The following is a 56674-nucleotide window of genomic DNA, read 5'->3' on the forward strand; positions in this document are numbered from 1 at the left end:
AAAATCACTGTCCCGTTGCTCGTCCAGTTGTTCAAGCCGGTTCAGCAGAGCTCTTTTATTAGGTAAATCAGAGATATGCTCTGTTAATGCCTGCTGTAGCGCTTTTTGCTGCATGCTTTGAATATGTTGTTGTTGATCAAGAATTTGCTGTTGAAAGGCAATTTTTTTGTTTTTTTCCAGGTGTAGGTTTTGCAGCATGGCGAAAACAAAAAACAATGCAGATAAAGCATTACCTATTTCCATTGCTGAATTGGTCAGCATCACGGCAGGCAAATAGCCTTTGCTGCGCAAAATCATCACGGCTATACCCGTCAACATCGTCAGCAGCGCCATGGAAAAAAACAGTGCATGGATATGGCGTTTGTGCAGTAGCCAAAAGCTGGCAAGCAGCATCAGACTTCCGGTCAAAGCTGTCAGTTCAACGCCAATTTTTTTAAGCCAATAAGCACCAAGCCATGTGCTGGCCAGCAGCAATAAAACAGCAAAAATCCGGATCAGTTGAAAGGGCCACATTAGCCAGTTGGAGGTGTCGGTGTTTCTAAAAAAAGACAACATAAAACAAGAGGCAAACAAAGAACCAAAGACGGCGCCGTATTCAATCACCAAATTGTAATCGGGTGATTCTGGCCAGACATAAGCAAACAATAAACCGTTGATCTCCAGCTGGATTAACACCACAGTTAAAAACATGCCGGAAAAAGCTAAAAAATAGCCATGACGGTAAATCAGATAAAGCCCTACCGACAGTGCTATCAGGCATAAAAAAATACCGCTGAATAAACTATGGATAAAGACAGCAAGGTGTTCTTGTTGCTCCATTTCCAGTGTGCTGCTTCGTTGCAGCGGTAGCATATTGGCTCCCTGATTTGTAACTTTGGCAATAAGCCATAAATCTTGCGTGCTGGCTGGTATAAGGATCACAAAGTTCAGCGTAGGCAAAGGCCGCAGCTTATAGAGTTGTTGATCACCAAGCTGGTAGCTTTGCAGCAGGTTTAATTGTGGATCCAACACATAAAGTTCCAGCCTGTCTAAAAAGGGGGCTTGCACCGACAAGGCTGTTTCTGAGTTACTTGCCGTCAGGCGGGTTTTATACCAGTAGGCGCTTTGCTGATAACCCAGGCTCGCAGTCGAGCTGGGCAATAATTGCCACTGGTCAGCAGGTTGAAACAGCAGTTGCTGAAGCTCTGTCGTTTGTTCAGTCACAGGGAAATAATAGATTTCGTTAATAGGCTTGAGCGTCTGTTGTGGCACCAGATGAAACAGCACCAATGCAAAGAGCAACAAAGCGCTTAAGGTAAGGAAAAATAAAGTTTTGAACAAAGGGTTTTGACGAAGGGTCATAACAGCTCAAACAGAAAGTATCTGAATTAACCTTAGCTGGCGAGCTCTCAGATGCAACGCGTAAATTGATAAATTTAATCAATTTTCCACAGTTAAAAACTCTGTTCGAATTTATTGAATAGCCTCATCAATTTTTATTGCTTTTTATTTGAGCAACAGGCGCAGATACTTGCAGCCTGAATTGAGTTGTACACCAGATTAAAAACGCAACCAGACCCTGAGCCACTTGTGTCGTATTCAGTGGGTTTACCAAGGCAAGTTTCATTGAAGAGGACTTTTTATGCGAACTCACACTACGATTAAAGCTTTAGGCGTTGCCACCCTGATAGGTGCTTTGGTGTTGTCCTTAAGTGGTTGTTCGCATCAACAAGCGTTAAATCCGGTCGTTTGGCAACAGCAATTAAACTTACCTTCTGTGCAGCATTCAACCGAAGTGGCACAGAGTTTATCTGTAACTATTGATGAAGTCAGTTTTGACTGGGTGGATCAAAGCAGAGACCGTGTAGTGCCGGCTTTGTTGTTTAAACCTGCTCATCAGCAAAAAGCCAAAGCTTTAATAGTGTTCTCCCATGGTTTAGGTGGTTCTAAAGAGCGTTACGCTTATTTGGGGCAATACTGGGCCAGTCAGGGCTACGCCAGCTTGCATGTACAGCATGACGGCAGCGATCGCAAAGTGTGGGGTGGCAACAGACTGTTATTACCTTTCCGTTTGATGGACGCTGCAGATGAAACTGAAGCCTTAGCCAGAGTGCAGGATGTGAAGTTTGCGTTGGACCAGATTTTAGCTTCAGAGTACGCCGCAGATTTTGATAACCAGAATATTATGATGGCTGGCCATTCTTATGGTGCCAACACGTCCATGTTGTTAAGCGGAGCTGTCGTTGAGCAGAACGGTGCCTTAATCAGCCTGAAAGATGACCGGATTAAAGCGGCTATCTTAATTTCGGCACCACCATTTTATAACGACCAACCTTTAGATCAGGTGCTGGCTGAAGTTACTATCCCAACTTTGCACATCACTACAACTGAAGATGAAATTAAGGTACCAGGTTACTATTCATCTCCTTCTGACCGATTTGAGCTGTATTACGCTATGGCAAGCAGTTACAAAGTGTTGGCGGTGTTTAGCTCAGGTAGCCACAATATATTTTCAGGCTGGCGCCGCAGCACAGATACAGCGCCACAACAGCAAGTGATTAAAGCTGCTACTCAGGCTTTATCCAGCGCCTTTATAGAACAAGTGACCACAGGCGATGGCCGCGCTATGAGCCAATGGGCCCGTGAGCATCAACCTGTGTTATCAGACTTTATCCGCTCAGATTTAGTGGCGGTGTTGAATTAAGGTTTTAACCTAGGGTGCTGAGTTGATCCCCCAATAATTCAGCGCCCAAATGCCCCACCTTGACATAAATCAGTGCGCCTTCATTACCGGTAAAAGGCTGGTGTTTACTCCAGCGCGGACTGCGTAACCAGCTGCCTTTTGGGTAACAACCAAACTCGTCCTGAAACACTCCTTCGAGTACATAAATTTCTTCGCCACCAGCATGTACATGAGGCTGGAATCTGGTGTTCGGTGCCCAGTGCACTAAAGCTGTGTTGATGCCATCAAACTGATGCAAAGGTAAAACCTGCAAGCCCGGCACTAAACCCGGCAGCCAGTGTTGTTGTTCTTGCCTGATACAAAGCTGCTCTGTGTCACCTTTGCTGAATTGCCATAGTTTTACCAGCAATAAGCAACCCTCCTTGGAAAAAGATGCGTGTGAAGTGCCGGGTGGGTTACGTAAGTAAGTACCAACTGGGTAGTCACCGTATTCATCAGAAAAAGTCCCTTCAAGCACCAGAATTTCTTCACCGCCACCGTGCTGATGACTGGCGAACTGACTACCGGGTAAATAGCGCACCAGGCTGGTTGCTTTGGCGACTTCTGCGCCTATTCTGTCCAAGGGCCTTCTGTGAATATCTTTGGCAGGAGACTCATACCAGAGCGCTTGCTCTGGGGTTTGCACGACGCGCTGACTTAAATCCGTATTTATTTCGGCGCTCATTTGAGTCCAGGGTAATAAAGTCATGGTGTTGATTTATCTCTTGTACTGGCTGGGGCAGTAGCCTCGATTAATTTCAGGCGATCTTAGCTTTAAATGTTTGGTAGTGCGGCCTGTTGTACGTTTACGCCATAACTCAAAGCTGCTGCGTTTTAGCTCTTTACGCATCAGCTCAATCAGCTGGTGCTGGTTTAAACCATACAAATTCTCTATGGCTTCAAAAGGGGTTCTGTCTTCCCATGCCATTTCAATAATGCGGGATAAATCTTCAGGGCTATATTCAGGGTCCTGTTCAGGGCTGCGGTCTTTGCTAAAAGTGTTCACGCTGTTTTTACTTTGTCTGTTGGCTAGTGCTGTTTTTACGTGAGTTGTGGCTAAGCAGACCAATACAAAGCCATAAATCACCACTTGGCATAATGATCTTCAGCCAGGCCTTTGACCGCATTTAGTTGTAATTTTGTGCCATTTTGAAGCACCACAAAGCCCGTATAAAGCCCAACATACTGTCGGAAATTGCTGGCCAGTAAGCCGATATTGACCTTTTCCTGACGGCAATGCAAAGGGCTAAATTCAAGCTGAACTTCGCCGCAGAGGCTGCTTATTTGCCATGGTTTTTTATCGTCTTTGCGATCAAAACCAAAAGTTGCTGGGCTTAAATGCTGGATTTGGCCATTAAACCACAGTGCATTTTCGCAAAGCCCGGTTTCATTGACACCTGCCGCCATATTCAGGCCAAAAGCCTGACCTTCGACCATGGCGTTGATACTGGCCCAACGCCAACTGGTTTGGCGGCGCATAAAGCCTGCTGAAAAATCATAACCCGCTAAAGCCTGAGTTAAATCCAACGTCTTACCCTGAAGTTCAAGTGTGCCTGACACAGCCAAGGCATTGGATTTTTCGGTGTAAGTAAAGCCGTTGTAGCCAGTAGGCGCACATAAAGCTAAAGGCATCTGCTTGGCTTTTTCTATGGTTAAATTTGCTTTTAACTCTTTGGTATCAATCTTTAATTGCCAGTTTGTAGCACTGGTTTTTATAGCGACTTTATAAGCACCAAAGCTTTGCTTCGCTTCACCTGCTGAGGGGGAGTCACTCATTTGGCAGCCTAAAGCGCCTGGCAATAACACGCCTTTGCTTACAGTCTGGTTTGTGTCAAAACGATACAAATACGCAAAACCTGAATTGGCATAACGAATATCAGCAATAGCCACAGCCAGTAACCAGTCAGAACCCGTGACACAAATAAACTGAAACTGCTTGTAGTTAAAATAACGGGCTAGGGCGCCGGCTTTGTTATCCATCAGGTTCTGATAAATAAAATCCTGCAGATTAAAGTCAGCGACAGATCTATCAAATAAGCCGAAGGCTGGTTTACCATTGGTTTGGAAAAGTTGTGCTGGTGCTTTGGTCAGTAGTGGCTTGTAGCTGGTCATAGGGCGTTGTAATAAAGAGTTTGTTTTACTTTACTGCAAAGTGATTGGTCGCCGCCAATTAAATCCTTTTGTTTCTTTAGTTCTTGCACGCAAGTAGCTGGGAGAGGTCGGTATGAAAATTTTTTTGTTATATTTGGCCCTCTATAGTGGTTTTACTGCAGCTTGTGCTGCCAGCTTAGAATCTGATTTGTGGTACAAAAAGTTTATTACGCAGTCTGCAGTTGTTTATGACAGTTACAGGAAAGATGGTGAGCAACCTTATAAGTTAACAAACTTCCTTAAAGAACGAACAAAGATAAATAACTTATTAAATGAACGATGGGCAGAGCAAGCTGATACTGACTATTTGTGCCTGATTAAAGGCCTGTGGGACGGAGATTATGTAGGTGTGGGTTTTAATGAGGCATGGTGGGTTCTGTTTAAAATGCCTCAGATACGGGTAAGCCTTGCAGACCTGCTAATTCAAAGTAGTAATCATGAATTACTATCTATCGATAGAAATACCATTCGTTCAGAGTTGATAACTTATATAGACCGCGATTTATTTAACACAAAAGCACAAGCGATTAGAGCCTTGGCACAGTTAGGTGATGACAGAGACCTTGATTACTTGCAGAAGCTGGCAGACTCAGATGATCCAAAGGGATATTCTTCTGTAGCCAGAACCGCAATTGGAATTCATCAGCAAGTAAGTGCTGCCAGAATTAAAAAGTAATAATTATAGGCAGAGTTAGCTGATGCCTTTTATATTATCTTCGTGCATGAAGCTGCTGATTTGTTGAGTCCGAGCTTTCGGCTTTGCATTTATTTGAACGCGAAGCGGGCGGGTAAAAGGCTAAATTACATCGGATTTGAATTTAAGAAGGGCGGGTGCAAGACCCCACCCTACGTTTAAACCTGATATTCAATCAGACTTGAAGGTAATCCGATATCCCCTCAGTGACCTTACGGCCCTTAGCTATAGCTGTGACTACCAGGTCCGAGCCTAATACCATATCACCACCTGCGAAGATTTTTTGCTGGTTGGTTTGAAGTGGGTAAGTGCTTTTCTGCATTGTCACACACATTCTATGTGTTACTTTATTTTGCCAGCAGTAACAGCGAGTACCGTAAGTTGTTTATTGAGCTTTACCATGAAACGTCGCAGGTGTCAGTCAGGAAGTTGAAGCCTACTTTGGGGATTATTGTCTGGAGGCTAATTCTTTGTTTCCAATTGCTTATCTGACTGTCTAAGTGGGAGCACTGAGTGAGGATGTTCGCAGTATTCGATAACACATAGATAAAAGCTGACCAAATAGGTCAGCTTTTATCAATTTAATGGTAATTATTGTGCGGCTTTCGCAGATAAAGCGGTATTTACCGACTGATCTGCACCATCCTGTTTATGACGAGAATGGTATTTACCTACAGGTAATGTATTAATAACTGAAGCATTTACCATTCGTGCTACAGGCACATAATCAGTAGTCGCAGTATTAATAGCGGTGCTTATAATGTCCGCAAGCAAATTGCCACTGTTACCAGAAGTATTAATGACAACGACGTTCTGATAATTCCATAACGACTCACCAGAAGATGTAGAAACTAAATCGAATTCAGCACCTACGGTTACATTGCCGCCAGTCACAAAATAATTGGTATCCCACTGATTAATAGTGACAAAGAGCACAGCATCAGCCCCAAACATTTGTTTAAACTTATCTGGATTTACATCTCGGAGTTGAGCTCCATCTACGATCCCTTCCTGCTGTAGCAGCATAGCAGACAACGGGATCGGCAGAACGTAGTAACCAGCCTCAGCTAATGGCTGGGCAATAGTCGTGGAATACAGATCCGGTGCGTCTGCAGCAGTTGATTTATTAACCGCTGGCACAACCAAAACAGACAATGGCGCAGCATCATACATCTTAGGGAAAGCTTCTTGCTTACTAACAATTTTTTGTGTAGCGCAACCTGATAACAGTAATGCAGCTAACACAAGAATACTTTTAAATGGAGTTTTCATTCCTTTAGCCTGCCTTATTCATTTTATTCAACATTGCGTCAATCAATTGCGCCGACTCTGGAAATAGGGCTTTTTCTTGCTGTAAGTAAGCCTGAGCTTCAACGACGTTATTCACCTGAAGTTCTAATGTTGCCAACTCTGCGTAGATGCCAGGAGGTATCTTTTTGTTTTCTTTGGCAGCATTCTCGATGATAGCTAACAGTGCTTGCTTATGCTTTTCGCGAGTCTCGTCAGAAGGTTCGTGCTTATGGTTATAAGCGGTTTCTGAATAGTCACCCCAATGATAAATTGATTTATTAGTGCTGGCGCATGCGGACAGACCAATAGCGCAAACCAAAATTAGTGCTTTTTGGATACCAGTTTTCATGGAACTCTTACCTCAAATACATTGCCATTTGTGACATAAATTTTTCTTTTCACCAGAACCTGTTGGCCCCGGCTTATTTCTACCTGATGGCTACCAACGCTTAAATCAAACTTTGCTACTGTTTCACCATCTAGTTTAAAAGTATCAGCATTATCCAGTTGAACTGTGGTGGTATTATCAAGAACCAGAGTAGTTCCCTGAAGGTTGCCGCTCAGTTGTAAGTAGGCTTTATCATCTACTTGTTTAATCTCAGAAAAACTTGTGCTACACGCAGACAGCAAAAGAGAAAAAACCAAACAAATCATATATTTCATTTAATTACACCTTCCCTTCTTCACGCACAACAACTTTGCTGATGCTTTGATCGTTGATCGTGCCTGAAACCAGTTCGCACACCGACAATTCATCGTTACCCTCGCCAACAAAACCTGTGACACGTAAAGTAGCCACTTTTTGCCCCGGTAAATTTATCAGCATTCCTGTTTGTGGATTTTTTACTTGCTGCCCTGGACTGACCACATCAAAAGTATCATTTACTTTGATGCCTTGGGCTGATCCGCCAGTCATCAAAAATTGGCTACCTTGTTTACTTATCAAATAAGCTTGCCACGGAGAATCCAGTAAATTTTCGGAGATGTTGCTCACCAGCTTTGAAATGGCGGCAGATAAAGCCTTGTCATTGATTGAAGTATCATAAGCAGCACGCTCACCAACACCCATCACTGAGTTAGCTTCTACCCGTGCTTCACCAGTAGCTTCCTCTGAATACATGATTTGCCCGGTTTTTGTGTTAATTAACCGGACATTTACTGTAGCCGTAGCTGTCTGAATTTTATTGCGGCTAAAAACACCAACTTCGCTGTTTGTTGAGCGGCCAAATTCGGAGACTGAACCGACAATTAAAAAATCAGAACCTGCAGTTTGGATCTGCTCGCCTTTGAAGGTGTTCTCACTTATTACTTTGTCTAAATCTGCACGCTCAAGCATGATGAACTTGTTTGTTTCAGTCAGACGTGCGGCAAGAATATCTGAGGCTTGTTTCCCTAATCGATCGCCATTCTGATCCAACAAAAAGGCGTTGCCTCTTTTGGTCTCATCAGAAAAACGAGCTATTGCTACTACTCGTTTCAACGAGAGTTCAGGAGCTTGACTAAGCACTGGACTAATAGCAGGTGTTGCTGTGGACAATGCATTGACAGAACCACGCGTCGACGAAGTACAGGCTGTTAGAACAGCCAGACTAAGCAGCGCGACAGGAAGTACAATTTTTTTCATCATTTCCTCATGAATTGTTATAAGTTTTTGAAAGGCTAAAGAGATTCAATATGGCAAGGATAGATAACAGCGCAAAAGGCAGGACAAAGAATGATTTAATCCATTAAATCGCAGAAGTTATAACTAAACTTGAGTTATACAAATATCAGTACCTGAGAGTACTGAGTTGACTGTAACCAAAACTATAATTAATTAAAAGACATAGATAAAAATATAACGGCGCAAAACAAAAAGGCACCAGTGTTAGCTGATGCCCTCTATTCAAAATGTTCTCAAAACCCTTAGCCAAAGTAATTGATGTTGCAGCCAGGCGAGGCTCTTTGGCTTTTATTCGAACGGGAGACGGGCGGGTACAAGACCCGCCCCTACAGCAAGTACGAAGGCCTAAATCAGACTTTTAAATAGTCCAATATCCCCTCAGCAGCCTTACGGCCCTGGGCTATAGCTGTGACTACCAGATCTGAACCTAATACCATATCGCCACCTGCGAAGATCTTTTGCTGGTTGGTCTGGAGTGGGTAAGTGCTTTTTTCGCTGGCCACTACGCGGCCTTTGTCATCGAGCTCTACACCCATATCTTTTAACCACTGTGGTGGGCTTGGCTGGAAACCAAAAGCAACAATTACGGCGTCAGCTTCTAATACCTGCTCTGAACCTGGCACAGCTTCGGCGTTACGGCGGCCTTTGGCATCGGCAGCGCCCATAGCAGTAGTGACCACTTCGATACCACAGGCATGGCCTTCGTCATTTAACTTGATGCCAAGTGGCTGCAGGTTAAACATAAATTCCACACCTTCTTCGCGGGCATTTTGTACTTCTTTGCGTGAACCCGGCATGCTGGCTTCGTCGCGTCTATAGGCCAATGTGACTTTGCTGGCTCCCTGACGAATCGCAGTGCGCACACAGTCCATTGAGGTGTCACCACCGCCTAATACCACTACTTTTTTACCGGCAAGGTTCACATACTGGTGTTCTGTCTGCCAGCCCATCAGATGGTTGATATTACCAATCAGATAAGGCAGGGCTTCGTAGACACCAGGGGCTTTTTCGTTAACCAAACCACCTTGCATTGGGGTGTAAGTACCTAAGGCCAGAAAGACTGAATCGTATTCCTGCAGCAGGCTGTCAAAGCTGACATCCACACCAACTGTGGTATTTAAACGGAACTCAATACCCATAGCGGTGAAGATTTCACGGCGCAATTTCAGTACGTCTTTTTCCAGTTTAAAAGGCGGAATACCAAAGGTCATTAAGCCACCAATTTCCGGATAACGGTCAAAGACCACTGGGGTAACGCCATTACGAATAAGCACGTCAGCACAAGCTAAACCAGCTGGGCCTGCACCTATCACAGCGACCTTCAGATTGGTTTTTACTACGGCAGATAAATCCGGCCGCCAGCCCATTTCAAAGGCTTTGTCGTTAATATACTTTTCAATAGAACCTATAGTGACTGCACCAAAACCTTCGTTGATGGTGCAGGCGCCTTCGCATAAACGATCCTGCGGGCAAACCCTGCCACAAACTTCAGGTAAGCTATTGGTTTTATGCGACAATTCAGCCGCTTCAATAATCTTGCCTTCGTTCGCCAGCTTCAGCCACTGCGGAATATAGTTATGCACAGGGCATTTCCATTCGCAGTAAGGGTTGCCACAGTCCAGACAGCGGTCAGCCTGACCTGAGGCTTGCGTGTCTGTCATAGGCTGATAAATTTCTACGAACTCAATGGTCCGCTCACGGTGTGACTTCTTTGGTGGGTCAACCCGCTTTACGTCGATAAATTGATAAACATTCTGTGCCATAGTTGCCTCCCTTACATCGCCTGAACCCGCAGCTCATCGGAAGAGCGTGCGCGGTGACCAAGCAAGGTGTTGACGTCACTTGTTTTGGGTTTAACCAGTTTGAACTTGCTTAAGTAGTTGTTGAAATCTGTCAGGATCCGGTGCGCTTTTTCGCTGCCGGTGGCCTCAACGTGTTGATGCAACAAGCTACGTAAGTGTTCCTGCAGAATTGGTGTGCTGACATCCAGCGCTTCCACCAGTTCAGGGTTCACCCGTAGGCATAAGTCATCCTGTTCATCTAATAAATATGCAAAACCGCCTGTCATACCAGCGCCAAAGTTGACGCCGGTCTGACCTAATACCATCACCACACCACCTGTCATATATTCACAGCAGTTATCGCCTGTGCCTTCTACAACGACTATGGCGCCTGAGTTACGTACGGCAAAACGTTCACCAGCGCGGCCGGCAGCATAGAAACGGCCACCTGTTGCACCATATAAACAGGTGTTACCTGCAATAGTGGCGTCGTCTTTGGCATAGCTGACTCCCTTAGGCGGGAATATAGCGATTTGGCCACCTGTCATGCCTTTACCTACATAGTCGTTGGCATCACCTTGTAAGGATAAATGCAAACCACCAGCGTTCCAGACACCAAAGCTCTGGCCTGCAGTACCTACGCAGTTAATCACTATAGGGTCTGTTGCCATGCCCTGATTGCCATGATGACGGGCAATAAAACCAGACAAAGCAGCGCCAACAGAACGGTCGGTATTGCGGATAGGCACAGTTAAGCGGCCACCGGTTTTATGCACAACCATATCTTTGCAGCGTTTCACCAGCTCCTGGTTTAACGCGCCATCGTCGAACGGGTCGTTGTTTTGTACGCAGAACAAGGATTTATCTGATTTGACGCCAGAGGCCAATAAAATCGGGCTCAGGTCTAATTTCAGTTGTTTCTGCGTCTGGCCTTCGCGTACAGAGAGTAAATCAGTACGGCCTATTAACTGTTCTAATGAAGTGACACCCAGTTCAGCCATCAGCTCACGCACTTCATGCGATAAGAACTTAAAGTAGTTCATTACCATTTCTGGCAAACCGTTGAAGTGATCGCGGCGTAATGTCGCATCCTGAGTGGCAACACCGGTGGCGCAGTTATTCAGGTGGCAAATCCGTAAGAATTTGCAGCCTAAAGCCACCATAGGGCCAGTACCAAAACCAAAGCTTTCAGCACCTAAAATAGCGGCTTTGACTACGTCTAAACCGGTTTTTAAGCCACCGTCTACCTGCAAGCGAACGCGGTCACGTAAACCGTTTTCAACTAAGGCCTGATGCACTTCAGCTAACCCCAGCTCCCAAGGCGAACCTGCGTATTTAACCGACGTCAGCGGGCTTGCACCTGTGCCACCGTCATAACCTGATACGGTAATTAAATCGGCATAAGCTTTAGCCACACCGGTCGCAATAGTACCGACACCAGGTTCAGACACTAATTTCACTGAAATCAGCGCTTCAGGATTCACTTGTTTTAAGTCAAAAATCAGCTGAGCCAAATCTTCAATTGAATAAATATCGTGATGCGGCGGTGGTGAAATCAGCGTGACACCAGGCACCGAATAACGTAAACGAGCAATTTCAGCTGTGACTTTTTCACCAGGTAACTGACCACCTTCACCCGGCTTAGCGCCTTGGGCTACTTTGATCTGAATCACTTCAGCGTTCACCAGATAATGTGGTGTGACACCAAAACGACCTGAAGCCACCTGCTTAATTTTGCTATTTTTCTCAGTGCCAAAACGGCGAGGATCTTCGCCGCCTTCACCTGAGTTAGAGCGGCCACCTAAACGGTTCATTGCTATAGCCAAAGCTTCATGAGCTTCAGGGCTTAAAGCACCGATAGACATAGCTGCGCTGTCAAAACGTGGGTATAGCTGCTCAGCAGCTTGTACTTGCTCCAAATCAACAGGAGTGGCATTGGCTTTGTTTAAGCTAAATAAGTCGCGTAAATGCGCTACAGGGCGCTGATTCACGAAGTCGGAATAGACTTTGTAATCGGCATATTTGCCACTGCGTACGGCTTTTTGCAGGCTTTGCACTACATCAGGGTTATAAGCGTGGTATTCGCCATCATGCACATATTTCAGCTGGCCACCGTGATTCAGTGGTTTACGTTTTAACCAGGCGCTGTTGGCACGAATTTGTACGTCTTGCTGGAAGTCAGCAAAGTCGGCGCCCTGAATACGCGAAGGTAAATCAGGGAAACACAGCTTCATCACGTTTTGGTTAATACCCACAGCCTCAAACAGGTTCGAACAGCGATAACTCGCTACAGTCGAAATACCCATTTTTGACATGATTTTGTACAGGCCTTTGTTAATGCCTTTACGGTAATTCAGCACGGCCTGACGGGCGGTCAGATTCAGACTGCCTTTTTCTACCAGTTGCTCAATAGTCTCATAGGCCAGGAATGGATAAATACCTGTAGCACCTAAACCTACCAATACTGCGAAGTGATGCGGGTCACGTGTCGTTGCGGTTTCGATAATAATGTTTGAATCGCAGCGCAGTTGGTTATCTACTAAAGCGTGATGCACTGCGCCCACAGCCATAGCTGCCGGAATAGGGATCAAGCCTTGTTCGATACGGCGGTCCGTTAGGATCACCAGCACCACTTTATCTTCACGCACCACACGCACAGCTTCAGCACATACACGGCGCACTGCGGTTTCCAGATCTTCGTCGTTAGGATCGAAGTTCAGGGAAATAATATGGTGTTTGTAGTATTTCTCGTCTGCTGCTTTTAACTGTTTTAAATCGCTGTACATCATTACAGGTGATTCAAACTGAATACGGCGGGCATAACCTGCAGTTTCACTGAACACGTTGTGTTCGCGACCTATGCTGGTTGCCAGCGACATCACGTGAGCTTCACGTAATGGATCTATAGGCGGGTTAGTGACCTGCGCAAACAACTGACGGAAATAGTCGTAGAAAGTACGGGTTTTTTGCGACAACACAGCCATTGGCGTATCGTCACCCATAGAACCTACAGCTTCCTGGCCGTCTTTTGCCAGTACAGTCACTACCTGTTCAATTTCTTCATAGCTGTAGTTAAACAGCTTATGGAACACCATCATCTGATCGTCAGTAAAAACACGTTTGCCTATTAAGTCAGTTTCAAACTGCTCGTAAGGCACTAAACGTTGTACGTTAGTGGACAACCATTTGCGGTACGGGTGGCGAACCATTAAATCCTGGTCAATTTCTTCTGAGCGCCAGATTTTTCCTGTCTGCGTATCCACAGCCAGCATTTCGCCCGGGCCAACGCGGCCTTTTTCCTGCACTTCATCAGGTGTGTAATCCCAGATGCCAACTTCAGAAGCCAGCGTAATTAATTTATCTTTGGTAATAACAAAGCGGGCAGGGCGTAAGCCGTTGCGATCTAAGTTACAAGCCACATGCTGACCATTGGTCATAACAATACCAGCAGGGCCATCCCAAGGCTCCATATGCATGGAGTTAAACTCGTAGAAGGCCTTTAAGTTATCGTCCATCACTTTATTGCCTTGCCATGCTGGCGGCACCAGCAAGCGCATAGCACGGAATAAATCCATACCGCCGGCCAGCAGCAATTCCAGCATATTATCTAAAGAGCTGGAGTCTGAACCCGACTGGCTGACAAAAGGTGCAGCTGTTGGTAAGTCAGGTAATAAAGGCGACGAAAACTTATACTGACGGGCGCGGGCCCATTGTCTGTTGCCTGTAATGGTATTAATTTCGCCGTTATGCGCTAAAAAGCGGAATGGCTGAGCCAAAGCCCAACGTGGCATAGTGTTAGTAGAGAAACGCTGGTGGAATACACAAATGGCGGTTTCCATCCGAACGTCTGCTAAGTCCAGATAAAAACGCGGCAGATCTGCCGGCATCATCAGGCCTTTAAATACGGTCACCAGACAAGAAAAGCTTGGGATATAAAAATCCGCATCATCTGTCAGCTGCTTTTCGATACGGCGTCTGACCATATAAAGGCGACGCTCTAAATCGTGTTCGTTCCAGCCTGGCTGGGCACTGACAAAAGCCTGCTTAATCTGAGGCATAGAAGTGAGTGCTAAATCACCCAGCACCGACGTGTCCGTTGGCATATCACGCCAGCCGACCAGGGTCAGTGTCTCACGGGTAATTTCCTGTTCAATAATAGCGCGAGCCAGTTCGGCTTTCACCGGATCCTGACTAAAGAAAAAGATGCCCACCCCATACTTTTTGCCCAAAACCCAGCCTTTCTCCTCTGCAACTGCACGGAAAAAACTATCGGGTTTTTGCATTAACAGGCCACAACCATCGCCTGTTTTCCCATCCGCTGAAATTCCACCTCTGTGCTGCATGCGGTCTAAACCGCTGATAGCAGTGCGCACAATACGGTGGCTGGCGACGCCTTCTAAATGAGCGATCAGACCAAAGCCACAGTTCTCTCTTGCCTGACTGTGGTGATACAACGCCATGACTCTTCCTCCAACCTGTCCTGTAAAAAATAAATATACCCTTAGTTTCTGAAGCTGTGGCTTGGGTAACTACGCTCTGTCGCCCGAATTACATAGCACGGCTATGTTGGTAAGAGCTCTATTACTCGCTAGCTAGCATTAACCTCAATAACCTCTGGGTAAAAATGTTAAATTTATGAATTATTATTCTTATAATTGGCGTTTTTATCTCTGAAAGAAAACAACAGCTCTGGTTTCAGTCAGTTAGGTGGTCCGCATAGTTGTTTTTATGGCGTTTAGACGTCTATCCATAAATAGACGATTAGATATACCCAGATCGGACGGAAATTGCAAGACCAGTCTGACGCATTTAACTGACTATTTTGCCGAAGGCTGTTATAGGGTGATTTTGTAATAAAATTACAGAACTATGGCTTTTTTGCTGATTTTGGTGCGGGGAGTATAAAAAAAAGGCCACTGATGCGGCCTTTTTTTGTAATTTACACGATATTTTTATGCGGAACTTATGCGTGATAACCGTTTGAAACACCTTTGACTGTCACTGCGACTGCATCGTGTGCATGCAGTGACTCGTAGTGGTTCACTCGTAACCAGAAATCGTCAAATTCAGTCAATTGGTTTAGCGCGTGTTTTAAACGACGGGCTGCATCTTCACAGAACATCAGGTTTTGACCGTTTAAGCGGGCAAACTCCTGCTCATCTGCGCGTTTAACTGCGGCCTGTACCGGAGTTTGCAGAGCATCTTCAATAGCGTCAATTAACGCAATCACAGGGAAGTCTGTGACTTTAGAGTTCAGCTGTACTTTTATTTCAGCAACAGAGCGCTGGCTGTGCGGCGTCGCTACTATACCCTGAGTTGTGCCTAACCAGTCTTTGACTTGCTCAGCATTGACCTGAGCGTGGCCAGCAAATTTAGCGACAAAAGCTTCCTGAATAAGCTGACGGGCTAAGGCTGCTGAACAAGGACAAGTTGAAGAGTAAGGCACGTCGACCTTCATCTCTACACCTAACTTGCCATCTTTCAGCTGGCCCGTGATAGTCACAGGGTAAGCTTTCCAGCCTTGTTTTTCGGTGATCAGTGCTTTACGGCGTAAATGTAGTTCGAAATCAAACTTCACAAAAGCATGAGTACTTAAGTCTTCATGGCTGCTGATAAATTCGTGCAGCAGTTCGCTTAAAGTTGCAAAACTTAAACTGGATTCAATCGACAGCTGATCCAGTAACAGATAAAGCCGTGACATATGAATGCCTTTGGCTTTTGGATCTTTTAAGTTTACAAAAGCTTCAACCTTGGCGCTGACCTGGCGTGGTGCTTCGCCTGCAACACTCAACATCAGTGGCAGTTCAATATTGCTCATGCCAACCCATTCCAACACACCTTCGGTGGTGGCGGATGAATGGTTAGCTACATCTGGCATAGTGGTCGGCATGAATACTCCAATGTCCATCAAATGCATAGATCATGTACAACATGATCCCGCTGAAAATTTGGCGCACTTTATACCATATTTTGCCGCGTGGGCCGGTATAAAATCTGTGCAATATAAGCTGATTTTTTTCGAACAGCTTAAACGAAAAAAGCGAATACCCGACTAAATCCGTCGGATATTCGCTAGATTGGGATGGCGGAACAGAAATTCAACTCTTTGTTTTTAAAGTTACTGCTCAAAAGTACCTTTCACTATGGCCTGGCTTGCTTTCACCAGTTGACGGCCTTTGGCAAAGACATCACGGATAGTTAAATCACTTTTATGCAAAAGCACTAAATCAGCATCTAAACCTGCTGCAATATGGCCTTTGTGTTTCAGCCCTAAGACAGCAGCCGGAGCTGCAGTAATAGCAGTAATAGCGTCAGTTAAAGCGACCTGATACTCAAGCACGGCCTGGCGGGCCACCTGATACAAGCTTTGTACTTTGCCAACCTCAAGCCCAACCAGCTCTCCGTCGTCGTTATACAGAGGCAAACTGGCATTGCCATCTGAGCTTAAGGTTAAGTTCATAGCTGATACTCCGGCTTGCAAAGCCCGGGCTAAAGCTTCTGCTGCTGCCACTTCGCCATGCTGCAGATCATAAGCTGTGGTGCTGGTGGTAAAGTCAATCACGCCACCAGCTTTTGCAAACTCAATACCAGCCTGAAACAGTGCTTCATTGCGGTTTATATGAGTAGGGTAGAACTGGGATAATTTAAGTTCTGTGCCTGCTACTGCTTGCCACAGCGGCTGTAACAATGACTCGCCACTACCTACATGCACACTGACTACACCGCCTTTACCCGACAAAATGCCGCCGACTTTAGCTGCAGCCGCCACTTTACGTATTTCTTCAATGGTCGGCTGAGAAGATCGGAAATCACTGATAGCAATTTCGCCAACACCTATAAACTTGTCGATAAGGAGCAGGTCATCCGTGATACTGCCCATTAAAGTACGGCATGGAATTTCGTAGGAACCTGTATGGCAATAGGTAGTAATGCCTTCAGAGTCCAGGGCATGAGCTTTGGCCAGAAGATTGGTTAAAGTCCGGGTCGTAGCGTCTGTGCCTAATACACCAATAGCTGTAGTGACTCCGCCTAAAGTAGCGTTGGTTAATTGCATTTCTGGAGTGCGGCTGGCAAAACCACCTTCGCCACCGCCCCCAATAAAATGCACTAACGAATCAACAAAACCCGGCACTAGATAGCAGCCGCTGGCGTCTATGACTTCGACAGGTAAATTTGAATTACCAGTTTCTAAATCAATACCTAAAGCTGCGATTTGATGGCCGGCAACTAATACATCCATTACACCTGAATCTTGTGGGCTTATGATATGGGCATTTTTAAAAAGCTTTATTGCGCTCATTGATAGTCCTTAGTTGTAATTCTTATTGGTAGCCAATAGCGACAGCGATTAAAATTGCGAGGCTTGCCAGAATAAAAAGCCAGAGCTGCAAACGCCAGGCGAACTTTGCCCATAACATCCAGTCCACCCGCACTACGCCCAGACAGCCTATTAAAGATGCAGAGGTAGGCACTATGCAGTTGGTTAAACCATCTCCCAATTGAAAGGCTAAAACAGCAATTTGGCGGGATACCCCAACTAAATCGGCCAAAGGCGCAACTAAAGGCATAGTTAAAGCGGCCTGGCCTGAACCTGAAGTGACAAAGAAGTTAAACACCGACTGGAAAATCAACATAAACCAGGCTGACAGATAGCTGGATACGCCATCAAAGCTGCTGCCAGCATGATGCAACAAAGTGTTGAGTATTGAAGGCTCTGTTGCATCGTCGCCTCCTAATAACAGCACTATGCCTTTGGCCATACCTACTATCATGGCCGCTGGCAACAACTCAGCTGCACCTTGCTTAAAGGCATCAGCCGATTCATTCACCGTGATACGTTTTCCGGCTATAGCCAAAATAGCCGTAGCTATACCTAAAGCAAAAAACTGCGTGGCAATTTCCGGAATATAGTAGCCTCGTGCTACCACACCCCAAATGACCCAGATAATACCTGCGACAAAAAGCAATAAGATGGCGGCGTCTAATTTGCCAAAATGACTGCTTTGTTGTTCTTGCTGCTGTGCACGAAGTTTTTGATCTGAGGCAAAACTAACGGAAAGCTCTGGATCCTTTTTAATTTTGGCGGCGTAACGCATGGTAAAAATAATGCCAAACAGCGTAAATACGGCCCAGAGGATAATACGATAATCTGCACCTGACATCAGAGGTAAGCCTGCAATTCCCTGGGCTATAGCCACGCTAAAAGGGTTCATCCATGAGGTAGCAAAACCAATTTGAGTGGCGATGTAAGTCACCAGCACAGTGGTGATAGCGTCGTAGCCTAAAGCGAGCATTAAAGGTAGTAAGACAATACAAAAGGCGATGGCCTCTTCACCCATACCAAAGACAGCGCCACCTAAAGAAAACAGCATAAACATCAGAGGGATAAATAAAAAATCTATATCTTTGGTTTTAGCTATTAACGCCAAAATGCCGTTATTGACTGCACCGGTTTTCATAATGATGCCAAAGGCACCACCAGTCAGCAGAATAAAGGCAATAACGCCAATGGCGGCACCCATTTTATCGCCTGAAACCAGACCTTCGAAGGCGTAGTTTAAAAAGCCAACCTGGCCGCCTTCACCAAACAAGGGCACTGCTTTATTTTGTTCCGTCGCGAGCTGAAAGCTGTTTGGATCAATACGGGCTTTAACCGTTTCACCTGCGGCATTGACAGTTTCCGGCAGCATCTGAAAATAACCGGCCGGAATAAGATGAGATGCAATAGCTGCAGCTATCATCACAAAAAAAAGTATGACAAAGGCGTCCGGCATGCTGACCGGTTTTTTAGTTGTAACTTGCATGAGATGTACCTGTTGAGTTGAAATAACAGCGCCGACTGAGACAAAAAGCTGATTTATAACATCAGTTTATAGCTCAAAAGACGGCATGAATAACCAAAACCAGTAATAAACTGGTGGTTTGGCTACTCGTTAAACCACTCCGAAAGGTAGTAAGGCGAGTAGTAATATGTAGTGAGCGATAACGCATTTTTCAGCATATTACAGGCAGACTTTGAAACTCTAAGAACGGTTAGAATTAACCAGTTCCAACAGAGCTGTCAATCAAAGTTGCACCAGATGGTATCGGTCTGGTCGAAAAATGAGCTTTTTTAGCCGTATTCAGTTGTTTCAGCTTGTCCCTTACGAAAATTTACAGGACAAGCGCCAAGTTGATCTGGCAGACTTAATCCCTCAGTTTACTGTTTTTGCGGGCAGTTTCTTTAGCAGGCATTTAATGCAACAAAACGTTCATCCTTTAGTCAGACGTCTGGCGGGTTTTTTAAAGCAATGGGGCTGGTTACAGTGTTTTTGCCTGTGTTTTATTTTATTGCAGGCCTTAACAGGAGTTATCACTGGTTTATACAGCTTGTTGCTGCACGATATGGTGCTTTGGTCCATGGTGCTGGGCGCTTTGCTGTTTTCCGCCTCTATGACACCAGCTTTTTTACTCTGTAGCTTTTATCTGATTCGCCATCTGGATGAAGCGCTGTTTTATTTGCAGGATTCGATACGGCAGGAAAAGCTGTTGAATCAGAATATGCAGGAAACTATTCGTCAGCTGAACTTCGAAATTGAAGAACGGAAAAAAGCTTTTCAGGCTAAACGCCGTGCTGTTGATGAATTGCGTCGTGAAATTACTGAACGCCGTAAAACCCAGCAAGAGCTGGAAGAACAAAGTTTATTAATCCGCTCTATAGTCGACAGCTCGCCCGATTTATTTTACTACCGCGATGAAACTGGTCGTTTTGTCAGTTGCAATAAGATGTTTGAAGTCATTATGGGCAAATCGGCTAAAGAGCTGATAGGTCATTATCCGGCTGAACTCTATGACGCTGAATCTACGCCTATTGCTATTTTGACCGATCAGGAGATTTCGGCCAGCAGAGTAGAGCTAACCTTAGATGTGGATTATCAAACACCAGATGGCCGCATGTTGTGGTTTGAAATGCGCAAAGTGCCATTTTTTGATAAACAAGGTCGCTATATAGGCTTACTTGGGTTTGGCCGGGATATTACCTCACGTAAACTTGCTGAACAGGCTCTGGAAAAAGCTTATCAGGATAAAGGTAAGTTTATTGCCACTTTAAGCCATGAACTGCGTACACCGTTAAATGGTATTGTAGGTTTAACCAGACGTCTGTTGGAAAGCCCCTTATCATCAGAGCAACGCAGCTGGAGCAATACTATTTTCAGCAGTGCTGAGACCTTAGGTAATATTTTTAACGATATTATCGACTTAGATAAAATTGATCGACAGGACTTAGACATTGTTTATCAGTCGGTACAGCTTTGCGAATTTGTGCATGATATCTGTAATTTTGCCCACTTAATTTGTCAGCAAAAAGGTTTGACCTTTATTGAGCCTGAAGCTGTACCAAGCCAGCTTTATGTTCGTCTGGACCCGACACGGGTGCGCCAGGTGTTATGGAACTTAATTAATAACGCAGTGAAATTCACTGCCCGTGGTTCAGTGCAACTTGGTGTTTCCATAAGCACTGATAATCCGGCAGAGCTTTGTTTTAGTGTGATTGATACTGGTATAGGTATTGTTGAGGCAGAGCAGCAACGCATTTTTGATATGTACTATAAATCCAGTGATGGCAGGCGTTTAAGCATAGTTGGGTCTGGCATAGGTTTATCTGTATCCCGGGCTTTAGTTGAAGCTATGTCGGGCCATATCAAGCTTGAGAGTTCAGTCGGTAAAGGTAGTACTTTTATCATGTCGTTGCCTGCAGAGCTTACATCAGCTCCTGCAGCACTGCCACAAGCCCAGTATCCGGCTTTAACCATTTTACTGGTAGAGGATGTGCCGCTAAACGCTGAGATAGCGATAAACTTATTAGAGCAACGTGGTCATCAGGTGATTTTGGCAGAAACAGGTGAAGACGCTTTAGCTTTGCTGGAAACCGAAGATGATATAGATCTGGTGCTTTTAGATATGCAATTGCCGGATATGTCCGGCGACCAGGTCGCACGTTTTATCCGTGCTGAACCTTCTTTGGCCAGATTACCTGTGGTGGTATTAAGTGCCAACGTACGTAAAGCCGAGCAGCAACTAAAAGATGTGCGGGTTGATGGTGCTTTAGCAAAACCTATTAATACCAATAAGTTGGATCAGATTTTACATCAGCTGTTTGGCGCTCCTGCTCCAAAAGAAATCACAACCGAAAAAGCTCTTGATCAGCAAATTCTTGATCAGCAAACCCTGGATGATTATCTGCAGTCTTTAGGCAAAGCCACTATGTTACGCAGCGTGCAGTTGTTTGTGCAGTTGCTGCCTGGTTACATCAATAAGATGGTGGAAACTGCAGTACAGCAAGACGTGACTGAATTTCAGGAAGCTGCGCACAAACTCAAAGGCGCAGCTGCTTCTGTTGGCTTGTTGTGGGTGCAACATCAGGCAAAGTTAATGGAGCAGGCAACTGAGCTGCATGGCATGGAAAAGCAGTTGATCAATTTCCATATAACAATAGAGCGGCACTTGGCTACTCTGCAAGAATATATAGAAGCCTGGGCTTAAGCTGTTTGCGCTGAAGCTATGATTTATATCTGGCTTAGATAGAAGAAGGGCGGGTACAAGACCCGCCCTTACATTTTCTGGTATCGAAATTACTTTTCCAGTTTACCAACGAAGCGGTAACCTTCACCGTGGATGGTGCTGATCAGCTCAGGGCTATCTACGTCAGATTCAAAATGCTTACGGATACGGCGAATAGTGACATCCACAGTTCTGTCATTTGCTCTGAGTTCACGGCCTGTCATATGACGGATCAGTTGTTCACGGGTGAAAATTTTGCCCGGGCTGTCCAGCATTAAACGTAAGGCACGGTATTCACCTTTAGGTAAACGGCGTGAGACACCTTCTGGAGACGTCAGATTGCGGCTGTTTTCATCCAATACCCAACCATTAAATTTCACTACACTTTTATGCTCTTCCACTACAGGTTGAGATACAGTGCGGTTTAACAGGTTGCGGGCACGAATAGTCAGTTCACGCGGATTAAAAGGTTTAGTCAGGTAATCGTCAGCGCCAATTTCCAGACCTAAAATACGATCGACTTCACTGTCACGTCCGGTCAGGAAAATCAGACCCACGTTTTCTTTTTGGCGTAATTCACGAGCCAGGATCAGGCCGTTTTTGCCAGGCAGATTGATATCCATAACAATCAAATTGACTTTGTGTTCCGCCAGTTTCTGGTTCATTTCTTCGCCATTCACTGCTTCAACCACATCATAGCCTTCGCCTTCGAACAGGCTGACCAGATTCAGTCGTGTTACTTCTTCATCTTCAACAATCAGAATAACAGGGGTCTGCATTATGCTTAAACCTTATGTGAACGTAATTAAGTATTTGATTTGTATCTTTTTAGAAAGAGAGTGACCTATGGTCATTGTCTGCACAATTATATAGACCACAGATTTTGTTAACAAGTGGATTTGTTAACAATTAGTGTTGCCTAATGTAAGTTGTTGAAAAACATCCTGTTGTTCAGGTTTTTTATCTTATTTAGGGATCACAGGAAAGTCGATTTGAATGTCGATGCCATGATCGAGTGAACTTTCCAGCTGAATTTTGCCGTTTAATGCTTGTGTCACTAAGTTATAGACTAAATGCATGCCAAGGCCGCTGCCACCTTCGCCTCTTTTTGTTGTGACAAAAGGATCAAATATACGTTTTTTAATATTCTCAGGCACACCGGCGCCATTGTCCTGATAATGCAGATAACAGCGGCTGTTAGCTAAGGTGACGCTAATTGTCATGGTGCCTTGTTCCATATGCTCAAAGGCATGGATCAGGCTGTTCATAATAAGGTTTATTAAAATCTGGCTGATTGGGCCCGGTTTGCTCTCCAGCTCCAGATGTTCATCACAATTGAGTATGACCTGATGCTGAGTTTTTTTCAGGTTAGGGCGTAGTGATAACAGCACTTCATTCAGCAACTGGTGCATATTGAAGTATCTTCTGTTGTCGTTGGACTGATCGACAGCCACTTGTTTAAAGCTACGGATAAGGTTAGCGGCGCGCTCAAGATTACGATAAATAATCCCCAGATTTTCTGCGCTGTCGCTGAGGAATTTTGCCAGTTGGTTTGAAGTTAACTTCTTATCATCAAAAGCTTTTTGTATTTCTGCCAGCTTATCCTGCATCAAAGTTGAAGCTGTCACACCAAGGCCTATAGGTGTATTTACTTCATGAGCTACACCGGCCACCATCTGACCTAAACTGGCCATTTTCTCAGTTTCAACAATCTGATTCTGGTATTGGTGTAAGGTAGATAAGGTGTTTAATAAATCCTGATTGGAGGTTTTCAGTGCCAGTGTTCTGTCATTGATCTTTTGTTCCAGGTCCTGGTTTAACTGGCGTATTTCACTCTCAGCACTACGCAGTTTAGTGATTTGCTGTTCAGTTCTGTCCAGCATAGTGTTCACTGCGCGGCCCAGATTATGGAATTCAGTGATTTCCATAGCTGGTACCCGAATTTGGTAGTCTTTTTCTTTTGATACTTTTTGCACCAGCGTCAGCAGGCTATACAAGGGCTGGGTAAAACGTCGCTGTAATCTGTTGGCGATAATAAAAGCACCAATTAAAGAGCAGAGTGCAATTAAAATATCGAACAACACCCGGTTTTGCACATAACGGCTTAATTCGTCCAGGCTGGCTCGAATATAGACATAACCTAATAATTTACCGTCTGATTCTATTTTTTTCGTCAGCTCCATCACACCATCGCCTATGGTGGCGTTTTGGTACTGCTCTACTTTATTAAACTGGGTGGGGTAGGGGCCAACATCTCTTCTGTTGTAACTAGCGAAAAAACTCAGCTCGTTTTTGCCCTGCAATTTATAAATATGAATGTTGTGCAGGCGTGATTCTGCAGCGAAAGACGCCAGGCGTCTGTCTTCTACTTCTGAGTCATCTATTTCGATGGAACCTACAGCGTTAAAGGCAATAATGGCGGCATAAGAGTGCAGTTGTTCAGACAGGTTTTTCTTCTCAGCTTTAATATCCTGCAAGGTGGCGATGGTTAAAGAAATACAAAGTGTGATGCTACAAATCAGCATCACAACCCATATCAGCGCACCTTTGATTGAACTCGCTTTTAAAGCTGGACCCATTAATCCTTCCGCCATCCGTCAATCTGTTATCGAAGCTATAATATTGAAGTTACACGCATTTGCAAACTTTCACCAGTTAGCACACTGACAAAAAAATAAAACGGGTTTATAGTGGATGCACTTGTGGCGACGAGGACAAACCATGGACTTATGGGATAACTACAAAACGAGTGTTTTTTTGTGCCATCAACCTCTTGGTGATCAAATTAACTTTGCTATTATCAGCGCCCAAAACCCCTGTGGCCATGTTCAAACCCCCTCCAGAAATTTATTACTCGACAATCACTTTGCTAACACCCTCGACAGCATGAATGTGCCTTACCGTAAAATTGTCGGTTGTTCACCTGACTTGAGTTTTCAGGAAAAAAGCTGGGCTGTACTTTGTGATAAAACCAAAGCTATTAAGCTGGCCATTATGTTTGAGCAACACGCCATTTATTGGGTAGAGCAGGGCAAGTTATTTCTGGTACCAGCGCTGTTGCAGCAAGATGAAGAGTATTTGGGCGAGTTTAACCCGCGCCAGATTGTATTGGGTTAGTTGAATAAAAGCAGAGCTAGTCTTTCAGAACTTGCAGTATGGGTTCTATTTTCTGACCTAAAGCATATTCCAGCTTCAGGCGTTTCAGCTTTTGTTTATGTGCTTCATCTTCGTCAGCGGGCACTGTTAAAAACTCTTTAAAATCAGCAACGCAGATACACAACATGGCAGGTTTTGCCATGTTTTCCAGCTGGCCAAGTCGATAAATCTGATGAGGACAGGCCTGAGTTCTTTCCGGCGACTGAATACAGTCAGCCAAAGCTGAAGCGCTGAAAGTTAATCCAGCCAGCACAACCAAAACCAGTCTCATCAGCAGATCCTTTTATTTGCGGTCTTTTCTACAATAATAAACCACAAAACCATCACGACGACCAAGCTCTTTTACCTGACCAAAAATTTCAGTCAACTGAGCCACATAAGGCAAATGTACGTTCGCTACTAAAGTTAAAGTACCACCTGGTTTTAATTCATTAAAAGCATCACGGAAAAACTGTTCACTAATATGGTAGTCGGTTTTTAAACCTGTATGGAAAGGTGGATTGCTGACAATATGGTCATAAGCAGCGCTGCGTGACGGAATACCATCAGCAGCTATAGTTTCTCCAGGCAGTTTATTCGCCTTTAACGTAGCAGCTGTAGAGCTGACAGCTAAAGTGCTGATGTCAGAGGCTGTTAATTTGATTTCCGGATGTCTTTTTACTAAAAAGGCACCGATAAAACCTGCACCACAAGCAAAATCCAGTACTTTACCTTGCTGAATATGGCCTAAATGCTCTAGCAGCAAGTTAGTGCCTAAATCCAACTTGCCATGATTAAACACGCCAGGCAAAGAGCAAAGCTTTAAGCTGATACCGGCTTTTTCGATACTAAACTGATGAAACTCTGCGGTTTTTAACTCGCTTTGTAACAAACCATCCAGTTCAAACCATAAGCAGTGTTTGGCATTGTCATGTTTAAAGGCTTTTAACCCGAGCTTTTCAGCCTGATTACCTAAGCTTTTAATGCCACCTTTGTTATCGCCAACCAGATAAACTTCAGTTTTGTCGTTCAGTACAGTTTTGACCTGAGCTAAAGAGCTTTGCAGCTGATCTTTACTTTTAGGGTAAAACAGCACTACTTTGTCTACTGTTAAATCAGCTGGCAAGGCATCACCCAAATAACATGGGCTTTTGCTTTGCTGCTGCCAGTTATTAGCAACAGCAATATTTGAGGTTAAACAAAACAGCTCCAACTCTGGCGCTTTTTGCTTTAATTCAGCCGCCAGACGGTCGGCCATAGGTTCTACCAGCAGTACTTTGCCTGATAAAAAATCAATATTGCGCAGCAACAGCTGACTGGTATTGTCCAACATATTAATCAACCTTCTTAAACATCAGATCCCAAACGCCATGGCCTAAATTGACACCACGGTTTTCGAATTTAGTCAGAGGTCTATGCTCAGGGCGTGGCACATAGTCATTGGTTTCTGACAGGTTGCTGTAACCTTCTGCAACTTTCATCACTTCCAGCATATGTTCAGCGTAGTTTTCCCAGTCAGTTGCCATATGAAATACACCGCCGATTTTTAATTTACGGCGTAATAACTGGGCAAACTCGGCCTGCACAATACGTCTTTTATGGTGACGTTTTTTATGCCATGGATCAGGGAAAAACAGCTGTACTGTGCTTAAGCTGTTGTCGGCAATAGAGTCGTTTAAAATTTCGATGGCATCGTGTTCAAACACCCGCAGGTTTTTAACGCCTTCAGTTTCGGCTTCACCTAAACAGGCACCTACACCTGGTTTATGTACTTCGATACCAATAAAGTCTTTATCCGGCGCGGCTTTAGCCATTTGTACTAAAGATTTGCCCATACCAAAACCAATTTCCAGCACTAAGTCGGCTTCACGGCCAAACACGGCTTTCATATCGTAAGGCGTGGCCTGATGCTCGAGACCCATAGTTGGCCAGAATAAATCTAAACTGCGCTGCTGGCCTTTGGTCAGACGACCTTCCCTTAAAACAAAGCTACGGATACGGCGCAGGTATTTGTTTTCCTGAAGCTCATCGTCCTGTGGCTCTGTGTTTGGTTGTTCCGGGTGGGTCATCTTGGTCTCCAAAAAATGTGATGCAGCCTGCTGCTGCATTAAGTGCTATCGAATGCGGCGCGTATTATCCTTGTTCTGTCGCTAATGCTCAACCGCTAATCTTGATTCAACAAAAACAGCAAAAATGCTAGGCTATGCATCGTTTTGAATTATTGAACCTGAGTAGTGATAGCTGTGCTGACTTCTGAGTATTTAACTTGCCCTGATCTTTTTGCCGATACTGTAGTCGACTGGCAAAAAACCGATGGCCGTAATGCCTTACCATGGCAACAAGACCCCAGCCCTTACAGAGTGATGGTCAGCGAACTGATGTTGCAGCAAACTCAGGTCACTACAGTGATCCCTTATTTTCAGCGCTGGATGCAAAAACTACCTGATATTCATGCCTTAGCAGCTGCCGATACCGACACTGTGATGGCGTTATGGCAGGGCTTAGGTTATTACGCCAGAGCCCGTAACTTACATAAAGCCGCTAAATATATAGTGAATGATTTAGGTGAGTTTCCTTTTGAATTAAATGACTTATTAACTATTCCCGGTATTGGTCGTTATACAGCAGGTGCTATCCGCTCTTTTGCTTATGATGCTTATGGCCCTATTGTGGATGGGAATGTAAGGCGTTTATTCTGCCGTTTATTTGGCATTGAAGGTGTGCCAACCACTTCTGCAGTGGATAAAAAATTGTGGGCTTTGGCCGATTTATTAACACCAAAACAAAACAACAGACGTTTTGCGCAAGCCTTGCTGGATTTAGGCGCTACGGTTTGCAAACCCAAACAAGCGGATTGTTTAAGTTGCCCGCTTCAAACTCAGTGTGTGGCTTTTAATACAGGCCGGGTCACAGAATTACCAACTGCTAAACCTAAAAAGACCACTCCAACCAAAGCAGGTCATTTTTTGTGGATAGAGCAAGGCGATAAGCTGTTACTGCAAAAAAGACCAGACTCCGGCATCTGGGCTGACTTATGGTCTTTACCCCAGGTAGATGAAAGGGCCGAAGCTTTGTCGCAAGCCAAACTACAGGGCCAATTTCAGCATGTGTTTTCGCATTACAAGTTAGATGCTTCGGTCTGGCATCCGGAATCCATTGTATCTGAACCTGCAGGCAGCAGCTGGTATAACAAAGAGCAAGTGATGGAGATTGGTTTACCAGCCCCTATCCGCAGCTGGATTGAAAAAAACTGGCTGAATAAAAGCTAACTGCTAGCGATGAAGTCGTTTACAATATCGGCCTTTTTAAAAGCTAAGCATTGAGGTGAATAATGTCCCGTCAGGTATTTTGTGTTTATTTGCAAAAAGAAGCAGCAGGTTTAGATTTTCAGCTGTACCCGGGTGAGCTTGGCAAAAAAATCTTCGACAGTATCAGCAAAGAAGCCTGGGCTTTATGGCAGTCAAAACAAATTATGCTGATCAATGAAAAAAAGCTGAATATGATGAATCTGGAACACCGTAAATTGCTGGAAGAACAGATGCAGCAATTTTTATTTGAAGGCAAAGAAGTTCAGATCGAAGGTTACGTTCCTAAAGCCAAATAAACCCTGCAAATCTCTAAGGCGTGGCTGGTTTAAAGTTACGCCTTTCTTTATAATTCGCATTAGAAAAATTAATTCTATTTTACTTAAGGCTGCAGGCTATGGCTCGGCGCTTACCCCCTCTTAATGCGTTAAAGGCTTTTGAAACTGCGGCCCGTCATCTTAGTTTTACTAAAGCGGCTGAAGAGATGTTTGTTACTCAGGCTGCTATTAGTCATCAGATCAAAGCTCTGGAAGACCATTTAGGTTTAAAGCTGTTTATGCGGAAGAACCGCTCTTTACTTTTAACCGAAGAAGGACAGAGTTACTTTTTAGATATTAAAGAAATTTTTCTGCAGCTGCATGAAGCCACAGAGAAGTTATTAGCTCGTGGTGCTAAAGGCTCTTTAACTGTCAGTTTGCAGCCAAGTTTTGCTATTCAGTGGCTGGTGCCGCGTTTAAGTTTATTTAGTGAAGAGCATTCCGACATAGACGTGCGGATTAAAGCGGTCGACTCAGACGAAGGTTCATTAACAGACGATGTAGACGTAGCTATTTATTATGGCCGCGGCAGCTGGCGTAACTTGCATGCCGACAAACTGCACACTGAATACTTACTGCCGGTATGTTCGCCTTTGTTATTAAACGGTAGCAAGCCATTAAAAGATGTAGCTGACTTACGTCACCATACTTTGTTGCATGACGGTTCGCGCCAGGCCTGGAAAGATTGGTTTGTCGGACAAGGCTTTAAAAACTTTAACGTCAATCAAGGGCCGATTTTTTCACATACAGCTATGGTATTGCAGGCCGCTATTCATGGTCAGGGTGTGGCTTTGGCGCATAACGTAATGGCAAGACCTGACATTAACTCAGGCCGCTTAATAGTGCCGTTTCACCATGTATTGCTGAGTAAAGACTCGCATTATCTGGTGTGCCGTGAAAACCAGACTGAGCTTGGTAAAATTGTTGCCTTCAGGCAGTGGATGGCGAAACAGGTTGAACTGGATCAGCAGGACTTTGCTGAACAACATTTTAATAATTCGACACCGGATTAATTGATGCCAGAGCAGTTAGCCTTATGCACCAAGCCTGTTGCCAGATTGCTGTTATCTCATGGCGCAGGAGCGCCAGTGCAATCAGAGTTTTGTAAGCTTTTGGCAGAGCAACTGGCAAAACAGCATATTGAAGTCTGGGGTTTTAATTTTGCTTATATGCAAAAGACGCTGGCAGGTTCGAGGCAGTTACCAGCAAAAATGCCAGTATTAACGGCAGAACTATCTGAGCAGATAAGCCAAATGCCAACAGATTTGCCTTTAGTTATTGCAGGTAAGTCGATGGGCGGCCGGGTTGCCACTCTGCTTGCTGCATCACATCTGTTGCCTGAGCAAGTAAAAGGGGTGATAGCTTTTGGTTATCCTTTTCATCCGCCGAAAAAGGACAGTTGGCGTACAGAGCATTTTATCGATTTAAAAAGGTCTGTTTTGGTGTTGCAAGGGGAGCGGGATCCTTTTGGCAGCAGTGAAGAGCTGGCAGGTAAAAGCTGGCCTTGGATAGATCTTAAGTGGCTACAAAGTGGCGATCATGATTTTGTGCCACTGAAGAAATCAGGTTTGAGCCAACAGCAGCTGATTGAACAAGCTGCTTCTCTGAGTCGGAGTTTTATTGATGAATGTATTCTGGAAAATTAACAGCAGCCTGGCAGCCTTTTATGGCGCAGTGACTGTAGGTTCAGCCGCTGCATTAATGCATTTATGGCGTGGCACTATAGCTACAGACCAACTGGCTGTGCTGTTAAGTGCGGGTTTTATATTAGCTTTTCATGCCGTGGCTTTATTGGCCTTATCGGCTTTTGACAAACTGCAACAACAAAGCCCCTGGCTAAGCCGCATTTGCGCTTGCGCCATGCAAATAGGGCTTTGGTTATTTGTTTATACTCTGGTAGCTGGTGTATTTAAGCTGCCTTTACATTTTTCAGCTCTGGCGCCTTTAGGCGGGCAGTTGCTTATTTTAAGCTGGCTGGCTTTGGCCATCAGCCCTTGGATCAGGAAATAACGATGAAAAATTGGCAGGATAGACAATTTTCACAGCCGCAGGCTGCCCGTCAGGGTGCGGCACATGGAGGTGCCGTATGAAAAATTGGCAGGATAGACAATTTTCACAGCCGCAGGCTGCCAGTCAGGGTGCGGCACATGGAGGTGCCGTATGAAAAATTGGCAGGATAGACAATTTCCACAACCGCAGGTTGCCCGTCAGGGTGCTGCACATGGAGGTGCAGCATGAAGCAACTTTTGCTGTATTGCCGTTCAGGTTTTGAAAAAGAATGTGCCGGCGAAATTCAGGATAAAGCGGGCCAGCAAGAGGTATTTGGTTTTTGCAAACTGACCAAAGACTCAGCCTTTGTTATTTTTGAAGCTTATGATAGCGAAGCTTTAGCTGCTTTTTACCGTGACTATGATTTCACGAATTTCATTTTTGCCCGTCAGTGGTTTTTGCTGGTGGATGACTTGCTGCAACTGGATCCGGCCGACCGTATTACTACAGTGGTTGAATCGGCAGTAGCTGCTGAATTATCTGCTTTTGGCGAGATCAGGGTGGAATACCCGGAAACCAACGACGGCAAAACTTTATCTACTTTAGCCCGTAAACTGACAGTGCCACTGCGCCAGTCATTACGTAAAGCTGGTGTATTGCTGCAAAAAGAAAACTCCAGAGCTCCAGTACTGCATTTGTTTATGCAAAGTGGCAGCAGTGCATATTTAGGTATTTCTTACCCTGAAAATAACAGCCCGCTGGAAAACGGCATTATGCGGCTGAAGTTCCCATCTGATGCGCCAAGTCGCAGCACATTAAAGCTGGAAGAAGCTTTTATTCAGTTTATTCCGAAAGATGAATGGGAAACCCGTTTAACTTCAGGCATGAGAGCTGTGGACTTAGGAGCTTGCCCTGGCGGTTGGACTTATCAGTTGGTTAAACGCAGCATGATGGTCACAGCTATAGACAACGGCATGATGGCGCAGTCTTTAATGGACACAGGCCAGGTGAAACATTATCAGGTCGACGGTTTTAAATTTAGTCCGGACAAACGCAATGTGTACTGGCTGGTTTGCGACATGATTGAAAAACCACAACGTGTTGGCAAACTGGTGTGTGACTGGCTGATCAATGATTGGTGTCAGGAAAGTATTTTTAACCTGAAACTACCTATGAAAAAGCGTTATGAAACTGTGGTTGAAGTGCTGGATATGATGCAGCATAACTTCAACGAAGCAGGGCTCGACGTCGAAATTCAGGCCAAGCACTTGTACCACGACCGCGAGGAAGTGACAGTGCATGTGCGTAAGTTTTAATGCTGCTATTTGGCATTTAAACAAAGAGGGCAGGTATAAAGCCTGCCCTCAACTATGTTCGGAAAACCCATCAAACATAAGGCTTAACTAAGCCATCATAATCCATCACTTTTTGCACTGCTGGGCGGGCTAATACCTTTTGTACCCAGAGGGCTATAAAAGGGTAATCGCGGGCTTTTTTATCGTCGAAGTGGCGGGTCCAACGACATAACATCATGGCGTAAATATCGATCAGTGAAAACTCTTCGCCTAAAAACCATGGGCTGCAGTGGCTGGCTAAATGTTTATCCATTTGCTCCAGCAAGCTCTGGGCTTTTTGCTGTGCATGACGTTTTACATCTGCCTGATTTTGCTCACCACTTACCCAGCGATCCGGATAAAAATAGACGCTTAAAGTGCTTTGTAAGGTGGCGGATAACCAAATCAGCCATTTGTAAGCTTCGGCACGCTGAAGAGTACCTTGAGCCGGCAACAAGTTCTTTTCCGGGTGGCTGTCGACTAGATGCAGGCAAATAGCAGCAGTTTCAAAAATGACCTGACCCTGATCGACTAGGGTTGGAATAGTGCCATTAGGGTTGAGTGCCAGGTATTCAGCTTTTTTATGAGAACCTGTTGCTGTGTCTGTTAATACCAGCTTATAAGGAACTGCCAGTTCTTCCAGCAGAATATGGGGTGCCATGCTGGCGGTGCTTGGTGAATAGTACAACTGATACATCGATATAACTCCTTAGAGAAAAACCTATCGGAGCATAGTAGTGTGAAGCGCAGATGATGGCAAAAAAAAGGTCAGAGCTTAGGCCCTGACTCAGACTATACCCAAAGTAATTGGAGTTGCAGGGAGGCGACAAGCCAGCTAGACCCCAGGAGCATAGTTACCTATGTGACTGGGGCTAGATGGTGCAGTCAACAAAGCTGCGGCTTCAAGTACGAAGGGGATATTACAAACGTTCCAGCATAGCTGCTGTAAAGTCTGTAGTGCCATGGCTGCCACCTAAGTCGCGGGTGGTGCGGTCACCTGATGCAATCACATCAGTTAATGCGGCCAGAATTTTTTCTGCTTTATCTTTCATGCCCAAATATTCCAGCATCTGGATAGAAGCTAAAATCACTGAGCTTGGGTTTGCCAGGTTTTTGCCGGCTATATCCGGCGCGCTGCCGTGTACTGCTTCAAAAATAGCGCAATCAGTGCCGATATTAGCGCCTGGCGCCATACCTAAACCACCCACTAAACCAGCACATAAGTCAGATAAAATATCGCCAAACAGGTTGGTGGTTACAATCACATCAAACTGTTGTGGATTCATCACCAGCTGCATACAAGCGTTATCAACGATCATCTCGCTGGCCTGAATATCAGGGTAACGTAAAGCTACTTCACGGGCAGTTTTTAAGAACAGGCCAGAAGTAGATTTCAGGATGTTGGCTTTGTGAACGATAGTCACTTTTTTGCGGTTTTCGCGACGTGCCAGCTCAAAGGCGAACTCAACAATACGTTCAGAACCTTCACGGGTCACTATGCTCATAGCTTCTGCCAGCTCGCCTTCGTTTTTCACGATTTGGCCAGCACCTGAGTACATACCTTCAGTATTTTCACGCACTGTAATGATGTCGATATTTTCGTAACGGGCTTTAGTGCCTTTAAACGAAATAACCGGACGTACGTTAGAGTACAGGTTGAATTTTTTACGTAAAGTCACGTTAATTGAAGTGAAACCTTCGCCTACAGGCGTAGTTAACGGGCCTTTTAAGGTGATTTTGTTACGGGCAATAGCGTCCAGTGTGGTCTGTGGCAGCAATTCACCAGTAGTTTCCAGCGCAGTTAAGCCAGCTTCAACATATTCATAGTTAAAGTTACAGCCTACTTTATCCAGAACCTGGATAGCGGCTTCTACTATGCTTGGACCTATGCCATCACCTTTGATGACCGTAATAGTTTGTGAACTCATAACGTTCCTTAAATTACTGATTCTTACCGGGACTGGTTGTAATAAACACAAAGCTGAATTTGAATACAGTCTTCTTGTTAAACCTGCGACAGCAGAGTGTGCTGAAAAACGGCGAAAATATACCAGTTTTGGTGTTTATTTTCCAGTTTATGCCGACATCTGCGACAAATCTGTGACTTCCTGCGGCATAACTTTAGAAAATGGAGAAATAAAACTACAACTGGCAATAAGTTGAGTGACAGGTTGGGTCTGTTCAACCAACAGAGCCTGCCAATCAGAAGCTGAACAAAGTTGTGCTGCAAGTTGAGGTTCTACAAATTTATAGCTGTGAGTCAGCCTGTCCTTATCGTCGCTATCGGAAAATACCGAAGCGGTCAGATCAAAAGCAAAAGCCAAGACAAAAGCCATAGGGTGGGAATGACCTGATGTAGGTAAAGCTCTGTAATGCAGACAGGCATCCTGCCAGCTTTGATTAAATTGCAGATGCTTCAGGGTTTTTAACGCCAGTTGTTGATAGTGCTCACTTTGCCATAACTGCTGCTTTAACCATTGGCTGACAAGGCTGACAGCCTGAGTTGGATGAGACAAAGCCAAAAAGCGCAAATCGGATTGTTGCCATAAAGGCCAGCACAAACACCAGGCCAGCAGCTCTGCCTGTTGTGGGGTTAAGCCATAAAATTTTATTGGTTGTGTCAGCAAATACAGAGCTTTGGCTAAAACCCGTCTGAATTCCAGTAACCAGTCATGCTGGGGCTGATGTTGTTGCTGGCAATGTTGCTCCAGCCATGCCTGTTTTAACAAAGGCAGCAGCTGTTCCTGACCTAACATGGCGATAGCATGTTGGGTAGACTGAATTTTTTGTTGTTGCCTGCTTTGTGCCGAAGCTTTTTCCTGCAATTGTTGCGTCAGCCATGGATGCTGTTCAATCAGCGCTGTTTGCTGACTTACTTTGGCGGCATGGCTCAATTGTTGTAGCCAGCTTAATGCCGGTAAGTCAGCCGGTTCAGGCCACTGCTGTAAAAGTACGTTGTCTTGGTGCCAGCCGCTAAGCCAATTGTCCTGGCTGTATTGTCTTGGGTTTAATAATTGCCAGTCTGCAGCAGGAGTTGTTAGTTCAGGCAGTAGTTGTTTTGTGCTTTTGTCATAAGGCTGTATTAACAGCTGCATTTGCTCTGTGCTGTTAACTTCACAAAGCAATAACGCAAGGTTCGCATCAGAATCCCTGACAAAACGTCCTGTGCTGTAACTGCTGCTGTTTAAACAGGAGAGGGCCTGCCAGAACTGCTGCTCCGTTATTGTGGCTTGTGGCAGCAACTGGGTTGATATTTTTTCCAGTGCGATCAACTTGCCAGCCCCAGGTAACATCAGTCGTGTTACCTGCCAGCAAAAACTGATCAACTGGCTGAAATAAGGGCTTTGCCAGGTTGCTAAACCTCTGTTTTTACCATAACACTGGCGCAGTAAGTTGAGTGCTCCTGCTTTTTCCACCAGCTCTTTGTGCTGTTTTATGGTCACAACAGCAGGAAACTTCAGCTGTTGTTGTTCTGCTGCGCTGAGCTCTTCTGCTTTTGCTGATTTTTCCAATAAAACGCTGACAGCTAAAGGCTGTAACAAGCAACATTTTAACAACTGAAACAGCAGCTCTTCAGGCCAACGGCCCGCCATAGCAATAGCTGTTAACAAGGCTGCTTGTTTGATAAAGAGTTTGCTTGAAACCAGACCAGTGGCAGGGGTAAGAGATAACTGGGATAGCAGCAGAAAAGGAGTTTTATAGGAGAGTTGCACCGTTTGCTGGCAGATCTTTTGCAGCAATTCCAGTTGCTGTGCTGCAGATAACTGGTGTTTCTCTGCATAAAAAACACCACAGTCCTGATAAAGCGCTGTCAAAGATCCCAAAGTTGCCATCTCAATCCAGTTGGTTGTATTGCTCTACTGCGGTTTCGCCTATAGCTATCAGTTGTTGGTTCTTAAATAAAATAGCTGTGCATTCGTCACGCGTGGTTATGCCGTCAGTTTTAGTTCTGTGAGTGCGGTAATACAGTACCTGATAAATCTGCTGCTGTTGGTTTTTCGCCTCAGTAATATCCGGTCCCCCCAGGTAATCAATCACCTGATCTCTGTTGATGGCTTTGGTTAAATCCAATTTATAAATATATTTGGTGTTAAAAGCTTCTCTGTCCTGCCAGCTCATCTGATCAGGATCATCTTTATAAAACAGCAAAGTAATGCAGGTTAAGCCAACATACAGCAGTATTCCTGCAAGTAAGAAGGCTATGGTTTTTACTTTCATCATCTGCCTCAGCATGCTGTAAAACGCACTTGCTGTAAATTCAGCCCCAACTGTAAATCAGTTTTCAGACTTAAGATCTGCATAAATAATTGCAGTTCAGCACGAGACGCCATAATTTTATCTTTGAGTTTGGCCGGACAATCCGGATGTGCCAGAGCAGTTTTAATATCTGGCCCCAGTTTTAACAGTTCGCTGGCCGTTTTTGGCCCTATACCTGCCAGACCACTAATGTTATTCGTTTTATCACCGACCAGGCTCCAATATCGGACTAACTGCTCTGGTAATACGCCAAACTTCTGTAGCACTGTCTCATTGCTGTGTTGCTGACGGTTAAAATGGTCATAGACCACCACCTCTTCAGCAAGTAAGGGTAAATAGCCTTTATCTGTCGACACTATAGTCACTTGCTGCTGATGTTGACGCATCGTCATGGCTAAAGTTGCAATTACATCATCTGCTTCCTGATCCGGCATCTGAAAGCTCTGGATACCTATATCAGATAGTTTTTGCTTCAGCACAGGCAAAGCGATTTGCAGATGCTCTGGCATAGGCAGCCGATCTGCTTTGTAGGCCGGATACAGCTGGGTGCGCCAGTTCAGATGAGTAACCTCAAATACAGCCAATACATGGCTTGGCTTAAATTGCCGCGTAAGCTTGACTGCAATTTGCTGTAGCTGTTCTGCTGTATTGTGCAGCAGTTGCTGGCCTGTGGCTTCACTGTAGGGGGCAGGGGAGTTATGAAAAGGTCTTTCCTGTGCTGCGTATAAACGACGGACTAAGTTTAGTCCGTCGAGTAATAACAAATGCGCCATATCAGTTCAGAATTTGATAACAAGGCTCATACTTCGAACCAGGTAATTTCATCCGGCCCTGAGCAACAAAGGCCTGCAGCAACTGATCCATCATGTTCATTAATGCAGGTTCGCCTGACAGCTTAAATGGACCATGTTGTTTGATCGCTCTGATCCCTTCATCTTTCACATTACCAGCCACTATGCCTGAAAAAGCACGGCGCAGGTGAGCTGCCAGTTTTGCTTTATCCTGCTCCAGATGCAAATCCAAAGACGCCATATTCTGGTGAGTTGGTGCAAATGGATGCTGGAAATCGGGCGCTATATGTAAAGTCCAGTTAAAGTGATACGCATCACCACAGCTCTTACGGTATTGCCGCACTTCTGAGCAACCTTGTTTTAGACGACGAGCCACTTCAGCTGGATCATCTATGATGATCTCAATCAGATCCAGCGCTTCTTTACCTAAAGTTTGTTCAATAAAACTGGCCAATTCAGCAAAATAAGCTGCGCTTTGTTGTGGTCCTGTCAGGATCACCGGCAACTTCTGATCTTTGTTTTTTTCATGCAGCATAATACCCAGTAAATACAGCAGCTCTTCCGCTGTGCCTGCACCGCCAGGGAAAATAATAATGCCATGAGCAACACGGATAAAAGCTTCCAGCCGTTTTTCGATATCAGGCAAAATCACCAGCTCGTTGACTATAGGGTTTGGTGGCTCGGCGGCAATAATGCTTGGCTCAGTTAAACCTAAATATCGGCCTTTGGTATTACGTTGTTTGGCATGACCAATAGTGGCACCTTTCATTGGGCCTTTCATAGCGCCTGGGCCGCAGCCTGTGCAGATATCCATGCCGCGTAAACCTAACTGATAACCTACTTCTTTGGTGTATTTGTATTCAGCTTCGTTAATTGAGTGACCACCCCAGCAGACAATCATATTGGGCTCAACTGCTGAATCTATCACGCGGGCGTTACGCAAAATGTCGTACACCGTATGAGTAATATGATCGCTGTTTTGTAAATCTAACCTGTTAGCGTGGGTCAGCTGAGTATGGAAAAACAGAATGTCACGCAGTACAGCGAATAAATGCTCATGAATACCACGGATAATCTGACCGTCGACAAAAGCACTTTCCGGTGGATTAAACAGCTCTATTTTAATGCCACGTTCGCGGGCTAATAAATTCACATCAAAGTTTTTAAACTGATCATAAATTTCGCTGGAGCTGTCGGTATGACTGCCTACGTTCAGTACGGCAAGGCAACAATTACGGAATAAGGTAAAGGCGTCAGAGCTGGTGTTGTTTTTCAGGCGGTCAACTTCAAGTTGAGATAAAAGCGCCATGGCGCCCAACGGATTCAGTTGTACATGCATAGATTACTTCCTTATGACCCGGCCCTGTGGCCGAAGCTTAACCTGAACTAGGGATAATGAGTGTCGAATACTCTATATTTAACCCACTAAATCAGATAGATAAACCAATTTATTCAAGCTGCTTAAGTCTATGTTTACTGAATGCGCAGATTTTTGCGTCTATCAAGGCGCTTTGTCGTACGCCATAGTGATCTATGGTTAGACAAAGCAACGCAGAGAGGCCCGAAAAGATGCTCGTTCAGCGGCGCTGCTTATCCCAAGTTCAGGTTATTCAGCTTTTCAGTACGACTAAATCCCGACCTGCACGTTTTGCTTCGTATAAAGCTTCGTCTGCACGGTCAAAAGCTGCTCTGTTATTGTCAGAGGTTTTGAGTTCTGTCGCACCAAAAGAAATTGAAATGGGAACGTTTTGGTCTTTGAATTTAAAAGGGATTTTCTTAATCCTCTCCCTCAGATTATTCAGAGGCTGTTTAAGTTCAGATAAATGTGTTTCCGGGAACAAAATAATAAACTCTTCACCACCATAACGGGCAATGAAGTCGGTTTCACGTAAGCTTTGTTTTAATGCCTGTGCTATCACTTTTAAAGTTTTATCACCAGCGCTGTGGCCATAGTTGTCGTTAATCTGTTTAAAGTGATCCACATCAGCCAAAGCTATTGCCAGAGGTTTACCATAACGCTGTGCACGACGGATTTCCAGCTCAAAACGCTCATCAAAGGCAGCTCTGTTTGGCAATTCTGTTAACGCATCCTGCAAACTTCTGAATTTTTGCTCAGCCAGACGTTTTTTAAATTGTGTAGCTTCCTGCTCCAGCTCAGACAAACGCGATTCCATATGGCGCAAGGTGGTGAGCATCAGCTCACGCTCGTCTTTTTCTAGCTGCTCTTTTTCCCGCAGAGAGTTAGTGATAGCGCCAAGTTTGGTGCTGACCAATGACTGCAGCTGCTCTAGTGAAGTCGCTGATTTAGTATCTGCTGTTAAATTGGTAATTTGCTGCTCTATTTGCTGGTTTAGCAGCAGCATTTTTTCTTTAATACTGTTCGAAGTATTTAGTGAGGAGACAACAGCCTGCTGCACCCCGGTCAGGGCTTCGTTTAATTTCAGCAGAAAATGTTGGGCTGACTGACGCTCGTCTGTCACTGAAGCGATGATAATTTCAATAGTACGTAAGCAAGATTCCAGCAAGGCTTCAATGCTGACGTTGGATAATAAAGTAGAGCGGATTTTTTCTATATCCTGACCGTATTTACCTTCAAAGGCCAGTTCACTGAGCAGGTTGGTCAGTTCAATAGAAATTTGCCGGCAGATGGCCTGATACTTATTGTCATCAATCGCATCGCCTTGCTCACTTTGCTGTTTGGTGGCTAAAGCAGCTTGGTATAACTCTGTTAAATGAGTCAGATGAGGTAAAAATGCCTGAACAGTAGAAGATGGCTCTTCTACTTTAGTCAGCAAATCCCGTAGATCGCGTCTTAACTGATCCGGCAAACCACGTTGCTTTTGCAGCAATTTTCCTGCATCTGTTAAGGTGTTTTGTGCCTTCTTCAATTCAGATTGCTGGCGGGATTCCAGAGTTTTTAATGCTTCAACTGCGCTTTCTACTAAAGGCAGGATCTTTTCCAGATCTGTGCCCTTGGCAAATTCCTGACGTAAACGAGCCAGCTTGTTGTCGAGCTCAATGTCTATACCTTTGCAGGCCAGAGATAGCCTGGAGACAAATTGAGACAGGATTTTAAACTGACTTTCGTAGGTGTCTTCCAGCTGTTTGCGCGCTTTGACTGCATTTGCCAGCTGTTGTTTTACATCACTTTGCTGCTCGGCCACCAGAATCATTCCCCAGGTACAAAACCCGCTCGGTTTGAGCTAAGTATATCTGCAATAATGATAAAAGCGACAGCAGAATCTGGCAGGAAATGAAAAAAGCGGACTAAAAGTCCGCTTAAAATCAGCAATTAAGTAGGGTATTTTTTTGTGGTTACTTTTTGGTTAAATAGTAAGGTAACCAGCTTTGTTCTTCAGCAGAGGTCAGATAGTTCATCTTGTTCACTTTTGGTCTGAAGTTAATAGGGTTGTCCCTGTCAGGACGCTTTGCATTAGAACAGAATTTGATCTGAAAGTAAAAGTTAAAATGTAATAGTACGAAGTGGGTTACACAAATCTGGTCGCTTTAATTTAGCTGTTGGTAGTGTTTTATTCGCTATTTATTTGAATTTATGGTTGTTTTCCATTTTTGGTTCTGGAGGTTACAGCGTGAGATTTCTGAAAGTTTTTTGTGCACTGATCATAATGAGCAGCTCTGCATACAGTTGGGCACAAGTGAACTACCAAATTAGTATCACTGAACCTGCGCATCACCTGGCACAAGTTCGTGCTGAGTTTCAGGTTAACGAGGCAAAACCTTTGACCTTAATGTTGCCAGCCTGGCGCAGTGGTAAATACCAGATCCTGGATTTAGCCAAAGGTGTGACTGGTTTTAGTGCTGTGGATGCTCAGGGTAAAGCTATTCAGTGGCAAAAAACGGAGAAAAGCAGCTGGACTTTAGAACCAACAACAGCTGGCAAAGTAGTAGTGCAATACACTGTCTATGCCAATGAGTTGGGCGAACGTACCCGCCATATTGATGAAACTCATGCCTATATCAACTCCAGCGCCTTTTTAATGTTCAGCCATCAGCAAAAATCTGAAGCTGTGTCTGTGCAGTTGAACGTGCCACAAGGCTGGCGTTCATTCTCAGGTATGGCAAAAGGGAGTAACGAACATCAATTTGTCGCGGCAAACTATGATGTGTTGGCGGATTCTCCTATTGAGACCGGTATTAATCAGCATTTAACTTTTAGCGCCGATGGCCGTGATTATGATCTGGTGATTTGGGGCGAAGGTAATTACAACGCCGCCCAGATGCAAAAAGACTTAGAAAAGCTGGTGCAGCAAACGGACGCTATCTGGCAAGGTTACCCTTATCAACGTTATCTGTTTATTGTGCATGCTACTGATGGCGCACGTGGTGCTACTGAGCATTTAAATTCAACAGTGATCCAAAGAGACAGATTCACCTTTGGCAAACGAGAAGATTATCTGGCGTTTTTAAGCACGGCTTCTCATGAGCTGGTGCATACCTGGAACGTAAAAGCTTACAGGCCAGCTGAATTAGTACCTTATGACTATCTGAACCCTAACTACAGTAAATTGTTATGGATTTCAGAAGGTTCCACCAGTTATTTCCAAAACCAGCTGCTGTTGCGGGCAGGTTTAATGACCAAAGAAGAATTTTACGCTGATCTTGCAAAACGACTGGATAAGTTCGTTCATACGCCTGGGCGTTTGGTGCAGTCAGTATCAGAAAGTAGTTTTGACAGCTGGATAAGTTTAGGTGGCGATCATGGCACTAACTTTGGTGTGAATATTTACTCTGAAGGTTATATCGCCAGCTGGTTGATGGACGAACTGATTTTAAAACAGTCGGGCCGTAAAGCCAGCTACCGTGAACTGCATAATCAGTTGTATCAACGTTTTGGTAAAACCACAGCTTTTACTGCAAAAGACGTAATTGATATAGCTTCTGAACTGACTGGCGAAGATCAAAACCCTTGGTGGCAACAGCAAGTAGAAAAACCGCTGAACTTTGATATCGAACAGCTGTTGGCGAGTTTTGGTTTGCAGTGGCAACAGGACAAAAAACGTGAAATTTTCTCTGGTGTAACAGCTGAAAACAAAGCAGGTTTTGCGCTGGTAAAAAAGTTAGAACGTGATAGTCCGGCCTGGAAAGCAGGTTTTACCTCTGAAGATTTGATAGTGGCAGTCAACGGCTTACAACTAAAAGCTGATTTGGCTGAGCGCCTAAAAGATTTCAAAGCAGGCGACAAAGTGCAAATCAGCTACTTCCGCCAAGGCCGTTTACAGCATCAACCGCTGGTGTTGGCTGATGAGGCTAAAGGTACTGGTAAATTAGTGCCGGTAGCGAAACCAAGCCGTCAGCAAAAGGCTATGCATCAGGCCTGGTTGGGTGTGGATTTATAGAAATTTTTGGGGCGGGTTTTGTGCACGCCCGTTTGGAGTTTAAGGCGTTTAAACACCCCCTAGCCACGCAGTACTAATGCTTACGTCTAACAGTTGTAGGTTGTACTTGCCGTGCAGCGGCAGTACAACAATGCCGTTGGCAGCAGTCAATAATCTAAGATTCTGAATCCAAAGCAAGAAAGTGCAGGAAGCACTTTCTAATAGCCGAATGCTGGCCCGTAGGGTGAATTACATGGATGTAATTTATAAAAGGCGACCCTAGGCCGCTGCGACAACGCTTGCGTTGAACAGCTTTAGCTGGCCCCGAAGGGGTACGAACGAAGTGAGTATAAAGCAGCGTCCTAATGGGGAATTGGTGACTGTAGTTGATTACGATTTTTTTTGATGGACTGCAAAGTGCTAAATGAGGCATCGGGACACATTGCAAGACCTGACCCTCTGCGTTCTATGACTACGCACTGCGAATAACCACTGTGCCGATCCCGTAGTCAATTTCTCCGCAATCTCTTAACAGCTGAATGCTACTAGGCACTACAAATGTTTTTTCAATTAACCCGAAGTCAATTTTGTTTTTAAGAATACAGAAATAACCTGTTGGGCTTGATCCCCATCTGTATTCCGTAGCGATCTTGTTGCCGTTGGATAACAAAAGCTTAAGGATTGGCTCCAAAATATTATATTTAGGGCCGTCAATTTTGCTTGATAACTCAATCATGGGTTTGCCATATAACGCCCGCCACAAACGCGAGCAACTTGTTGCGAGTCGAGCGCCCAAAGGGCGCGTTTTTGATGGCGATTGTTATATGCCGGACTCAATTTTTAAGTACCTATCTTTTCCCACAGAAATATAATAAAGCGGCAGAAATATAGATTTAAAAAAGTTAGAACTAAAGGCGTTTCTCACCACAACTTTTCCTGAACGAATGTCACTAACATTAAACTCAGGGCTTGAACACCAATCGATAACCGCTTTCAGTGTTTTACTACCTACTGGCAGCGTTATTGTTTGTGTTGTGCCGCGCTTTATAATAGCCACTTCTTTACCATCCACCAGTAAATGATAATCGCGAGCCATGTCTGCAAATTGCTTTGGTCTAGTTACTTCGATTTCCATTTCAACCTCGTAGGCATATAGCAATTTAATAGAAGGGTTTCTGCCCGCAAGTCGAACATTTTACTGCCTTCTTTCATGATTTTTACTCATACCAAATTAACGCTGATGTACCTCTATTTCAACAACTTTTTCTGAAATCAGTAAATGTATGACCGACAAAATTTATACAGGCAGTATGCTAGTTGTTCTTAAATTTACTCAAGTTCGGTATCTGGGCATTTAACCAGTGGTTGGGGCCGGCAAAAGGAGTGATTATTAGATATTTTCCGCAACGCAACGCTTTACTTCTGGCGAAGCTCCGCCGGCTAGTTTTGACTTTAGCGTAGTGGATTGGGGGCAATAAATCTTACCCCCACTCATTACTGCCGTGTTAAGCGTAAGTTAGGTTGATCGCAAGGTTCGCTGCTGCGTAGTGGGTTGATATCCAGACCACCTCTTCTGGTGTAGCGGGCGTAGACCACTAAAAACTCTGGTTCACACAGCTTCCACAAATCCAGATAGATCCGCTCTACACATTGCTCGTGAAATTCATTGTGGCTTCTGAAACTAATCAGATACTTCAGTAAAGACGCATGATCAACAGCCTTACCTTTGTAATGAATATAAACACTGGCCCAGTCTGGTTGGGACGTGATTAAGCAGTTGGATTTCAGCAAATGTGAATGCAGCTTTTCGTCTACCACTGCGCCTGAAGGGTTTAATTGCAGCAGCTCTGGTTTGTAGTCGTAATGCTCAACTTCGATATCTAAATCGTCAATGCAACGGCCAGGTAACCAGGTCGGCTGAAAGGCGGTCAGCTCATTAACATTATGCAAAGTCACTTGCACAGGGCCACCGGCACAGGCCGATAAATCAGTTTTCATCGTACGGTAGAGTTGGCTGATATCGGCAAACTTAGTCTGGTTTAAACTGTTTAAATAGAGTTTAAAGGATTTGGACTCGATCAGATTAGGTGTATCAAAAGGCACCACAAAAGTAGCAAGTGCCACCATAGGCTTACCTTTAGGAGTCAACCATGACAACTCGTAACCGTGCCAGGTGTCCTGACCCACGAAAGGCAATTCAGCGCCTAAACCTATAGCCTGACGGCCTAAAGTGCGTGGCACAGCCTGCAATAACTCCGGACTGTAGTGATCAATATAAGCAGTAGCCTGGCCAAGAGTTAAGCCAGCAAGCACCTCAGTTTGTATTTTTGTCATAACACCAACAACCAAGTTAGAATGGCGGCAATTTTAGCACAGAAGCGAATCACCATGCCTGGCCAATTCCATCAGCAATTTGCAGAATTTGTAGAGTCTTATCAAAAACAACATCCGACACTTCTCAGTTGGCTTGACCCTGAACAGGATTCTCCTTGTCAGTATGGTGAGGTGGTGGAGGGTGAGGTGCATTGGCGTCCGGTCAAAGCTGAACCCGCTTTAGATTTATCCAAAACCCAACAAGCGCTGGAATTGCAGTTCCCGGAGCAGTTGACTGAGTTTTACACCAGCTATTTTGGTGGTGGTTTAAAGGTTCGTCATGACAGAGGTGAACTTGAGCTATTGATGAGCTGGCATCAGGCCGATTTTGAGCGGTTGCAGCAAAATATCATTGCGCATATTCTGATGAAAAGGCGTTTAAAGCAGCGCGAAACTGTCTTTATTGCTGCCACTGATCACGATGATTACTTAGTCTCGGTATTAGTGGCGACAGGCGAAGTGTACTTAGAGAAAGTAGGGATGGAAGTCAAAGAGCTGCTTGCTGCTGATTTAGCTACTTTTTTACAGCAGCTAAGTTTCTGAGCTGTTCCAAGCCTTAAGGCTGACAATCAAAAGCTATATTCGATACCAGCTGGCAAGGTTCACAGCAAAAATCAAACAGGCCATGCCAGCTCTGACCAAGTTTCCAGTCAGAGCCACAAGATGGGCATTTTTTCTCTGCATCCAAAACGCAATCCGCGCTGCTGCCACTGTACAGATAATAATAAACAGGCTTATTCAGCTCTTTGCTCAGTGCTCTGGCCTGTTTATAGCCTTGTTGGTTTAAACCACTATAAAAGCCCTGCACACTTTGTTCGGCGCTTTTAAACAGCACTCTTTTTTCCTGCATCTGAATTTCATCCAAAGCCTGATACTGCAATTGCCAGCGTACTAAAGACTCAAAATCTTCACCACTTGTTCTACCCACTTTATACAAAGGTATTGGGGCAAAATGTTCTGCGCAGTACAGCACTGAGTTGGTGGCTGAAAAACTACAAAATAAAATCAAAGCAGCATGACCAGGGCAGGGGTCGGTATGATTTGACATCAAATCATAGCCCAGAATCGTCAGTTTTGGGTAACTTAAACCTACTTGCTGTAATAGCTCTAAAGCAATCAGGCCAGCTTTGCTGTGTGAGGCTTTGTCTAACGCATCAGCTTGCGGCAACACCACACGGCTGAAAAAACTGTCTTGCGCCTGATAAGTCGGGAATTCACGACCTAAAATCTGGCCCTGGAAAATCAGCTTTTCCAGATAAAAACGAATACCTTTTTCCGCGTCAGCAAAGCTGGTATCGGCAATGATTTTAAATTCCAGCTCTGCAACTAACATCAGATCCCCAGCTTTTTGATGATCAGATCAAGTTTGGCTTCGATACGGGCCAGATCTGCTTTGATATCAGAAGACACCTGCGGTTCAGGCAGAGGTTGTGATTGTGGGACTGGATCTGACAGCAGGGTCACAGCACCATTACGCCATGCCTGATAAGCCTGCAACAAAGCCGGACTCATAGTGGCCGTGCCTAAGCGGGCTTTAACCAGAGCCAGGCTGGGTTCTTTGCCTTCTTGTTGCAGCTGAGCTGCAATTTTTGCGACTTGTTGGCTGAGTTGTTCCATCATTTTCTTTAGTTTCACTAAAATTTAGTGAAATTTACCACCTAAGTTAATCATATCACTAGCATGATTTTATAAGCCATTGTTATTTAAAGACTTTAAAAGTTGGCCCCAGTTTTGCTATTAACAATCAATAAGTTAAAACCAACAAGTTAAAACTCTAAGGGAAAAGCAATGAATTATTTAAAGGTATTAACAGTAGCAACAGCCATGATGGCTTTATCTGGTTGTGTTGTGGCTATAGGTGACAAAGGTGAAAATGACAGCAGCAACAACTCGTCATGGAAAAAAGCGCAAAAATTAAATAATCAGGTGATCAGTCAGTTAAATCTGGGCGCAGAGTTGGCTTCAGTGCGTGGCCAGTTAGGTACACCAGATTTTAGTGAATCATTCCGTGACGCTGGTAATGAAACTGTAGTGCTGTTTTACCGCACTCATCATGAGCACAGTGACGGCGAAACCAGCAAAGACGAATGCACTCCGTTGGTATTTAAGAACGGCGTGTTAACGGGTTGGGGCGACAAAGCCTACCGTCAGCTGTAAACAAAAGTTCCCGGACCAGGGAGGTGCTGCCAATAGGACAGCACTTCCTTTTTTAATGTCGTAACAGCACGTTCAGCTCATCGATCACTACACACCAGTCTGCATCCTGTTTCCAATTTTCTATAAGGAAACTTGCCTGAGCATTACTCCAAAAAGAAGCCGCAGATAAGGATATATCTGCCGGGATTTTGTGACTGGCGATAAAAGCTGTAATGTCTGATGGACTATTGTCTAAACCCAGCTGAGCAAAAAGTGTCGGCATATCGTGTGTGGTCATATCCATTTTAAGATCCCTTTGTGAATGTAAGTTCTGTTAAGTGTAGTTGCCTGAAAGGGCTGATGCATTGGCAATACTTAGCCTGACTGCTATGTTGATACTCAAACTACAATACAGAACAGAGACATACTATGCAAAATCAACCAGCTCTTGATCTGAACCAGCTTAAAGCACAGTTGTTAACCCCTGATGAATTGAAATTAGCGGCCTCCTTGTTATACCAGTCTTATCATGACGATCCTGTGTTTATGGATATATTTCAGGCTGATAAAAGCGACTATGAGCAACGTTTAAGAGCTGCGATCCGTGAAGAGCTGAATGTATTCTGGCAGGAAGAACAGCCCGTCATAGGCATTTTTATTGAGCAACAATTATTAGGTGTAGCTTGTGTCACAGAGCCGGGTTCTAAATTGAGTGGCGACAGATTCTGGCATTGGCGGCTGAAAATGTTACTGACAGCAGGTTATGTTTCAACCAAACAATTATTGGAAAAAGAACAGCGTATTCATGCGGCTATGCCGGTACAGCATTACCATATGCTGGCCTTTATTGCCATTTCGCCACAGTATCAGCATTTGGGGTTAGGGCATTATCTGATGCATGCGGTGGATTCGATCGTAGAGCAAAATCCGGCTTCTTTGGGCATTGGTGTTTTTGTCACGCTGGAGAAAAACAAAGCCTTTTTTAGTGCTGATCATTATCAGCAAGTCACAGAGTTGAATTTCAGCAAAGTCAAAGGTACTTTAATGTTCAGACCAAGACAAAGCAGTCCTTTAACGCTGGTGGAGTAATTACAGATGTCCGGCTTTCGTAGTTTTTCCGAGTTTTATCCTTATTATTTATCTGAACATAAAGACCCGGTTTGCCGCCGCCTGCATTACATAGGATCGACTTTAGTGCTGGCGATTTTGGTGACATTGGCTGTAACAGGTTTATGGGGCTATTGGTGGTTGATGTTACTGGCAGGTTATGGTTTTGCCTGGGTTGGTCACTTTAAATTTGAACATAACAAACCCGCCACCTTTAAATATCCATTTTATAGTCTGGCGGCGGATTGGGTGATGTATAAAGATTTTCTGACCGGGCAGTTGGAGCAGAAACTACAAAAATTGCCTTAAATCCGGTAGGGCGGTAACTGAAAACTTAAGTAACGCAGGCCGGATAAACGCAGTTCGGCCTGATAACGACTTTCACCGTCGCTGCTAAAATCTACCTGATAGCTGGTAAACCAGCGCCATCTGTTGTCCAGTTTTGAAAACTGATGTGTGCCTCTTGCACATTCAAGAAACTGTAATTCCTGTTGTTTACACAGATGTTTGGCCAGCTTGATTGCAGTTTCATCCTGCTTACGCTGCAATAAAAACGCATAGACAAAAGCCATACCTAACAATAATAACCAGACAAAATCCATCACGACTCCTTTATTATGAATATGCATAATGGCGACGGGCCGGTGTTTTTGCAAGACAGCTCAGGTTCGCCCTGTGATAAAATCTGCGCCAGTTAAATGTGGTCACCAGTCAAATCTGGTCAATAGTTAAATCGGATCAGCAGAAGCATGTACTTACAGGTCACAGATTTATTAAATCAGATTGAAAGCGAATTAAAAGCTGCAGAGCTTTGGGCTTTTGTTGCACCTGATGCACAAGCGATGCAAAGCACAGCGCCATTTTTTTGCGACACTATGCCACTGGAAAACTGGCTGCAATTTGTATTTTTGCCGCGCATGCGTGCTTTAGTGGAAGGCCGCTTGCCTTTACCGCAACAAATTGCGGTTTGTCCTATGGCCGAAGAGGCATTTAAACATTTAGATAATCGCACTTTGCTGCTGATTAATCGTATTGCGGATTTGGATGAATTGTTAAGTGGTAAACGTGAGCAAACAATTGCCAGAGCCTGAGTTGATAACAGCTCCTGTACTGACGATTTTGTATCAGGACGAGTTTCTGGTGGCGATAGATAAACCTGCAGGCATGCTGGTGCATCGATCGTTTTTAGACCGACATGAAACCGTATTTGTGATGCAAACCCTGCGCAATCAGCTAGGGCAGCATGTATTTCCGGTGCACCGGCTCGACAGGCCCACCTCTGGTGTGTTGTTATTTGCGTTATCTGCTGATGTCGCCCGTTTACTGACAGAACAGCTAACCGAACAGCACTGGCGCAAGTTTTATCTGGCGGTTTGCCGCGGTTTTGTCAAACAAGCAGGTATTTTGGATTATCCGTTAAAAGAGCAACTGGATAAAATTGCCGACAAATTAGCCAGTCCGGATAAAGACAAGCAGGAAGCGATAACAGCCTTATGGCCTTTGGCCCAGGTTGAATTGCCGATAGCTATAGGTAAATATCCGGTGGCACGTTACTCGCTGGTGGCTTTGCAACCTTTAACAGGTCGTAAGCACCAGCTGCGCCGGCATTTATCGCATTTACGCCACCCTATAGTGGGCGACACCACGCATGGTGAAGGCAAACATAACCGCTTGTTTGCAGAGCATTTGAATAGCCACAGGTTATTACTCATCGCCAAAAGGCTGGAGTTAAAACATCCGGTCACTGGTGTTGATTTAGTGATCGAAGCACCACTGGGTGAAGTAGAAGTTTTATTTAAAGAATTCAGTTGGCCCATCGAAGATAGCTGGTACAGCAATTTTTTTGAGCAATCAGAGCTTAGCGCTTTGACAGAGTTATAAAGAAGGGTATTTATGAAAAAAGTAGCTATTGTGGTAGGCACAGTGTACGGCGGCGCTCAGTTTGTCGCTGAAGAAGCAGATAAAATATTGCAGGCTAAAGGGTACAGCACTCAGTTAAACCTGGAGCCAAAGCTTAACGACGTGTTAGCTTTTGCACCTGACATCTGGCTGGTAATCACTTCCACTACAGGTCAGGGCGATATTCCGGATAATTTGTTGCCATTTTTTATTGATGTCAAAGACAGATTCCCGCTGTTAACAGGCAAAAAGTACGCTGTGATTTGTTTAGGTGACAGCGGTTATGGCGATACCTTTTGTGGTGCTGGTAAACAGTTTTCCGAGTTATTGGCTGAATTACAGGGCACAGCTTTGGCTCCGGCCTTAGAGATTGATGCAGGCGAAACCCTGCAGGCTGAAGATCTGGCTTTACCCTGGATAGAACAACAGTTTTAGTTTTATTCTAATTAAACAGCGCCATAGTGTCTTTATAAGCAAGGCTTAGCGCCGCTATGGCTTCCTGTTCTGATTGGATATTGGTGTAGCCTATCACCAGGCCATATCTCTTATTTTTTTGTGAATACCAGCTCGATAGCGGAAACACCTGCAGGTTGAAGGAGTTCCACAATTCAGCGAGCTGCAAATCCTGCACACCTTGTTTTAAAAACACCACAATATGCATACCGCCGTCTGTATGTTCATACGCAAATAAGCCCGGATAAACAGTTTCCAAAGCGCTGTATACCATCATTCGTCTTTGCTGATACAAAGCCCGCATTTTTTTAAGATGTTTAAAAAAGTGGCCTTCGCTTAAAAATAAGGTGAGGATTTTTTGTGGCAACAAAGGCTGGCTGGTTTCGATAATTTCGCCGGTTTCTTTAAACTTCCCTATAAGCTCCGTAGGCATCACTATGTAACTGACCCGCATCGACGGCATAATTGTTTTACTAAAAGTGCCAACATAAATCACCCGATCATCAGTGTCCTGACTTTTCAGGGCTGGTATCACTTTTTTAGTGTAGTGAAACTCACCATCGTAATCATCTTCAATGACCCAGGCTTTGGTCTGCGCTGCCCACTGCAGTAACTGCTGGCGCCTTGGTAGAGATAACGTGACTGCCAAAGGACTATGGTGAGCAGGACTTATGATGACAAATTTCGCATCATGATGATGCTGCAATAAATAATCGACATTTAAACCCTGAGCATCGACAGGGGCGTAATGCAGGTTGTGCACTATACGTTTCAGCAACTTTTGGCCAAAAAAGTAGCCTGGGTCTTCGAAGATACATTTGTCATTTTGCACACTCAGCGTCTGCAAAATTAACGCAATACTGCTTTTATAGCCGCTGGTGATAAAAATTTGTTCTGCTTTGCAGTTTAAACCCCGTGAGATATTCAGATAATTAGCAATAGCCTGGCGCAAAGGCGGATGGCCCATTATAGGCGGATTGAGCATTTCCTCTGGCCGCATAGCGCGGATGGCTTTACCGGATAGCAGCAACCATTTTTTATAGGGAAATTCATCCAAAGAGGGTATACCAAGACGGAAATACCCTTTGTTATCCCGCAGGTCGATAATGTGTTTTAAGCTTTTGTCTTCTAACACTAATTGTGGCGTTTCAGCGGGCTGTTTTTTTATAAAAAGCTCCGGATTGACCAGAGTGCCGCGCGCCCCACGACTGACCAGATAACCCTCGCCAATCAAAATATCGTACGCCGCTTCGACTGTCTTTTTCGCAACCCCTAAATCTTCTGCCAATACCCGGATTGAAGGGACTTTTTCGCCAGGTTTTAAAGTGCCTGCCAGAATACTTTGGGTATAACGCTGATAAATTTCTTTATAGCCCATTAGGTGTCCTACTTACTTTCTTGGTTCTTGTATCTTTTGAGTATGACATCCGGCGCTAAAATGAGCGACATCAACAGAAGATTTAATGATGAGGAAGAGAGAATGAAGCTGCTACACATCAAGGTCAGTCCCAATCTGCAAGGCTCGTCGTCACGCAAAGTATCGCAACATTTGCTGGAGAAATTGCAAAGCAGTTATCCGGAGCTGACAGAGCAAGTGCTGGATTTGTCGGCTCAGCCTCTGCCTCATCTGGATGCGCTGACAACTGGTTCATTTCTGACTAAACCTGAAGACAGAACAGCAGAGCAAAACCAGGCGATCCAACTGTCCGAGCAGTTGGTGGATATGTTGCTGGAAACCGACATTCTGCTGCTGTCATCCCCTATGTGGAATTTAGGTCTGCCGTCTGTATTAAAGGCCTGGTTTGATCACATCACCAGAGCTGGACGCACTTTCGCCTTTACCAAAGAAGGCACCAAAGTGGGGCTGGTCACCCATAAAAAAGTGTATGTAGTGGTCTCCAGCGGCAGCTGTTTTAGCCAGGGACCTTTTGTGAACGACGATCAATTTACGCCTTACATCAAAGTCGCTTTGGCTTACATAGGCATAGAGGACGTGACTTTTATAAGAGTGGATGGAACTCATTTTCCTCTGACCAAAGACACAGCTTTACTCAAGGCGCTGAGCGCTGTTGATGTATTAACTGTTTGATTATTTAACCTTTAATTACTTTTAACTTAAACCCGGAGAACTATGATGAGCAACAGAGTCAATCACTTCCAAACCGTACCAAACCTGACCAAAGCGTTAATAGACGCCAGCATGGCATCTTACAAAACTTCTATTGATGGGCTTATTAAAAGTCTGATTGATATCAGAGCCTCTCAGTTGAACAACTGTGCTTTTTGTCTGGATATGCATATCAAGCAGGCCAAGATTAAAGGCGAAGGGGAGCTGCGATTACACCATGTAGCCATTTGGCGTGAATCACCATTGTTTAACGCTAAAGAAAAAGCAGCGCTGGCGTTAACTGAAGCTTTAACCCATATCCCTGCTATCGGCATCAGTGATGAGCTGTACCGTTCAACCAAAGAACATTTTTCTGATGTGGAAATTTCTGAATTGACCTACGCAATAGGCCTGATCAATTTCTGGAACCGTATGCAAATTCTGGCTCAGATGGAACCAGGTTCACAAGATGCAGCTTTTGGTTTAACAAAGGCAGTGTTTAACTAAGACAGTTTGAAAATGGGGTCAGATCACATTGTTAACTGTTAACAATGTGATCTGACCCCATTTTTATCTTAATCTATGCTGCGCAGCAGGGCATTGATGCCTACTTTAGCGCGGGTCTGGGCATCAACCTTTTTAACGATAATAGCGGCGTACAGGCTGTGTGTGCCATCTTTCGATGGAATGGAACCTGGTACTACTACCGCGCCTGCAGGTACACGGCCATAAGTTATTTCGCCGGTTTCACGGTCGTAAATACGGGTCGACTGGCTGATATAGACACCCATAGAAAGCACTGCGCCTTCTTCGATGATCACACCTTCCACTACTTCAGAGCGGGCGCCGATAAAGCAGTTGTCTTCAATAATGGTTGGGTTGGCTTGTAGTGGCTCTAATACACCACCAATGCCTACGCCACCGGATAAGTGCACGTTTTTACCAATCTGAGCACAGGAGCCCACAGTAGCCCAGGTATCGACCATAGTGCCTTCACCGACATAAGCGCCGATATTGACGTATGAAGGCATCAGTACCACGTTTTTATCGATAAAACTGCCTTTACGCACTGCGGCAGGAGGCACAACACGTACACCTTCAGCAACAAAACGCTCGTGTGTGTAGTCAGCAAATTTCATCGGTACTTTATCGAAGAAGCGGTTTTCAGCACCGTCCATCACCTGATTGTCATTGATACGGAAAGACAATAACACGGCTTTTTTCAGCCATTGGTGAGTCACCCATTCGCCTGCTACTTTTTCGGCAACACGGGCTTTGCCGCTGTCCAAGAGTTCAATAGCCGCAGTGACGGCAGCTTTGACTTCAGCAGTTACAGTGGCTGGAGTAATGGATGCGCGTTGTTCAAACGCGGCTTCGATAATGGATTTTAAATCTGACAAAACTTTATCCCTCTGTCACATGAGTTAATTGTTCGACAAGAACACGACGCAGCTGTGATTGTTGATCGGCATCCAGCGCCTGATCTTGTCTCGTAGAAATCATAAAAAAGTCTTCGGCTTTTTCGCCTATGGTGGTGATTTTGGCGGCGTGGATGCTGATCTCGCAGCGCTGGAATACGGAGCCTATATCAGCCAATAAACCCGGCATATCCAAAGCGGTGATTTCCACCATAGTGCGGTGTTTATTTGCACCCGGAATAAAGACCACTTTGGGCGCTATATTAAAGGGCCGCATCTGACGGGATAAACGGGGTTTACCGCGTGACAAGTCCGGTTTGCCGCTAATATAGGTTTCCAGCGCACGTTTGAGGCTTTGTAAACGGGATGGCGAAGTGACAGGCTCACCGTTTTGCTCAAGTACAACAAAGGTATCCATCGCGTAACCATCTTTGTTGGTCATGATCTGGGCGTCAAAAATATTGACCTTTTTGCTGTCGAGCGCAGCCACTAAATGGGCAAATAAGTTGTCCTGATCCGGCGTATACACAAAAACCTGAGTGCTGCCACGGAACGGCGTTTTATCTATCAGTACTAAAGGCTCATCCGGGTCTTTATGGCGCAAAATATGTTCACAGTGCCAGACAATTTGTTTGGGGTTGTAACGGGCGAAATAATCCGCTTTGATCCGGCCCCATAACTGCAGCACTTCTTGTTCGGTAAAGCCTTGTTTTTGCAGTAGCTTCATGGCTTCTGCCTGATTTTCGCGAATTAAGTCGCGTAAATCCATTGGCTTTTCGAGTCCACGACGGAAAGCTTTTTGCGTGCCTAAATAGAGTTCACGTAATAACGAGCCTTTCCAGTCATTCCATAAGTTGTCGTTGGTGGCACGAATATCGGCCAGCGTCAGGCAATACAAATAGTTAAGACGGGTTTCGTCCCGTACTTTATCGGCAAATTCAGCGATCACAGCCGGGTCGTGAATATCACGGCGCTGTGCTGTCACCGACATCAATAAATGGCTTTCGACCAACCAGGCCAGCAACTTACTGTCAAAGTCACTTAACTTATGCAGCTTGCCAAATTCACGCGCATCCAAAGAACCTAATTCGGAGTGATCGCCGCCTCTGCCTTTGGCAATGTCATGGAAAATACCGGCCAGATATAAAATCTCTGGTTTTTCCATACGTTTGACTATGTCGGTGCAAAGCGGAAACTCGTTTTCAAAACCTGCTTGTGAGTAGCGGTACAAATTCTTCAGCACACGGTGAGTGTGTTCATCCACTGTGTAGGCATGGAATAAATCGAATTGCATCTGACCGACAATATTACGCCAGGCCGGCAGGTAAGAGGCCAAAATACCGTGGCGATGCATCAGCGTAATGGCTCTGTCCATACCACGAGGGTGGCGCATAATGGTCATAAAAAGCTGACGACAGGCTTCATAATCCTGCAAATCGCCCATCAGACGACGCCTGACTAAACGCAATAATCGAATGGTATCGGAATGAATACCAGTGATATTGGAGTTGTTCGCTATATGCCAGAACATCCGCAGAATATTTTCACGCCGTGCAAAGACTGCATTGTCGGTAGCGCGGATTAAATGACCGGTCAGCTCAAAAAAGTCATCGAGCTTTTGCTGTTTCAGTTTGCTTTGGCTATTGAGAATACTGCCGTCAAAATGCTGCAGCAGCATATCGTTCAGCTCAGCGACACGTTGCACTGTCTGGAAGAAACGTTTCATCATACGTTCAACGGACGCTTTGCCATCATCGCCAAAACCCAGACGTTTGGCGACAGCAGGCTGATAGTCAAACAAAATACGGTTTTCGTTACGGCCTGATTCAACATGAAGGGCAAAACGCATTTGCCATAAATAAGCTTCACACTCCATCAGTTCCTGATATTCATCTTCAGTCAGGTACTGATAAGCCACCAGTTCACGCATGGTTCTGGTATTAAAGTGTTTTTTCGCCACCCAGCCTATGGTTTGGATATCACGCAGACCACCAGGGTTGGCTTTTAAATTAGGCTCTAAGTTGTAGGCTGTGCCGTGGTACTGGGCATGACGCTGCTGTTGCTCGTCACGTTTGGCCTGGAAAAATGCCTGAGAGGTCCAGAAACTGTCTTTACAGACCTGCAGCTGCAGCTCTTCAAACAGCTCTTTACTGCCGGTCAGCAAGCGCATTTCCATCAGGTTAGTGGCAATGGTGATGTCTTCTTTACCCAGAGTCACAGACTCTTTTACGCTACGCACACTGTGACCTACTTCTAAACGTAAGTCCCACAGCAGGGTAATAAATTGGCTGATTTGTTCTTTTTGCTGAGCGTCGAGTTTGCTGTCGGTCAATAACAATAAATCGATGTCAGAGCAGGGGTGCAGTTCACCCCGGCCATAACCACCTACAGCGATCAGACTGATTTTTTTGTGTTTATGCAGATCAAAATGTTGCCATAAAGACACCAGCACCTCGTCGATAAAACGGGCGCGGGCTTTGACTAAACTGCCAACAGTTTGATGTTCGAAGGCATTTTTCAGCCAGTCGTTAAACTCGGCAAAATGTTTTTTATAACTATCCAGAGTACATAAACCAGGTAAAGACTTATTAAACGCCAGAGCCATGTTCATTTGCTTTACCTCAGGTCTTAAGCGGCCGTCGTCTGTCTGCAGACTTACTCGGCCGTGACTATTCGTTCTATGGTGTCGTCGGATCTCAGAGTTAAAATTTCGCAGCCAGTCTCTGTGACGACAATAGTGTGTTCAAACTGCGCTGATAAACTACGATCTTTAGTTACAACCGTCCAGCCGTCTTTTAACAATTTACTATGACGCTCACCAGCGTTGATCATAGGCTCTATCGTCAAACACATACCGGTTTTTAAGGTATCGCCTGTGCCTGGGCGGCCATAATGC

General features: G+C 44.8%; 57 protein-coding genes (2 of these 57 only partly in view). 20 read left to right on the forward strand and 37 right to left on the reverse strand.

The annotated features are described in order from the left end of the window. A protein-coding gene (locus LSG34_RS13215; RefSeq protein WP_233009572.1) for an EAL domain-containing protein crosses the window boundary here: on the reverse strand, positions 1–1341 show its 5' portion. Its footprint begins 1203 nt before the window's first position; 1341 of the gene's 2544 nt are visible here — the first part of the coding sequence; it begins with the start codon at positions 1339–1341; its stop codon lies beyond the left edge, outside the window. Between the two features lie 280 nt (positions 1342–1621). Here LSG34_RS13215 and LSG34_RS13220 point away from each other — a divergent pair, with 280 nt between their 5' ends. Continuing rightward, positions 1622–2683 (forward strand): alpha/beta hydrolase family protein, encoded by a 1062-nt coding sequence (locus LSG34_RS13220; RefSeq protein WP_233009573.1) that lies wholly within the window; start codon positions 1622–1624, stop codon positions 2681–2683. A 4-nt stretch (positions 2684–2687) separates the two neighbouring features. On the opposite strand, the gene LSG34_RS13225 is transcribed toward LSG34_RS13220, so the two are convergent. From LSG34_RS13225 to LSG34_RS13235, 3 genes are all read right to left on the reverse strand, one after another. Beyond that, complete coding sequence (locus LSG34_RS13225) at positions 2688–3386, reverse strand: cupin domain-containing protein (protein WP_233009574.1); 699 nt, start codon at positions 3384–3386, stop codon at positions 2688–2690. Positions 3387–3419: 33 nt separating this feature from the next. Continuing rightward, positions 3420–3707 carry a TIGR03643 family protein gene (locus tag LSG34_RS13230; protein WP_233009575.1) on the reverse strand — a complete coding sequence of 96 codons (288 nt, stop codon included), beginning with the start codon at positions 3705–3707 and terminating at the stop codon, positions 3420–3422. Positions 3708–3784: 77 nt separating this feature from the next. Beyond that, positions 3785–4813 (reverse strand): DUF2804 domain-containing protein, encoded by a 1029-nt coding sequence (locus LSG34_RS13235; RefSeq protein ID WP_233009576.1) that lies wholly within the window; start codon positions 4811–4813, stop codon positions 3785–3787. Positions 4814–4925: 112 nt separating this feature from the next. Here LSG34_RS13235 and LSG34_RS13240 point away from each other — a divergent pair, with 112 nt between their 5' ends. Next, positions 4926–5528: a HEAT repeat domain-containing protein gene (locus LSG34_RS13240; protein WP_233009577.1), complete on the forward strand. Its 603-nt coding sequence runs from the start codon at positions 4926–4928 to the stop codon at positions 5526–5528. Between the two features lie 193 nt (positions 5529–5721). Here LSG34_RS13240 and LSG34_RS13245 read toward each other — a convergent pair whose 3' ends face one another. The 10 genes from LSG34_RS13245 to yfcC all read right to left on the reverse strand — a co-directional run bounded on the left by LSG34_RS13245 (position 5722) and on the right by yfcC (position 19084). After that, positions 5722–5868, reverse strand: coding sequence for a hypothetical protein (locus LSG34_RS13245; protein WP_233009698.1), 147 nt, complete (start codon positions 5866–5868; stop codon positions 5722–5724). 269 nt (positions 5869–6137) lie between these two features. After that, a complete protein-coding gene (locus LSG34_RS13250; RefSeq protein WP_233009578.1) occupies positions 6138–6818 on the reverse strand; it encodes a GNA1162 family protein in 681 nt (226 codons plus the stop codon). A 4-nt stretch (positions 6819–6822) separates the two neighbouring features. Further along, positions 6823–7185: a DUF4810 domain-containing protein gene (locus LSG34_RS13255; RefSeq protein ID WP_233009579.1), complete on the reverse strand. Its 363-nt coding sequence runs from the start codon at positions 7183–7185 to the stop codon at positions 6823–6825. Then, complete coding sequence (locus tag LSG34_RS13260; protein WP_233009580.1) at positions 7182–7499, reverse strand: hypothetical protein; 318 nt, start codon at positions 7497–7499, stop codon at positions 7182–7184. Before LSG34_RS13260 ends, LSG34_RS13255 begins: the two co-directional genes overlap by 4 nt. Positions 7500–7503: 4 nt before the next feature. Continuing rightward, positions 7504–8460, reverse strand: coding sequence for a CsgG/HfaB family protein (locus LSG34_RS13265; RefSeq protein WP_233009581.1), 957 nt, complete (start codon positions 8458–8460; stop codon positions 7504–7506). Between the two features lie 389 nt (positions 8461–8849). Further along, positions 8850–10262 carry an FAD-dependent oxidoreductase gene (locus LSG34_RS13270; protein WP_233009582.1) on the reverse strand — a complete coding sequence of 471 codons (1413 nt, stop codon included), beginning with the start codon at positions 10260–10262 and terminating at the stop codon, positions 8850–8852. Between the two features lie 11 nt (positions 10263–10273). Continuing rightward, positions 10274–14740 (reverse strand): glutamate synthase large subunit, encoded by a 4467-nt coding sequence (gltB, locus tag LSG34_RS13275; protein ID WP_233009583.1) that lies wholly within the window; start codon positions 14738–14740, stop codon positions 10274–10276. A gap of 503 nt (positions 14741–15243) precedes the next feature. After that, entirely contained in the window at positions 15244–16170 is a 927-nt protein-coding gene (gene folE2, locus LSG34_RS13280; RefSeq protein WP_233009584.1) for a GTP cyclohydrolase FolE2, read from the reverse strand. 228 nt (positions 16171–16398) lie between these two features. Then, complete coding sequence (gene iadA / locus LSG34_RS13285; protein ID WP_233009585.1) at positions 16399–17580, reverse strand: beta-aspartyl-peptidase; 1182 nt, start codon at positions 17578–17580, stop codon at positions 16399–16401. 22 nt (positions 17581–17602) lie between these two features. Beyond that, positions 17603–19084, reverse strand: a complete 1482-nt coding sequence (yfcC, locus tag LSG34_RS13290; protein ID WP_233009586.1) for a putative basic amino acid antiporter YfcC — start codon at positions 19082–19084, stop codon at positions 17603–17605. Positions 19085–19517: 433 nt separating this feature from the next. Between yfcC and LSG34_RS13295 the strand changes: the two genes are divergently transcribed. Further along, positions 19518–21803 (forward strand): ATP-binding protein, encoded by a 2286-nt coding sequence (locus LSG34_RS13295; RefSeq protein WP_233009587.1) that lies wholly within the window; start codon positions 19518–19520, stop codon positions 21801–21803. 89 nt (positions 21804–21892) lie between these two features. On the opposite strand, the gene arcA is transcribed toward LSG34_RS13295, so the two are convergent. After that, positions 21893–22600, reverse strand: a complete 708-nt coding sequence (gene arcA / locus LSG34_RS13300; protein WP_053425457.1) for a two-component system response regulator ArcA — start codon at positions 22598–22600, stop codon at positions 21893–21895. 186 nt (positions 22601–22786) lie between these two features. Then, positions 22787–24415 carry a HAMP domain-containing sensor histidine kinase gene (locus tag LSG34_RS13305; RefSeq protein ID WP_233009588.1) on the reverse strand — a complete coding sequence of 543 codons (1629 nt, stop codon included), beginning with the start codon at positions 24413–24415 and terminating at the stop codon, positions 22787–22789. A gap of 127 nt (positions 24416–24542) precedes the next feature. Here LSG34_RS13305 and LSG34_RS13310 point away from each other — a divergent pair, with 127 nt between their 5' ends. Next, positions 24543–24938, forward strand: coding sequence for a DUF3293 domain-containing protein (locus LSG34_RS13310; RefSeq protein WP_233009589.1), 396 nt, complete (start codon positions 24543–24545; stop codon positions 24936–24938). Between the two features lie 16 nt (positions 24939–24954). Here LSG34_RS13310 and LSG34_RS13315 read toward each other — a convergent pair whose 3' ends face one another. Genes LSG34_RS13315 through trmB form a run of 3 tightly spaced genes read right to left on the reverse strand, consistent with a single transcriptional unit; the run spans position 24955 to position 27025 of the window. Beyond that, positions 24955–25248, reverse strand: coding sequence for a hypothetical protein (locus LSG34_RS13315; protein WP_233009590.1), 294 nt, complete (start codon positions 25246–25248; stop codon positions 24955–24957). Between the two features lie 12 nt (positions 25249–25260). Continuing rightward, positions 25261–26289: a class I SAM-dependent methyltransferase gene (locus tag LSG34_RS13320; RefSeq protein WP_233009591.1), complete on the reverse strand. Its 1029-nt coding sequence runs from the start codon at positions 26287–26289 to the stop codon at positions 25261–25263. A 1-nt stretch (position 26290) separates the two neighbouring features. Beyond that, on the reverse strand, positions 26291–27025 hold the full coding sequence (gene trmB, locus LSG34_RS13325) for a tRNA (guanosine(46)-N7)-methyltransferase TrmB (RefSeq protein WP_233009592.1): 735 nt from the start codon (positions 27023–27025) through the stop codon (positions 26291–26293). A 174-nt stretch (positions 27026–27199) separates the two neighbouring features. On the opposite strand from trmB, the gene mutY reads away from it, so the two are divergent. The 6 genes from mutY (at position 27200) to rlmM (ending at position 31883) form a co-directional block, all read left to right on the forward strand. Beyond that, positions 27200–28225 (forward strand): A/G-specific adenine glycosylase, encoded by a 1026-nt coding sequence (gene mutY / locus LSG34_RS13330; RefSeq protein WP_233009593.1) that lies wholly within the window; start codon positions 27200–27202, stop codon positions 28223–28225. A 62-nt stretch (positions 28226–28287) separates the two neighbouring features. Next, positions 28288–28560, forward strand: a complete 273-nt coding sequence (locus LSG34_RS13335) for an oxidative damage protection protein (RefSeq protein ID WP_008900661.1) — start codon at positions 28288–28290, stop codon at positions 28558–28560. Between the two features lie 98 nt (positions 28561–28658). Continuing rightward, complete coding sequence (locus LSG34_RS13340) at positions 28659–29591, forward strand: transcriptional regulator GcvA (protein WP_233009594.1); 933 nt, start codon at positions 28659–28661, stop codon at positions 29589–29591. A 3-nt stretch (positions 29592–29594) separates the two neighbouring features. After that, positions 29595–30224, forward strand: coding sequence for an alpha/beta fold hydrolase (locus LSG34_RS13345; RefSeq protein ID WP_233009595.1), 630 nt, complete (start codon positions 29595–29597; stop codon positions 30222–30224). Continuing rightward, positions 30202–30588, forward strand: coding sequence for a DUF423 domain-containing protein (locus tag LSG34_RS13350; RefSeq protein WP_127021029.1), 387 nt, complete (start codon positions 30202–30204; stop codon positions 30586–30588). The genes LSG34_RS13345 and LSG34_RS13350 overlap by 23 nt, the downstream gene beginning before the upstream one ends. A gap of 224 nt (positions 30589–30812) precedes the next feature. Continuing rightward, positions 30813–31883, forward strand: a complete 1071-nt coding sequence (gene rlmM, locus LSG34_RS13355) for a 23S rRNA (cytidine(2498)-2'-O)-methyltransferase RlmM (RefSeq protein ID WP_233009596.1) — start codon at positions 30813–30815, stop codon at positions 31881–31883. A 70-nt stretch (positions 31884–31953) separates the two neighbouring features. Here rlmM and LSG34_RS13360 read toward each other — a convergent pair whose 3' ends face one another. From LSG34_RS13360 to LSG34_RS13390, 7 genes are all read right to left on the reverse strand, one after another. Then, the gene (locus tag LSG34_RS13360; RefSeq protein ID WP_233009597.1) at positions 31954–32598 is read right to left on the reverse strand and encodes a glutathione S-transferase family protein; all 645 of its coding nucleotides are present in this window, start codon (positions 32596–32598) and stop codon (positions 31954–31956) included. Positions 32599–32821: 223 nt separating this feature from the next. Beyond that, complete coding sequence (locus tag LSG34_RS13365; RefSeq protein WP_233009598.1) at positions 32822–33829, reverse strand: isocitrate dehydrogenase; 1008 nt, start codon at positions 33827–33829, stop codon at positions 32822–32824. Between the two features lie 147 nt (positions 33830–33976). Then, positions 33977–35734, reverse strand: a complete 1758-nt coding sequence (locus LSG34_RS13370) for a hypothetical protein (RefSeq protein WP_233009599.1) — start codon at positions 35732–35734, stop codon at positions 33977–33979. Position 35735: 1 nt separating this feature from the next. After that, the gene (locus LSG34_RS13375; protein WP_233009600.1) at positions 35736–36122 is read right to left on the reverse strand and encodes a DUF3192 domain-containing protein; all 387 of its coding nucleotides are present in this window, start codon (positions 36120–36122) and stop codon (positions 35736–35738) included. A gap of 5 nt (positions 36123–36127) precedes the next feature. After that, the gene (gene xni, locus LSG34_RS13380) at positions 36128–36931 is read right to left on the reverse strand and encodes a flap endonuclease Xni (RefSeq protein ID WP_233009601.1); all 804 of its coding nucleotides are present in this window, start codon (positions 36929–36931) and stop codon (positions 36128–36130) included. 1 nt (position 36932) lies between these two features. Beyond that, the gene (gene ppnN, locus LSG34_RS13385) at positions 36933–38288 is read right to left on the reverse strand and encodes a nucleotide 5'-monophosphate nucleosidase PpnN (protein ID WP_233009602.1); all 1356 of its coding nucleotides are present in this window, start codon (positions 38286–38288) and stop codon (positions 36933–36935) included. Between the two features lie 271 nt (positions 38289–38559). Then, the gene (locus LSG34_RS13390; RefSeq protein ID WP_408636170.1) at positions 38560–40122 is read right to left on the reverse strand and encodes a diguanylate cyclase; all 1563 of its coding nucleotides are present in this window, start codon (positions 40120–40122) and stop codon (positions 38560–38562) included. A gap of 453 nt (positions 40123–40575) precedes the next feature. On the opposite strand from LSG34_RS13390, the gene LSG34_RS13395 reads away from it, so the two are divergent. Then, positions 40576–42306, forward strand: coding sequence for a M61 family metallopeptidase (locus LSG34_RS13395; protein WP_233009604.1), 1731 nt, complete (start codon positions 40576–40578; stop codon positions 42304–42306). Positions 42307–42757: 451 nt separating this feature from the next. On the opposite strand, the gene LSG34_RS13400 is transcribed toward LSG34_RS13395, so the two are convergent. From LSG34_RS13400 to queF, 3 genes are all read right to left on the reverse strand, one after another. Further along, positions 42758–43021 carry a hypothetical protein gene (locus LSG34_RS13400; RefSeq protein ID WP_233009605.1) on the reverse strand — a complete coding sequence of 88 codons (264 nt, stop codon included), beginning with the start codon at positions 43019–43021 and terminating at the stop codon, positions 42758–42760. Positions 43022–43105: 84 nt separating this feature from the next. Then, entirely contained in the window at positions 43106–43420 is a 315-nt protein-coding gene (locus LSG34_RS13405; protein WP_233009606.1) for a hypothetical protein, read from the reverse strand. A gap of 359 nt (positions 43421–43779) precedes the next feature. Then, positions 43780–44619: an NADPH-dependent 7-cyano-7-deazaguanine reductase QueF gene (queF, locus tag LSG34_RS13410; RefSeq protein WP_233009607.1), complete on the reverse strand. Its 840-nt coding sequence runs from the start codon at positions 44617–44619 to the stop codon at positions 43780–43782. A gap of 54 nt (positions 44620–44673) precedes the next feature. Between queF and syd the strand changes: the two genes are divergently transcribed. Beyond that, positions 44674–45201, forward strand: coding sequence for a SecY-interacting protein (syd, locus tag LSG34_RS13415; RefSeq protein WP_233009608.1), 528 nt, complete (start codon positions 44674–44676; stop codon positions 45199–45201). 13 nt (positions 45202–45214) lie between these two features. On the opposite strand, the gene LSG34_RS13420 is transcribed toward syd, so the two are convergent. Next, entirely contained in the window at positions 45215–45991 is a 777-nt protein-coding gene (locus LSG34_RS13420; RefSeq protein ID WP_233009609.1) for a Zn-ribbon-containing protein, read from the reverse strand. Then, positions 45991–46275 carry a hypothetical protein gene (locus tag LSG34_RS13425; protein ID WP_233009610.1) on the reverse strand — a complete coding sequence of 95 codons (285 nt, stop codon included), beginning with the start codon at positions 46273–46275 and terminating at the stop codon, positions 45991–45993. The genes LSG34_RS13420 and LSG34_RS13425 overlap by 1 nt, the downstream gene beginning before the upstream one ends. 171 nt (positions 46276–46446) lie before the next feature. Here LSG34_RS13425 and LSG34_RS13430 point away from each other — a divergent pair, with 171 nt between their 5' ends. After that, positions 46447–46815, forward strand: coding sequence for a DUF3192 domain-containing protein (locus LSG34_RS13430; protein ID WP_233009611.1), 369 nt, complete (start codon positions 46447–46449; stop codon positions 46813–46815). A gap of 52 nt (positions 46816–46867) precedes the next feature. On the opposite strand, the gene LSG34_RS13435 is transcribed toward LSG34_RS13430, so the two are convergent. Further along, entirely contained in the window at positions 46868–47098 is a 231-nt protein-coding gene (locus tag LSG34_RS13435) for a DUF2789 domain-containing protein (RefSeq protein ID WP_233009612.1), read from the reverse strand. Between the two features lie 125 nt (positions 47099–47223). Between LSG34_RS13435 and LSG34_RS13440 the strand changes: the two genes are divergently transcribed. Together LSG34_RS13440 and LSG34_RS13445 are read left to right on the forward strand one after the other, a co-directional pair. Beyond that, positions 47224–47883 carry a GNAT family N-acetyltransferase gene (locus LSG34_RS13440; protein ID WP_233009613.1) on the forward strand — a complete coding sequence of 220 codons (660 nt, stop codon included), beginning with the start codon at positions 47224–47226 and terminating at the stop codon, positions 47881–47883. Between the two features lie 6 nt (positions 47884–47889). Beyond that, positions 47890–48210 carry a DUF962 domain-containing protein gene (locus LSG34_RS13445; RefSeq protein ID WP_233009614.1) on the forward strand — a complete coding sequence of 107 codons (321 nt, stop codon included), beginning with the start codon at positions 47890–47892 and terminating at the stop codon, positions 48208–48210. On the opposite strand, the gene LSG34_RS13450 is transcribed toward LSG34_RS13445, so the two are convergent. Beyond that, on the reverse strand, positions 48207–48503 hold the full coding sequence (locus LSG34_RS13450; protein ID WP_233009615.1) for a DUF3301 domain-containing protein: 297 nt from the start codon (positions 48501–48503) through the stop codon (positions 48207–48209). The two genes, LSG34_RS13445 and LSG34_RS13450, sit on opposite strands and share 4 nt — an antisense overlap. A 147-nt stretch (positions 48504–48650) precedes the next feature. Between LSG34_RS13450 and LSG34_RS13455 the strand changes: the two genes are divergently transcribed. The 3 genes from LSG34_RS13455 to LSG34_RS13465 are packed head-to-tail and all read left to right on the forward strand — an operon-like array spanning position 48651 to position 50235. Then, positions 48651–48992: a YqcC family protein gene (locus LSG34_RS13455; RefSeq protein ID WP_233009616.1), complete on the forward strand. Its 342-nt coding sequence runs from the start codon at positions 48651–48653 to the stop codon at positions 48990–48992. Then, positions 48967–49782 carry a tRNA pseudouridine(65) synthase TruC gene (truC, locus tag LSG34_RS13460; protein ID WP_332909090.1) on the forward strand — a complete coding sequence of 272 codons (816 nt, stop codon included), beginning with the start codon at positions 48967–48969 and terminating at the stop codon, positions 49780–49782. Before LSG34_RS13455 ends, truC begins: the two co-directional genes overlap by 26 nt. A gap of 12 nt (positions 49783–49794) precedes the next feature. Then, on the forward strand, positions 49795–50235 hold the full coding sequence (locus tag LSG34_RS13465) for a flavodoxin (RefSeq protein ID WP_233009618.1): 441 nt from the start codon (positions 49795–49797) through the stop codon (positions 50233–50235). Positions 50236–50242: 7 nt separating this feature from the next. Here the strand turns inward: LSG34_RS13465 and pdxR are convergent, their stop codons facing one another. Beyond that, positions 50243–51631 carry a MocR-like pyridoxine biosynthesis transcription factor PdxR gene (gene pdxR / locus LSG34_RS13470; protein WP_233009619.1) on the reverse strand — a complete coding sequence of 463 codons (1389 nt, stop codon included), beginning with the start codon at positions 51629–51631 and terminating at the stop codon, positions 50243–50245. A gap of 102 nt (positions 51632–51733) precedes the next feature. Between pdxR and LSG34_RS13475 the strand changes: the two genes are divergently transcribed. Both LSG34_RS13475 and LSG34_RS13480 read left to right on the forward strand, forming a co-directional pair. Beyond that, the gene (locus LSG34_RS13475) at positions 51734–52342 is read left to right on the forward strand and encodes an FMN-dependent NADH-azoreductase (RefSeq protein ID WP_233009620.1); all 609 of its coding nucleotides are present in this window, start codon (positions 51734–51736) and stop codon (positions 52340–52342) included. A 42-nt stretch (positions 52343–52384) separates the two neighbouring features. After that, positions 52385–52867 carry a carboxymuconolactone decarboxylase family protein gene (locus tag LSG34_RS13480; RefSeq protein ID WP_233009621.1) on the forward strand — a complete coding sequence of 161 codons (483 nt, stop codon included), beginning with the start codon at positions 52385–52387 and terminating at the stop codon, positions 52865–52867. A 68-nt stretch (positions 52868–52935) separates the two neighbouring features. Here the strand turns inward: LSG34_RS13480 and dapD are convergent, their stop codons facing one another. The 3 genes in view from dapD to map are tightly spaced (at most 44 nt apart) and all read right to left on the reverse strand, a layout consistent with a single transcriptional unit that may run on beyond the window. Continuing rightward, the gene (dapD, locus tag LSG34_RS13485) at positions 52936–53760 is read right to left on the reverse strand and encodes a 2,3,4,5-tetrahydropyridine-2,6-dicarboxylate N-succinyltransferase (RefSeq protein ID WP_233009622.1); all 825 of its coding nucleotides are present in this window, start codon (positions 53758–53760) and stop codon (positions 52936–52938) included. A gap of 4 nt (positions 53761–53764) precedes the next feature. After that, positions 53765–56389, reverse strand: coding sequence for a [protein-PII] uridylyltransferase (glnD, locus tag LSG34_RS13490; RefSeq protein WP_233009623.1), 2625 nt, complete (start codon positions 56387–56389; stop codon positions 53765–53767). A 44-nt stretch (positions 56390–56433) separates the two neighbouring features. Beyond that, positions 56434–56674 carry the 3' portion of a type I methionyl aminopeptidase gene (map, locus tag LSG34_RS13495; protein ID WP_233009624.1) on the reverse strand. It continues 551 nt past the right edge of the window, so only the last 241 of its 792 coding nucleotides appear in the window; the start codon falls outside the window, past its right edge — the gene reads right to left on this strand; it ends in the stop codon at positions 56434–56436.

Origin of the sequence: Rheinheimera faecalis, from assembly GCF_021290965.1 — a bacterium.
GTDB classification, from domain to species: domain Bacteria; phylum Pseudomonadota; class Gammaproteobacteria; order Enterobacterales; family Alteromonadaceae; genus Pararheinheimera; species Pararheinheimera faecalis.

Excerpts from the sequence above, each read along its gene's own strand:
- LSG34_RS13220 (WP_233009573.1), top strand. The coding sequence starts at position 1,622 with ATGCGAACTCACACTACGATTAAAGCTTTAGGCGTTGCCACCCTGATA.
- LSG34_RS13225 (WP_233009574.1), bottom strand. The coding sequence starts at position 3,386 with ATGAGCGCCGAAATAAATACGGATTTAAGTCAGCGCGTCGTGCAAACC.
- LSG34_RS13235 (WP_233009576.1), bottom strand. The coding sequence starts at position 4,813 with ATGACCAGCTACAAGCCACTACTGACCAAAGCACCAGCACAACTTTTC.
- LSG34_RS13240 (WP_233009577.1), top strand. The coding sequence starts at position 4,926 with ATGAAAATTTTTTTGTTATATTTGGCCCTCTATAGTGGTTTTACTGCA.
- LSG34_RS13245 (WP_233009698.1), bottom strand. The coding sequence starts at position 5,868 with ATGCAGAAAAGCACTTACCCACTTCAAACCAACCAGCAAAAAATCTTC.
- LSG34_RS13250 (WP_233009578.1), bottom strand. The coding sequence starts at position 6,818 with ATGAAAACTCCATTTAAAAGTATTCTTGTGTTAGCTGCATTACTGTTA.
- LSG34_RS13255 (WP_233009579.1), bottom strand. The coding sequence starts at position 7,185 with ATGAAAACTGGTATCCAAAAAGCACTAATTTTGGTTTGCGCTATTGGT.
- LSG34_RS13260 (WP_233009580.1), bottom strand. The coding sequence starts at position 7,499 with ATGAAATATATGATTTGTTTGGTTTTTTCTCTTTTGCTGTCTGCGTGT.
- LSG34_RS13265 (WP_233009581.1), bottom strand. The coding sequence starts at position 8,460 with ATGAAAAAAATTGTACTTCCTGTCGCGCTGCTTAGTCTGGCTGTTCTA.
- LSG34_RS13270 (WP_233009582.1), bottom strand. The coding sequence starts at position 10,262 with ATGGCACAGAATGTTTATCAATTTATCGACGTAAAGCGGGTTGACCCA.
- gltB (WP_233009583.1), bottom strand. The coding sequence starts at position 14,740 with ATGGCGTTGTATCACCACAGTCAGGCAAGAGAGAACTGTGGCTTTGGT.
- folE2 (WP_233009584.1), bottom strand. The coding sequence starts at position 16,170 with ATGCCGACCACTATGCCAGATGTAGCTAACCATTCATCCGCCACCACC.
- iadA (WP_233009585.1), bottom strand. The coding sequence starts at position 17,580 with ATGAGCGCAATAAAGCTTTTTAAAAATGCCCATATCATAAGCCCACAA.
- yfcC (WP_233009586.1), bottom strand. The coding sequence starts at position 19,084 with ATGCAAGTTACAACTAAAAAACCGGTCAGCATGCCGGACGCCTTTGTC.
- LSG34_RS13295 (WP_233009587.1), top strand. The coding sequence starts at position 19,518 with ATGCAACAAAACGTTCATCCTTTAGTCAGACGTCTGGCGGGTTTTTTA.
- arcA (WP_053425457.1), bottom strand. The coding sequence starts at position 22,600 with ATGCAGACCCCTGTTATTCTGATTGTTGAAGATGAAGAAGTAACACGA.
- LSG34_RS13305 (WP_233009588.1), bottom strand. The coding sequence starts at position 24,415 with ATGGCGGAAGGATTAATGGGTCCAGCTTTAAAAGCGAGTTCAATCAAA.
- LSG34_RS13310 (WP_233009589.1), top strand. The coding sequence starts at position 24,543 with ATGGACTTATGGGATAACTACAAAACGAGTGTTTTTTTGTGCCATCAA.
- LSG34_RS13315 (WP_233009590.1), bottom strand. The coding sequence starts at position 25,248 with ATGAGACTGGTTTTGGTTGTGCTGGCTGGATTAACTTTCAGCGCTTCA.
- LSG34_RS13320 (WP_233009591.1), bottom strand. The coding sequence starts at position 26,289 with ATGTTGGACAATACCAGTCAGCTGTTGCTGCGCAATATTGATTTTTTA.
- trmB (WP_233009592.1), bottom strand. The coding sequence starts at position 27,025 with ATGACCCACCCGGAACAACCAAACACAGAGCCACAGGACGATGAGCTT.
- LSG34_RS13335 (WP_008900661.1), top strand. The coding sequence starts at position 28,288 with ATGTCCCGTCAGGTATTTTGTGTTTATTTGCAAAAAGAAGCAGCAGGT.
- LSG34_RS13340 (WP_233009594.1), top strand. The coding sequence starts at position 28,659 with ATGGCTCGGCGCTTACCCCCTCTTAATGCGTTAAAGGCTTTTGAAACT.
- LSG34_RS13345 (WP_233009595.1), top strand. The coding sequence starts at position 29,595 with ATGCCAGAGCAGTTAGCCTTATGCACCAAGCCTGTTGCCAGATTGCTG.
- LSG34_RS13350 (WP_127021029.1), top strand. The coding sequence starts at position 30,202 with ATGAATGTATTCTGGAAAATTAACAGCAGCCTGGCAGCCTTTTATGGC.
- rlmM (WP_233009596.1), top strand. The coding sequence starts at position 30,813 with ATGAAGCAACTTTTGCTGTATTGCCGTTCAGGTTTTGAAAAAGAATGT.
- LSG34_RS13360 (WP_233009597.1), bottom strand. The coding sequence starts at position 32,598 with ATGTATCAGTTGTACTATTCACCAAGCACCGCCAGCATGGCACCCCAT.
- LSG34_RS13365 (WP_233009598.1), bottom strand. The coding sequence starts at position 33,829 with ATGAGTTCACAAACTATTACGGTCATCAAAGGTGATGGCATAGGTCCA.
- LSG34_RS13370 (WP_233009599.1), bottom strand. The coding sequence starts at position 35,734 with ATGGCAACTTTGGGATCTTTGACAGCGCTTTATCAGGACTGTGGTGTT.
- LSG34_RS13375 (WP_233009600.1), bottom strand. The coding sequence starts at position 36,122 with ATGATGAAAGTAAAAACCATAGCCTTCTTACTTGCAGGAATACTGCTG.
- xni (WP_233009601.1), bottom strand. The coding sequence starts at position 36,931 with ATGGCGCATTTGTTATTACTCGACGGACTAAACTTAGTCCGTCGTTTA.
- ppnN (WP_233009602.1), bottom strand. The coding sequence starts at position 38,288 with ATGCATGTACAACTGAATCCGTTGGGCGCCATGGCGCTTTTATCTCAA.
- LSG34_RS13390 (WP_408636170.1), bottom strand. The coding sequence starts at position 40,122 with ATGATTCTGGTGGCCGAGCAGCAAAGTGATGTAAAACAACAGCTGGCA.
- LSG34_RS13395 (WP_233009604.1), top strand. The coding sequence starts at position 40,576 with ATGAGCAGCTCTGCATACAGTTGGGCACAAGTGAACTACCAAATTAGT.
- LSG34_RS13400 (WP_233009605.1), bottom strand. The coding sequence starts at position 43,021 with ATGATTGAGTTATCAAGCAAAATTGACGGCCCTAAATATAATATTTTG.
- LSG34_RS13405 (WP_233009606.1), bottom strand. The coding sequence starts at position 43,420 with ATGGAAATCGAAGTAACTAGACCAAAGCAATTTGCAGACATGGCTCGC.
- queF (WP_233009607.1), bottom strand. The coding sequence starts at position 44,619 with ATGACAAAAATACAAACTGAGGTGCTTGCTGGCTTAACTCTTGGCCAG.
- syd (WP_233009608.1), top strand. The coding sequence starts at position 44,674 with ATGCCTGGCCAATTCCATCAGCAATTTGCAGAATTTGTAGAGTCTTAT.
- LSG34_RS13420 (WP_233009609.1), bottom strand. The coding sequence starts at position 45,991 with ATGTTAGTTGCAGAGCTGGAATTTAAAATCATTGCCGATACCAGCTTT.
- LSG34_RS13425 (WP_233009610.1), bottom strand. The coding sequence starts at position 46,275 with ATGGAACAACTCAGCCAACAAGTCGCAAAAATTGCAGCTCAGCTGCAA.
- LSG34_RS13430 (WP_233009611.1), top strand. The coding sequence starts at position 46,447 with ATGAATTATTTAAAGGTATTAACAGTAGCAACAGCCATGATGGCTTTA.
- LSG34_RS13435 (WP_233009612.1), bottom strand. The coding sequence starts at position 47,098 with ATGGATATGACCACACACGATATGCCGACACTTTTTGCTCAGCTGGGT.
- LSG34_RS13440 (WP_233009613.1), top strand. The coding sequence starts at position 47,224 with ATGCAAAATCAACCAGCTCTTGATCTGAACCAGCTTAAAGCACAGTTG.
- LSG34_RS13445 (WP_233009614.1), top strand. The coding sequence starts at position 47,890 with ATGTCCGGCTTTCGTAGTTTTTCCGAGTTTTATCCTTATTATTTATCT.
- LSG34_RS13450 (WP_233009615.1), bottom strand. The coding sequence starts at position 48,503 with ATGGATTTTGTCTGGTTATTATTGTTAGGTATGGCTTTTGTCTATGCG.
- LSG34_RS13455 (WP_233009616.1), top strand. The coding sequence starts at position 48,651 with ATGTACTTACAGGTCACAGATTTATTAAATCAGATTGAAAGCGAATTA.
- LSG34_RS13465 (WP_233009618.1), top strand. The coding sequence starts at position 49,795 with ATGAAAAAAGTAGCTATTGTGGTAGGCACAGTGTACGGCGGCGCTCAG.
- pdxR (WP_233009619.1), bottom strand. The coding sequence starts at position 51,631 with ATGGGCTATAAAGAAATTTATCAGCGTTATACCCAAAGTATTCTGGCA.
- LSG34_RS13475 (WP_233009620.1), top strand. The coding sequence starts at position 51,734 with ATGAAGCTGCTACACATCAAGGTCAGTCCCAATCTGCAAGGCTCGTCG.
- LSG34_RS13480 (WP_233009621.1), top strand. The coding sequence starts at position 52,385 with ATGATGAGCAACAGAGTCAATCACTTCCAAACCGTACCAAACCTGACC.
- glnD (WP_233009623.1), bottom strand. The coding sequence starts at position 56,389 with ATGAACATGGCTCTGGCGTTTAATAAGTCTTTACCTGGTTTATGTACT.